A 49804-nucleotide genomic window follows, 5' to 3' on the forward strand; every position below is an offset into this window, starting at 1 on the left:
ACTTGGAGACCAACGGGCTCAGCGTCGCCGAAGAGCTCTACGCCTTCGTCCGCGACGAAGCGCTGCCTGGGACCGGGATTGAGATGGAGGCATTCTGGGCTGGCGCCGCCGGGCTCATCGCGGAGTTCTCGCCGCGGGTGCGGGAGCTGCTGGACACCCGTGACCGGATGCAGCAGCAGATCGACGAGTACCACCTTTCGCGTGGCGCGACGCCCGTGGATCCGGATGACTACGAGGACTTCCTCCGCTCGATCGGCTACCTGGTCGAGGAGCCCGGCGCCTTCACCATCACGACCGACCGGGTTGACCCCGAGATCGCGACGGTTTCCGGTCCCCAGTTGGTGGTCCCGCTGCTGAATGCACGGTTCGCGGCCAACGCGGCCAACGCCCGCTGGGGGTCGCTGTACGATGCGCTGTACGGCACCGACGTCATCGACGACGCGGAGGGGCGCGAGCACACAGGCGGTTACAACCCGGTCCGCGGTGCCGCCGTCGTCGCACGCGGGCGGCAGTTCCTGGATGAGCACACCCGCCTGACGGCCGGATCCCACGCCGATGTCACCGTCTACCGGATCGCAGACGGCGCCCTCGTCGCCGACACGCCCGACGGTCCTAGGGGGCTGGCAGAGCCGCGGCAGCTCGCGGGCTACCGGGGAGCTCCGGCCGAGCCCGAGGCCGTGCTGCTCGTGCACCACGGACTGCACGTGGAAATCCAGATCGACCGCAGCCACCCCATCGGGTCCGGCGACCCGGCCGGTGTAAAGGACATCGTGCTGGAGTCCGCGACCACGACCATCATGGACCTCGAGGACTCCGTGGCGGCGGTCGACGCCGAGGACAAGGTGGCAGGCTACCGCAACTGGCTGCAGCTGATGCAGGGTACCCTGACGGCCGAGGTCACCAAGGGTGGTCGTACCCAGACCCGGCGGCTCAACCCCGACCGCGTCTACACAGCACCCGACGGCTCCGAGCTGACCCTGCCGGGCCGCTCGCTGCTGCTCATCCGCCAGGTAGGCCACCTGATGACCAGCGACGCCGTGCTCGACGCTGCCGGCGCACCGGTGCCCGAGGAGATCCTCGACGCCCTGTTCACCGGCCTCGGCTCCGTGCACGACCTGCGCGGGCCGCACGCCGGGCACAACTCCCGGGCCGGGTCGATGTACATCGTGAAGCCGAAGATGCACGGACCGGCTGAGGTCGCCGTGGCCTGTGGCCTGCTGGCCGGCACCGAGGCGGTGCTGGGCCTCGAACCGCTCACCCTGAAGATCGGCATCATGGACGAAGAGCGCCGCACATCGGCCAACCTGAAGGCGTGCATCTGGGAGGTGCGGGACCGGGTGGCGTTCATCAATACCGGATTCCTGGACCGCACCGGCGACGAGATCCACACCTCAATGCTCGCCGGCCCCATGGTACGCAAAGCCGACATGCGTGACTCCAGCTGGATCGCGGCCTATGAGGACGCCAACGTCGATATCGGGCTGGAGTGCGGTTTCAGCGGTCGGGCCCAGATCGGCAAGGGCATGTGGGCGGCTCCGGACAACTTGGCAGACATGCTCGCCCAGAAGGTCGCGCACCCGCTCGCCGGCGCCGACTGCGCCTGGGTCCCCTCGCCGACCGCCGCGACCCTGCACGCCATCCACTACCACCAGGTCGACGTTGACGCCCGGCAGGCCGAACTCGCCGGGAAGCGCCGCTCGACCCTGCGGCAGCTGCTCACCATCCCCCTAGGTGACCCCGCCGAGTGGTCTGCCGATGCCCGGCGCAACGAGCTGGACAACAACATCCAGAGCACGCTGGGATACGTAGTCCGCTGGGTGAACGACGGCGTCGGATGCTCCAAGGTCCCCGACATCCACGGCACAGCACTGATGGAAGACCGCGCCACCTGCCGCATCAGCTCACAGCACGTCTCCAACTGGCTCCTGCACGGCATCGTCACCAGGGAAGAGGTGGAAGCGTCACTGCGGCGAATGGCCGCGGTCGTCGACGAACAGAACTCCTCGGACCCGGACTACACGCCCATGGCCCCGGCGTTCGATACCGAGGCATTCCTCGCGGCCCGCGAACTCGTTCTCGACGGCGCCGCCCAACCGTCGGGCTACACCGAGCCCGTCCTGCACCGGCGCCGTGCGGCGCACAAGCACAACGACGATCTGGCGAGGAACGCATCATGAGCATGACATTGGAGACAGCAAACTTCATCATCGCCGGCGCCCTCGCGGCTGGCCGGCAGCACGGCTTCAAACCGCTGACCGTCGTCGTGCTCGACGCGGGCGGCCACGTCATCGCCGCCGCGCGCCAGGACGGCGCCTCGAATAATCGCTTTGAGATCGCACAAGGCAAGGCGTATGGGGCGTTGGCTCTCGGGATGGGTTCGCGTGCCATCATGGAGCGCGCCGAGCAGCAGGCCTACTTCATCGCGGCAGCGGCCGCCGCCCTTGGTGGCCGACTTATCCCGGTGCCCGGTGGCGTATTGGTACGCGATAACGACGGCACGATCCAGGGTGCCGTCGGAATCAGCGGCGACAGCTCTGACAATGATGAGACTGCGGCCTCGACGGCGATCGAGGCCGCCGGCCTGACGGCACAGGTGGACTGACGAGGTAACAGGCGGGGCCCATGCCCTGACGGGGTGTGGGCCTCAGCTGCTGCGGGGATCAGTTCCGCATGCAGCGGCAAGGGCCAGGCCCGGGCCCTTCCGGGACAAATTTCCCTGCCGCAGCTGGTCTGGCCGGGACAACCGATCATTGCTAGCGTGGCGGCATGACCCCGTCCAAGACCCCGGCTGAGATCCTCAACATTGCCGGCACCGAGGTTCGCATCTCGAGTCCGGACAGGGTGGTGTTCCCCGAGCCCGGGCTGACGAAGCTCGACTTGGTTCGCTACTACCTCGCCGTCGCAGATGGCGCGCTGCGGGGCGCCGGCGGACGGCCCATGGTGCTCAAACGCTTCCCGAAGGGGATCGGCGCTGAGCCGTTCTTCCAGAAGCGCGTGCCGGAAAACCACCCCGACTTCATTGACACGGTGACGCTGCACTACGCGTCGGGGACCTCAGCCGAAGAGGCCGTCCTCCGGGATGCTGCGGGCCTGGCGTGGGTCGTGAATCTTGGATGCCTGGACCTTAACCCGCACCCCGTGCGCGCCGAGGACCTCGAGCACCCCGACGAGCTCCGGGTCGACCTCGACCCGATGCCGGGCGTCGGCTGGCCGCAGATCGTCGACGTCGCCTATGTCGCGCGGGAGGTGCTCGACGACGTCGGACTGGTGGGGTGGCCGAAGACGAGCGGTTCGCGGGGACTCCACATCCTGGTCCGCATTGCGCCCCGGTGGTCGTACCGCGACGTGCGGCTCGCCGCCGAGACCCTCGCCCGCGAGGTCGAGAACCGCGCCCCGGGCCTCGCCACCGCCCGGTGGTGGAAGGAGGAGCGCGGCGAGAGTGTGTTCGTCGACTTCAACCAGAACGCCAAGGACCGCACCGTCGCATCGGCCTACTCGATCCGGCCCCTGACCGACGCCCGTGTCTCGACTCCGCTCACCTGGGACGAGGTTGCCTCCACCCGGCCGGAACAATTCACGGTGCCCACGGTGCTGGAGCGCTTCGCAGCGGTGGGCGACCCCCACGCCGGCATCGACGACGCGGTCGGGACACTTGACGGACTCCTCGCCCTGGCCGCCGAGCTCGGCCCCGCCGAAAAGCCGCCGCGTGGCAGCGATGGCTCGGGCCGCCGGCAGTCGGCGATGCCACTGATCGAGGTGGCCCGGACCAAGACCAAGCCCGAGGCGCTCGCGGCGCTCGAGGAATGGAAGACCCGGCATGCGGACCTCGTCCCGGCACTGCATCCCGCGGACATTCTCGTCGATGGAATGCGCGTATCGAGTTCACTCTGGTACCGGGTCCGGGTGAACCTGCAGCACGTCCCCGACAATAAGCGTCCGCCGCAGGACGAGCTCATCGCCGACTACGATCCGTGGGCCGGCAAACAATGGCCGGGGCGCCCTGGGTCCTGACAGCTGATCAGTACTGGCCCTTGATCACGAAATAGGAGCCGCGGATAACCCCTGCAAGCTTCGACTTCTGGCGGGCGAACTTGAAGCGTGATGCCAGTTCCTCCGGAATCTCCATGCCTTCAGCCAGTTTGAATCCCACGGCCCGCTTCCCGCCATCCTCGATGCTGTACATGATGTTGATCGACAGCCCCGACTCATAGAACACGTAATCCATCCGCAAACCGTCCACTTCGAAGGCGGTCGCTTCGAGCGGTCGGGAGCCGATGACGATGTCGCGCTCTTCTTTGAGGATGTGGCTCACCCGGTCGACTACCTCCGGAACCTCGTTTGCAGGGCTCACGGTGAAAACGTGGTCGTACTTGTTGCGGTAGTAGCGCCCCTCATTGGCGCGCAACCCGGCGAGCGACTCGGCGACCGGAGACGATTCCAGACCGGCCATAGAAACGTTCTCGAAGTCAACAACGTATTGCATGGCGCCTCCTGATTAGATGTGTTGGACCAACGATAACGTGGCCCCCGCGACCGGAAGAATGCATCCCTTGCACCGCCCAGCCGAGTTTGTAGACTGAAAACGCATTCACCTATGCAGTTGGCAGAGGATGGGAATGAAAATGGCGACCTTTCGGGAACTCCACCACGCTGCGTCGCCACTCCTGCTGCCCAACGCCTGGGACATCGGATCCGCCTTGGCATTTGCCACAGCAGGATTCCCGGCCGTCGGCACCACCAGCTTTGGCATTGCGGCAAGTGCCGGCCTGCCCGACGGGGGCCGGTCCACCAAGGCCGCGACCGCCGCACTGGTGGCGCAGATGTGCCGCCTGCCTGTCCACGTCACGGCGGACATCGAAGACGGCTACTCCGAGGACCCCGCCGAGGTTGCGGAACTTGTGGCCCAACTGGCTGACCTAGGCGTGGACGGGGTCAACCTGGAGGACAGCACGGCCGGGCACCTGGTCGATCCTGCAGCCTTTGCCGACAAGGTTGCCGCCGTCAAGCGACGCAGCCCGGAAATGTTCATCAACGCCCGGGTGGACAACATATGGTTCGGTGAACAGGCCACTGTGGATGCCGTCCTGCTCCGCGCCTCGGCCTACGCCGATGCCGGGGCGGACGGCATCTTTATCCCCGGACTTGTGGTCCCGGAGGACATCCGGATCATCACCGCTGGCATCGGGCTGCCGGTCAACGTGCTGGCACATCCCTCGCTGACGGTTGCCGAGCTGGGTGAGCTTGGGGTCCGGCGTGTGAGTTCCGGTTCCCTGCCGTACCGCGCAGCAGTCGACGCGGCGGTGAACGTCGTCAACGCCTTACGTGACGGCAAGCCGTTGCCGGCCGCCACTTCATACTGGGAAATGCAAACGCGTCTCGTGTCATTCCGTCAGCGCCTGACAGAGGGCATCGGAGACTGAAGCTGAAGCGAGACGCGCCAGCTAACCCTGCAAAACACGGGGCGCAGAGAAGATTCTGGGCCGGCGGCCCCCGGGAGGCGACTTACTTCGGGGTGGTGTTGCTGTCACGCACCGATCAATACGATGTTGACATGGAGCGACGGATCCACGACGTTTTGATTCATTACGTCGACCGCGGTTGGGGCGTGCCCCTTCTTGCGCTTCATGGCGCCGGTGGTGATCACCGCGAGATTGAGGCGGCGATCGAGGCCGTCGTCCCGGGCTCGGGATACCGGCGGATCTATCCGGATCTGCCAGGGATGGGTCGCTCAACGACCGGCGATCTGGGTTGCAACGACGATGTGGCCGCGCTAATCATTGAGTTCATTGATCGGCTGGAGGCCGGACCGATGACGCTGCTTGGGCATTCCTACGGCGCATATCGTGCGCGGGCTGGCCTTGCTGTGCCCCGTCGCCGAGCGCTCACAAAATGTGCCCGCCCATAAGGTGGTTTGTCAGGACGCTGGGGCGTACGGCGAACTCGAACCTGAGCAACGGCACGGTTTCGATGAATACTTCGTGGTGCGCACACCGGCCACCGCACGCCGCTGCCGCAGCCATGTCGTTCCGGGCACGACGCTCGTCGACGCGGCTGGGCTGGGCCGGATCTTCGCCGGATGGGTGGTCGACGTCGGATCGGGCACCTTCCCGGCGCAGACTTTGATCGCAGCCGGACGGCAGGATTCGATCGTTGGGTACACCGATGCAATGGACTTACTCCAGCACTATCCGCACGCCACCCTGGCGGTAGCCGACGGCGGCGGCCACGCCCTCATGCACGAGCGGCCGGAGCTCCTCGCCGCGTTGCTCGGTGATTGGCTTGACCGGGCTCGCCCGGACAACAAATGACCACCTACGCCCCGGGACTCGGGCCGATCACAAAACCCGGGGTTAGTTGGTTCGCTTCCTCTGTTACTAATGATTGCCCTCTGCCCGGCTCCGGATCCCCTGGAGCATCCGCCGGTACATGATAAAACTGGCGACCTCCACCGCCTCGACCAGGCACCGGGCCCACCACTGCCGGTAGGCATAGCGCTCCCGCACCAGAAGCCGCGTCGTGCCCACGGACTGTGCCTGCAGAACAAATGCCCAGGAAAAACCGAACGGCCCGGGCGGGGAACCGGGAGGAACGCGCAGCACGAGGGCGTTTCCCCGGTCCACCAGGCCGACTTCGAGGTCAGCGGAAGCAGCCGGGGCCAGGTGAAAACGGTCCCCTGCCTGGATGTCCTGCCACTCCGGGTGGATACGGTCAGCACTGTGGATGTCCAGTCCGGCAAGGTTTTCCAGGAAGTCGTAGCTGTAGAGTCCGCCGCGTCCCTGACCCATCTGCGCCACCCAGGGCCAGACTGCATCCGCCGGAGCCTCGATAGTGATCGCCCGCGTTGACTGCAGATCGGCAAAGGACAGGAGGTCGTCGCCCGGAAGCACGCCGTCGGCTTCGGCGGCGGTGGCACCCCAGCGCAACTGAATGCGCCGGAACAGGAAGCCCAATGCCACCAGCCCGGCGAAAACGACGGCGGGCGTGGAAGGCTGTCTCATGTTTTGTGACTTCGTCATCGGGCAATCCTCCCGACCGCCGAGTCCGCTGTCACGGGCCATAAGCCCCAGGGCCGGCCCACACCGGGATACACTTCCGCGGCCACCGCATGCGCGTCAAAGCACCGAGAAGCCCGTCGGAAGACCCGGCCGGCCGGTGGCGGCGAGCAGGAGCGGCCCGGCCATACCTCCGGCTACAGCGAGGTCGGCGACTATTTCGAGAGCCTGCACGGCAGCTGTGTCTGGGACGTCAGCCGGCAATCCGAGCGCTTTGGCGAGGTCCGCGGTGTGGACGGCCAACTCAAACGTGCGGGTGGGCAGGTAGTCCCGAAGCCGCATGCCGCCCGCGACCGTCGTCACCAACTCGGTACCGTCGTGGGCATCGACGAGCGGAATCACGCGTGCGGCGATCTCCGCTATGACGCCTGCGGGTTCGGTGCCTAAAGCTGTTCCGGCGTCGCGTCCGCGCGCCGCGACAGCCGGGCTGGCGGCGGTGGCTCTTGTCGCGCGGAAGTATTCCGCGGCGGAGGCGACCTCGACGGCCGCGGCAGGACGGGCGAGGTACGCCTCGACTGTCAGAAGGGAGCGGCTGGTGTGGCCGACGAGGGCGCGAACGTCCCACTCGCCCAGGCCTGGCCTGTCCCACCGTTCACCGACGAGGGCGGAGGTGTGCACAAACCATTCCGCGGCGTCGGTGAACGCCCGTCGCGAATCGTCCCATGGAAAGGCCATGCTCCCAAGTCTAGTTCTGCGCAGGATTTTTGAGGCGTTTCCGCTTGAACCTGCCGCCACACTTGCGGACCGAGACCCCCGGCGTTCACGGTGGTATCCCAGCAGAAGATGGCAACATGGTGACATGACTCCTGCTCAAGACTATTCCGGCTTCTTCCAACGTCCCCAGCCCATCAAACCCGAGGCCGGTCAAGAGTCGGTATGGGACTACCCGCGGCCGCCAAGGGTCGAGCCGCGATCCGAACGGGTTATCGTGCGGCTTGGCGGGCAGGTGATTGCCGACACCACCGATGCGGTGCGCGTCCTGGAGACGAGTCATCCGCCTGTCTACTACTTGCCCTTCGACTCATTCCCTGCCGGGGTACTCGTCCCGGTCGAGGGCACCAGCTTCTGCGAGTTCAAGGGAGAAGCGCACTACTTCGACGTCGTTGCCGGCGGAGTCGCTGTTCCCCGTGCCGGGTGGACCTACCCGGAACCCACCCGGGGGTTCGAAGCGCTCAGTTCCCGGGTGGCCCTCTACCCGGCTCACATGGACTCCTGCGAAGTCAACGGCGAGCGGGTGACCTCCCAGGACGGTGACTTCTACGGCGGGTGGATCACAACGCAGATCGTTGGTCCGTTCAAGGGGGGCCCGGGCACGGCCGGGTGGTGAGCACTTCGCTATTGCGCCGGACGTTCGGCGGCTATTCTCCGGTCCGTAGCTCGTCGCCGTGGGCGATGATCGCGTAGATGATCAGCACGTCGATGGCGATGACGATCAAGGACCACCATGGCTGCGCCGGGATGAGCATCAGTTGAACGACCGCGCTGAGGCCCGCAACGACGACAGCAACGACTCGAGCCCACGTTGCACCGGAGAAGAGCGCGACAGCGGTGAGGATCAGAAGGACCCCGAGAGCCAAATTCCACCAGCCCCACCCCTTCGCATCGAAGATGAAAAGCGCGCCCGGGGTCGACAGGTAGTAGGTATCGGGCCCGGTGAGTGCGACGAGGCCTTGAAGGCCGCTGAACACGCCGTTGATGATCAGAATCACTCCGGCGAACCTGACCCAACCGGTCCAGCCAGTTGAAGCGACAGGATGATGGGCAGTACTCATTTTGTCGACCTCTTTCCGTTGAATGCTCTGCCGTCGGCCTCATGGTCGGCGCAGCTCCATCCTGCGCCTCCAGTGAAGTGCGGCACCTCATCCGCGCCGGGTGACCTCACGCACCCGGCCAGGGCTTGCGGTCCTGTTCCGGCAGTTCGGCGGCGCCGGCGTGGAGGAACACGGATCTCTAACTGTTTGCACAGCGGTTCCACAGGCGATCCCTATGGAGGACACAGTTGGCGAGCCCACTATGGTTCGACATGGTGTAACCGCGGACGCGACGGCGGCAGCAACTTACCGAAGCGTCGGTGGCTCGCGGCGAGGCCTTCCGCCGTGAAACGAACGGCACTACGCAAAGCACCTACTTCGTCAGAGCCTCGGAGACATGCCGCTGTTGACGCAGGCCAGCACCCCCGAACCGGCGGCCACCCGGCCCAGCGGCGAAACCAATAAATCCGCCGGCCCAGGCCCCGACAGTGAGGTGCCACCGATGTCACCAAAACGCGAGCCCCGCTTCTGGACCCGAGAAAATGCACCCTTGATCATTCTTGGCATAGGCCTGATCCTGGCACTGATCGCCGCCGGAATAGTCTTATGGATCATCAACGTTGCCCCGGTCATCTCGCGCCTCCCCGGATCGTAGGGGGACGGGGTCCCCACGGGATCCCCCGGACGGGGCAGCGCCCTTTATGCCGCCAACCCGTGCCGGTGAGGAATGGTGACGCGAACCGGATCGTCGCCCGGGGGAATGCGCACCTGCAGCCTAAGCGAACTAGGCAGCCACGGTCGGGCCTCCCTCAGATGGCTTGCCCGCCGGCGCCGTGGCGGGCCGCGAAAAAGTGCGTGACGCCCGCGAGCCCGCGATGGTGCTTGCCCCGGTGCTGATGAGTGCCCCGAGGATAATGGCCGCGGCTTCTCCCGGTTCCAGCAAATGCAACTGGGAGCCGATAGTGGCGGCGGCAACCGGCACTCCCAATTGGGACGCTGCAAGCACCGCAAGCGGCAGAGGCTGGCCGACTAGCCGCAGGCTTCCATGGACCAGCAGGGTTCCCAGGCCAAGGCAAATCCCGAGGAGAATCATTCTGGGGCTTCCGGCAAGAATGCGCAGATTGAGCGAAGCACCCAGCCAGACAAAGAAGACCGGACCAAGAAAGCCATCACTGACGGCGAAGAGCTGATGAGCCAGCCGCCGGGGTTCGCCCACCGCTGCGACCACGAGGCCGAAGGAAAACCCGGCCAGCATGATGGACACGTGGCCCGCGACGGCAAGTCCGGAGAGCGCGAAGAGCAGAGCAAGTTGGATCCTCAACTCCAGGGCGAACTTCCGGCCCTCGGAAACGTCATGCAACCGTCCGCGCGTGCCGCTGCGCTCCAGCCAGCGAAGCACAAAGAACAAAACCGCAGCGCACACCGCGACGAGCACCGCCCCGAGGGCTGCCCTCGGGGCGTTGGATGGGTCAACAGCAAGAGGAAGCGCCACGATGCAGGCGATGTCCGCTACCGCAACCTGTGCCGTCGTCATCAGGACCTTTGGTCCCGTCAGCCGCAGTGAATCGACGATCGGCAGGACCAAGGCTGCCGAAGAGGACGCGAGCAGAACGATGTAAAGGGGAGCATGGCCGGTGCCAAAGGCAAAGGCAATGACGATTCCGACGGCGCCCGCGAGCACCGCGGCGATGCCGGCACGCAGGGCGCCACCACCCAGTGCGGGCCGGATGGCTGCGTCCCGCACTGGGACATGCGTCCCGGCGACGAACATGATGAGGGCGAATCCGACGTCGGCCACAAAGGTGAACGTAGGATCTGAGGAGTCCACCAGGTCCAGACCCGTGTGCCCGATGGCGATTCCAGCCAGCAACTCCCCCACCACCACGGGAAGATGCCATTTTTCGGGGAGCGCCAGCAGCGGCCCGAGGAGAGCTACCGCGGCGATCAGCGAAAGCTGAAAGAATGACACGTTCCTCCTTCTACCGGCATTGCGGTTGCTTGCGGAGGTTACCGGGGCGCGTCAGCGAGTTTGAGTGGAATGTCGGTGTTTTCGTCCGTGTAGTAGCTTGCGCACACCCGGTGGTAGCCGTCGGCCACCTGCGCGGGAATGCCCCGGGCCAGGTCGCCCGTGACCATCAGGACAGGAGAGAGCTTCCTGCCTTCCTTGATCTTCTTCAGGTCCGAGGCCACGTGGGCGTTGTCCTCGGGCAGCAGCGCCAGCCTCGCGGCCCGGAGAATGTCCTTCGCCTTGCGATGCTGGATTGGGGCGACCATGAGCGAGGCGACAACGGAGGCGACGACATCGTCGGATTCAAGTAAGGAAAGATAGGCCGCCGCGCACGGATAATCTTGCTCCTCAGGCTGCGGCAACCAGCGGACCTCGCGCTTGTTTTCGTCAGGCATGCTTCTTGGAATCCCAGCCCATTGCTCCCTCCACGGCGCGGATGGATAGTGGACTCACAGTACTCACGGCGTTGCATGCGGTCAACGGCGGCCCTGCTGCAGCGTGTGGACGTCCTGAAACAGCCATCGATGAAGAGCACTGAGGCGACTCCCTCCGAAGCACACGGAATCCGGCCCAGCCCGGCACCGGTACGGCTCAGCGAAAGCGAGTATGACGCCGTCGCCAATCACCACCTCACCGCCTCCGCCAGGCCGCAGTCTCCGATCCGGAGGCCACCCGCTCAGCCTGCGGGCAACCCCGGCCCGTCTCAAGAGATGACGCCAACCCCACTCAAAGTCGATGGCGATGCCCGCTGGGCCATTGCATGGATGTTCTCACCGACAACAGGCAACGTCGTTTCGCTGACCTGGAGGAAAGTGTCAGACGCCGTGCGGTGCTCTTTCCGGTCTCCTTTCCGGCCGCGTTCGTGACGCCGGCCCGTGCCGTCACACGGCTGTGTAGCCACCGTCGATCAGGTAGTAGGCACCAGTTACGAACGAGGCCTCTTCAGAGAGGAGGAAGCAGACCACGTGGGACACCTCCTCTGACGTGCCAAGTCGACCGAGGGGGTGCTTGTCTGCGAGGGCACCCATAACGTCAGGGCTTAGGTTGTTCTCCAGGAGCGGCGTCCTGATGTATCCGGGGCCAACGGAATTGATCCGCAGGCCCAGGGGGCCGTACTCAGCAGCGGCATTCTTAGTGATACCCACTACGCCATGCTTGGCGGCGGTGTACGCTCCGTTGCCCAGGGCAGCTACGGTGCCGTGGATGGAGGCCATGTTCACAATGGCGCAGTTCTGGGCACCGGCTTGGAGCATCTGCGGGATCTGGTAGCGCATGCCGTAGAGCACGCCGCTGAGGTTAATTCCGATGACCTTGTCCCACTCGTCCAAGTCTGTCTCGCCAGCCGGGGCAGCTTTGCCCCCCACACCGGCATTGTTGACCGCCAGGTGCAAGCCGCCATAGGTATCAACGGCGTGCCTCACCACCATCTCCGAATCCTCCTTTTCAGCAGTATCCTGCCGGACTGCTGAAGCAGTCCCGCCGGTGCCCACGATTTCCTTAACGACGCGCTGCGCGGCATCGAAATTGATATCTGTGACGACCACGCTCGCTCCTTTGGCGGCGAGCTCCTTGCTGATTGCTTCGCCAAGGCCGGAGCCTCCTCCGGTAATGAGCGCCACTTTGTCCGTGAACTGCGCCATGTTGTTCCCTCTCCGGTCCACACCGCAGAGAGTCCGCGGTGACCACGGATCACGCTACCGTTCCGCCCTTGCAGGGGGAAGACTGGGTCCGAAGCCGTCAGGAAGGTAGCGGCGGCAGTAAAGGCAGACGTTGGGTCCGCCCAAAGATCCCGGAGGGAGCGTGCAAAGAGCGGTGCAGGTCTTCAAGCCGGCCTTCGACCCGGTCGCACCCGAACGTGCAGGCTGGAGTGGTGTGTGGCCAGGAACGAATTCGGTGAAGCTGTTCGCGACGGCAATGATGGGCTGGCCGAAATCCACACGGGCCACGCCGGCGGCGAGCAGCAGTGCGCGGGCGCCGGCCACTTTTCGGCCATGGGTGACAGTGCGGGAACGTAGCGAAGCGTTATCGGCTAGCCCGCTGACACATCGATCAATACCTTGCCGACGATGCTCTCTTCCACCGCCGTGTGGGCCGCAGCCGTGTCAGCCAGGTCAAAGCGATGCAGCGGCAGGCCTGCGGCCTCTCCCACCGGAAGGGCGGCGTCGGCGATGGCCGCATTGATGTCCTCCGCGGCGGCGTGCACCGCCGCCATGCCAACGGTGTAGAGCAGCACGAACTGGTAGCGGACGTTGAGGCTGAAATGCCTGCGCACGTCCAGGCTCACCTGATCGCCACCGTTGTTGGCGTAGACCGCGACGGAGCCGCGGTTGCGGATCACCGCCAGGTCGAGTTCCGCGTTCTGCGCGGGTGCCACCTCCACGATCTGGTCGACGCCGTTGGGAGCGATCCGGCGGATCTCTTCGGCCGCGTGGGTTTCCCGGTAATTGATAACGTGATCGGCGCCGGCGGCCACGACCAGCGCAGCCTTCGCCGGTCCGCTCACGGTCGTGATCACAACGGCACCGGCCCACTTGGCGAGCTGGATCGCCGCATGGCCCACGGCGCCGGCCCCTCCAGCGACGAGGACTACCTTGCCGTCCAAGGCTCCCGGGTGCAGACGCCGCGGGCCGTCCTCGGCGATGGTCAGGGCCCGGTGGGCGGTGATCGCGGGAACGCCCAGGCTTGCGCCGAGGTCGAACCCGGCGTTTTCCGGTAGCGGAAAGACCCGCTCGGCCGGCAGGACAGCGAACTCCTGCGCTGTCCCGCCGCCGGCGCGCTGGTAGGCGGCCAAAGCCAGCCAGACTCTGTCGCCGACGTGGAGGTGCTCGACGCCGGGTCCGACCGCGTCCACCACTCCGGAGCCGTCCTGGTTCGGCACGACCTCCGCGAAGGGCAAGGGCTCGCCCGGTTTGGCGCCGCGGCGCGACTTCCAGTCGGTGGGGTTCACCGCGGAGACCATGATCCGTACCCGCGCCTCCCCCCGCCCCGGGTCGCGGATCTCGCGGTCGACTAGCTCGAGAACAGACGGATCACCGGTGGCACGGTACACGATTTCTTTCATACTCAGACCTAACGCCGGCTCCGACCGAAAATTCCCGCCAGCGCCGGACCAGGTTCCGGCACCGGTCCTTCCAAGCCCTGAAACCCAGCGTGCCCGGCGCCTATTACAGAGGATTTGAGATGCTGATCCGGGCATCCACGCCCGCGTGTCTCTAAGGCGTGACCCGGTCTCCGATGCCACCTCAGTGAGCAGACAGCGGGGCTTGGCGGTGTCCGGTTCCAGCTTGCGCCGCAGCTGGGCCAGGTAGACGCGCTCCACCACGACTCCTAGGGCCACAGCTACCCCGGGCCGACGGCATTTGCGACGCCTGAGCCAGTAGCCGTGTCGGCTGAGCTGGCCTCCAGTACCGAAGCGTTCAACCCGGCACCGCTGATCTTCCTCATCGGCGGTCCCGCAGGCCGTCGCCCTGGTGTGGTTCGTCCGCCCGGTCCGGGCAGCAATGGCGCCGGTCGTTGCCCGCAGGGGCCCGTGAGTGAAGAGTCTGCCCTCCCTCACCGCTTCCTGACCATCGAGCAGACTGCGGCCTGGATCGCCGCCGGTAACCTCGCCATGGCCGGCTGGGCTTTGTCGCCTTGCAGCGCCGGCTGACGACATCGAAAAGCTCGGCTGCCTTCCCTTGTCCGGGAATCCCCGGCGTCGTTCGCGGCATTATTCTGTTGGCGGCCGCGGGCCTGGACATCCGCGGCGTTCCCATCTCTGGCAGGCGGGAGCGGGAGCAGACGGCCGGAATCCTTGCCCCCCGTACCTGTCGTGGGCATCATAAGAAATGCACTCATGCCGCGAACTTACACAGGGAGAAGGCCCTGAAAGCTGTTCAGTTTGCCGGGTATGGCGGCCCGGAAGTCCTCAAAGTCGTCGACATCGAGGAGCCCCACGCCCGCGCCGGCCAGATCCGCATCGCCGTTCGTGCGGCAGGCGTGAATGCCTTCGACTGGAAGATTCGCAGCGGAGCACTGGCAGCCGTGATGCCGATCGATTTTCCCGCCGGCGTAGGGATGGACGCCTCGGGAGTCGTGGACGAGGTCGGTGATGGTGTGGAAGGGGTCGCCGTCGGCGACGCGGTCTTCGGCACCGCCGCCACGGGTGCCACGGCCCAGTACGCGGTGCTGGCCGAGTGGGCGAAGAAGCCGGAGAGTCTCTCCTTCGAAGAGGCGGCCGGATACCCGATGTCGACCGAAACGGCGTGCCGGGCGTTGAATCTACCGCCTTTGGAGCCCGGCCAGACTCTCCTTGTCAACGGAGCCGCAGGGGGCGTCGGACTGGCCGCCGTCCAGTTTGCCCTCGCTGGCGGAGCGACCGTGATCGGCACGGCCAGCGAAGGCAATCACGAGTATCTGCGCTCCCTGGGTGCCATCCCGACGACGTATGGCCCCGGTCTGGTCGGCCGGGTGCGGGAGCTTGCCCCGCACGGCGTCGATGTCGCCTTCGACGCGGTGGGCTCCGGCATCCTGCCGGAGCTTATTGAGCTCACGGGCAGTGCCGGGAAGGTCATCACCATCGCCGACAGCAGGGCCGCCGAGTACGGCGTGCGGTTCACCGGCGGCCAGGGCCCCGGCCATGCGCCGGAAGCACGCGCCGAAGCTGCAGCATTGTTCGAACAGGGAAAGTTTCGGCTGCCGGTCGCGGAGACTTTTTCACTGGAGAATGTCGCGGCCGCGCAAGCGAAAAGTGAACAGGGCCACGTGCTCGGCAAATACATCGTGACCGTTAACTGACCGGAACCCCGGGGGCCCATCCACACAGTGGCCGCCCCATGAATGGGCCATCTCGCAAAAGGACCACTACTTGTCCTTGGAAGGATTCGGGTCGTTGCCATAAGAGCTCTCTCGCCAATGGTCCCGTCGAGCTTCTTGATCGTGTGCTCTGCCTGCCGGTCCGGCGGCTTGATCGTGTCAACCTGATCGGAGCCAATGCGGACGGCCCGAACGGTACCCACGTGAGACGCCAATCACGCATCTGTGGTGCCCGCAGCACAGGCGCTGGTGACGCTTTTCGCCCACCGTGCGCGGGCCGCTGTTGCCCTCGCCATGGCAGGGCAGTTCTGGACCTGTCTAGGTGGCGGGTCCCTGCGCGGGAGAGGGTTTGAGCAGGGGAATGAATGCGATCAGTGCGACAAACTGCGTTGTGACCGTGAAGATAAAGAGACCGGTGAGGGAGGCCGAGTAGAGGGCTCCAATGATGGTGGACCCGGCGAGCCAGGCCACGCCGTAGATCGCCGTGAAGATGCCGTATCCGGTCCCGCGCGTGGCGGCGGGGACGAGGTCTGCGACGGCGGCGCGGAGCGTGGATTCGTGGATGCCCAAGGCAGCTCCCCAGGCGACGGCACCGGCCCAGACTAGAACAGGGGTTGTGCTGAAAGATAGGAACGGGACGGCGGCGGTCAGTGGCAGGGCGATGAGCAGGCCGCGTAGCCCGATCCGGTCGTAGAGCGCCCCGGAGCCAAGGGCTGCCAGGGCTGCTGCGCCCATGGATACGGCGTAAGTGACCGGGATCAGCGCAGACGGCATAACCTTCTGGACTTCAAGGTGGTAGGAGATGACCCCGAAGGTGGAGAACCCGAACATCGACACGGCGGTGAACGCGCCGTACCACCAGAACCGGGCCGGCAAGGGGACACGGACACGGACCTGCCCGGGTGCACGGGCAGGTTCGCTGGCCAACTTTGTGTCGTAGCGTGCAGGATCGGGGGCCGCCCGGCGGAGCAGTATCACGGCGACGAGGGCTGCTGCGCCCGGGATGGCAAGGACGCCGAATCCGAGCTGGAAACCGGAGATGGCGACCATGAGTCCGACGAGCAGCGGGCCCAGGAGTGCGCCGGACTGGTCGAGGGCCTCGTGGATGGCGAAGGCCTTCCCGCGTCCCATCTCCGCCCCCGCGTGGGAAAGCATCGTGTCCCGGGCCGGGGTGCGGACGGCTTTGCCAAACCGCTCCATGATGACCAGCGCCGACGCCTGCCATAACGAGCTGGCCAGGGCCATGAACGGCACGGCGATCACGGTCAGGGCGTACCCGGCGATGGTCAGCGGCCAGTATTTGCGGGTCCTGTCCGCCAGGGGTCCGGTGCCCAGTCGCAGGACCAGGGCCACGGCCTCCCCGAACCCGGTGATGAAACCGACCATGACCGCGGACGCGCCAAGGGTGGCCAGGAACGGTCCCGTGATGGACCGGGCACCTTCGTAGACGACGTCGGCGAGCATGCTGACCACGCCGAAGGTCAGCACGAATCCCATGGGTCCGAGCCTGTTCCGTTGGGTTTTCTCTGTCCCGTCCGTCGTGACGTGCTCCCGATTCATTTCCGACCCTGCCGCTCCCTGGTCTGGTTCGTGGGTGTGGTTCGCTGGCTGGCCGGTCTCATCGAAGGCTTGCCAGGGCGAGGCCTGCGGCCGTGGCGCCCACTGCGGCGGCGGCGGTGCCGATCCCGTTCAGGAGGGCCAGGCCGGTGCGGCGGGACTGGATGAGCCGGACGGTTTCGAAGCTGGCGGTGCTGAAGGTCGTGTATCCGCCCAGGAACCCGGTCCCGGCGATGGCTTGGAGTTCGACGGGTGCGGCGTGGGCGATCACGGCCCCGGCGCCCAGGCCAAGCAGGAAGGATCCGGTGATGTTGATGGCGATGGTTCCGATGGGCAGGGCGGTGCGGATTTTGGAGCGGACCAGCCCGTCGACGACGAAGCGGGTTCCGGCGCCGAGGCCGCCGGCGAGGCCGAGCAAAAGTATGGTCAGGATGGTCATTGTCTGCTCTCCTGCCGGTCGGGGCGGAGGGTCGATTCCCGGCGTCGGGTGGTCATTCTGCTGTGGTGTCCGGCGGCGACCCGGATCCCGGCCACTGTTGCCACGGCGCCGCCGAGCAGTGTGGCGCCGAGATAGACCAGGGCGTCGGCAGGGCGTCCGGCCCCGAGCAGGGTGTTCGTTTCCAGGGCCAGGGTGCTGTAGGTGGTGAAGGCGCCCATGAAGCCGGTGCCGGCGAGCAGGCGGATCACCCTGAGCCGTCCGGCGTCCGCACCGCGCCGGACCAGTGCCTCCAGCAGGACGCCGAGCAGCAACGCCCCGGTCAGGTTGATGATCAGGGTCGGCAGCGGCCAGCCTCCCGGGGACGGCAGGACGGTGCTGAGACCGAAGCGGGCCAGCGCGCCGAACACACCTCCGGTGATGACGACCAGCACGAAGCCGGGGTGCAGGTGCACGGGGCGGTGGGCGCGGGCCGCACCCAGGGTGCCCGCGTCCGCCGCGTCGCTGTCGATGGGCAGGTCCGCGGGCCCGGCAGTGCCGGTGGGGGCCGGTCCGGCGTCGGTGGGCAGCCTCCCCGGGGCCGGCTTGGCGTTCTTGTCGGCGGCCCGGACGGATGCGGCTGTGGTCTCGGGGGTGGGCGGTTCCATCAGTGGCCCTCCTGCCGGTGATGCCGGAGGTGCGGGGCGAGCGGGACGACCAGCACCGGCCGGTGCTGGCGGTGGGTCAGGTGGACCGCCACGGTGCCGACGAGCAGCTCCTCCAACCGGGCTCCCAGGCCGCGTTCGCGGGTCCCAACGACGATGACGGACGCGTCCGCGGACTCGGCCAGCCGGCCCAGGGCCCGGGCGGGCTCCCCGGCGAGGGTCACGAAGGACCAGCGGACCCCGCTTCCGTCCAAGGCTTCCTGCAGGCGGTCTTTGATGCCTGCGCTGATCCCTTCGATGTCGTCGTCGATCCCGTCCGGATCAATTGGCAGGGCCTCGACCCGGCCGTCCGGCTCTTCAGTCAGGTAGGTGGTGACGTCCACGTACGCGCAGACCAGATCGACGTTCAGGCTGAAGGCCAGCTCCGCGGCCCGGTGCGCGACCGCCAGGGGCTGGCCGGGCACGACCCCCATCAGTACGGGCCCGGTGATCTTTCGCGGGACGTACGGGATGGGCCCCGTGTTGGGCCGGGTTTCCTTCGAGGGATAATTCATGGGCGCTCCTGCAAGTCGGTGTCTACTGATCGTTGAGGTGGGTTCCGGTGGGCCCGTAGGGCAGCTCCGGATACTCGTCGGTGATCTCCAGGAGCCGGTTGTATTTGGCGACGCGTTCCCCCCGGGCGGGCGCCCCGGATTTCAGCTGCCCGCAACCGGATCCCACCACAAGATCCGCGACGAAAGTATCGTCGGTCTCTCCGGAACGGTGCGAGACCATCGCCCCGAAGCCGCCCTTACTGGCTGCGGTGAGGGTGTCGAAGGTTTCGCTCACGGTTCCGGCCTGGTTCGGTTTGATCAGCACCGCGGTCGCCGACGCGGTCCGGATGCCCTCCCGGACCCGGTCCGCGGAGGTGACGAACAAATCGTCCCCGACCACCTGCACCCGGTTCCCGAGGGCCGCGGTCAGCGCGGGCCACCCCTCGGTGTCCTCTTCGGCCAAAGGGTCCTCCAGGCTCCAGATCGGGTAGTCGGTGATGAGCCGGTCGTAGTAGGAGATCATCTGCTCCGGGGTGTACGCCTTGCCCGCGACCGTGTAGGTGCCGTCCGCGTAGAAGGAGTTCGCGGCCGGGTCCAGGGCGATCGCCACCCCGTGCCGGCCGGGGGTGTAGCAGGCGTCCCCGATGGCGGCCACGATGAGGTCCAGGGCTTCCTCGGGGCGGGCGATGGCCGGGGCGTACCCGCCTTCATCACCCAGGCCGGTGGCGAGGCCTTGTTTATGCAGCCGCCGGGCCAGCGCGTGGTAGACATCCGATCCCCAGCGGACCCCGTCGGCAAACGTCGGAGCGCCGGCCGGGGCGATCATGAACTCCTGGAACTCCAGCGGGTTCGCCGCATGCTGGCCGCCGTTCAGGACGTTGAAGTGTGGCACCGGCAGCCGTCCGGCCTTCCCCAGCGTCTGCCCGATCCAGACATGCAGCGGCGTCCCGGCCGCGGCCGCGAAGGCCCGGGCAGCGGCCATGGACACCGCGACGATCGCGTTCGCGCCCAGCCGTGAGCGGCCCGGCGTGCCGTCCAGGGCAACGAGTGCCCCGTCCAGATCCGCCAGGCTCCGCCAGCTCCGGGAGGTCAGCAACTCAGTGATTTCGGTCCGGACGTTGGCCACGGCCTTCTGCACGCCCCGGCCGGAGTACTCCTGGCCGCCGTCGCGCAGTTCAACGGCCTCATGCACTCCGGTGGACGCCCCCGACGGCGCCGACGCCACCGACACCGCGCCATCCCCGGTGGTGAGCCAGACCTTCACCGTGGGATAGCCCCGGGAGTCCAGGATCTGCAGGGCACGCACCCCGGTGATCTGAAGTTCATTCATGATGACATTCTCCGATTTTTTCGTCCTCATCTCAGGTCCCGCCGGCGGCAGCGACCAGGGCGGCGGCGGTCCGCGCCGCCAACGGATTCAGATACTCCCCGCCCCGCACCATGGGTGCCAGGTCCGGGGTGAAGCGGTAAACGAGCGGCTGACCCGTGGGGAGGTTCAGTTCCTCGACCTCGGCATGGGAGAGCCTGTCCAGGACAAAGCACAGCGCCCGCAGGGAGTTCCCGTGTCCGATCACGAGCACGTCCTCCCCTTCCCGGAGCCGGCGCCGGAGGTGCTGGTGCCAGAAGTTGCGGACCCTCTTGACCACCCCGCAGAGCGATTCGGTGGCCAGGACAGCTTCCGGGGGCAGCCCGGCGAAGGCCCTGCTATGCCGGATCGCGGCAAGCTGGCCCGAGGGCATCGGCGGGGGCGCCCCATAGAAGGAGCGCCGCCAGAAGCGGAACACCTCCGGCCCGAGCTCGCTCAGCAGTTCCTCCCTTAATTTGCCGGTGAGGGAGCCGTAACTTCGCTCGTTCAGTTCCCACGCCGGAACCACCGGCAGCGCAGGGCAGCCGGGCAGATCCAGGACGTCCAGCACAATGCGGGCCGTCTGATGTGTTCGGGACAGGGTGGAGGTGTAAACGGCGTCGGGGAAAAAAGTGGCTGCCGCCAACAGCGCCCCTGCGGCAGCGGCTTCGCCTTCTCCGGCGGCGCTCAGCGGCGGGTCCAGCAACCCTGTAAACCGGTTCTGGGCATTCAGGACGCTCTGTCCGTGGCGGAGCAGTACGAGCGCGCCGGGTGCGGGCATGAGTCACCTACCTTCGATCAGCAAAGGTAGGAACCATTAGCCAGGAGGCGGTTCGAACAACGGCACCCTACGGGCGGGCTGTTCCGGCGGGATCCATCACCGTGAACAGAGACTACAGGCACAGAGTCGACAGCCGCCACCATATGACGCGCTCATTCTGCTGGCTCAGCACCCCGGATGTCCTGGTGGAACCCCGGTTCGCTGGCATCAGCGGCCAGATACAGCGGCAGACCCCAGCCGGCGAAGAAGCCGACAGCCTCGATCCAGGACGCATTCTCCGCACCTCCCACCGGGGCTCCGGAGTCCGTCATGGATTCGGTCAGGTGCCGCATCCGCCCCCGGATTTCCCGCAAGCGGAGCGCCACCGCGTGCCGCAGCTCCTCCGGGAGTGGACGGCTCCGGGCCAGGTGGAAACGGCAGAACAGCACCGGGTCGCCGTCGCCCTCCGGCGCGTCAGGGTCACAGCCGGTACAGACCCGGTCACGCCAGAGCGGCAGGGTCTCCCGGCACCACACGGCAGTATGGGCCAGCCCGTTAGCTTCGACAGTAAGGGCCTCGGTGTTGGAGTTCGCGTAACCCATCCGCAGGCCGGGCAGGTCCGGGGAGGCCATTTCCTCACAAATCCGGCACGGCCCCACAGGCAGAAGTACGTCGTCCGGATGCCTGTGCAGCAGGGTGCTCTTCTGGTTCAGCCCGGCCGCGACGTGTTCAAGGAGATCTTCATAGAGGACCGTGACGTCGAAGGGCTGGTGCCCGCCGCGGACTCCGGCGCCGGCCTGCCACAGCTCGATCTCCACGACCGCGTAGGCCCAGGTGTGCCGGGGACACAACCCGAGCGACGCACGCAGCAACCGACGCATGCTCCCGTCCATGATGTCCCCGTGGATGAACGACCACAGCTGGCGCACTTCCTCCGGGGACAGTTCCAGCGGGCCTATCGGGACCAGCGCGCCGGTGAGCTTGACCCGGTCGCGCGTTTCCGGGGTTCCGGGCCGAATTCGATTTCCAGTCATGGCGAGTGTCCTGCCCTTCGCATTCGGGGCAGGACCCATCAGCCACCTCGGCGGTCCGAACCGGTGAATCGGCCGGTTCCGGCGGGATCCATCACCGTTAGAACTAGGCTAAACCCACTGGCTCCGTCCGGCCATGACGTCTGGGCGACATTCCGGGAACTTGCCGCGTTCCAAAGCCTGGTTCGGGAGAGGCTTTGGGCGAGGGGGTCGTTCTCCTGCCGCTGCCTGCCCTGCCCGAATACCACCGCGTGACCCCGCTGGTGAGATTGTCATACCTACAGGATGACGATTAGTGCGTCGACGCCTCGCCTCAATAAAACATTGTAAATTTCTCGCCTGCCGGCGTATGGAAACCGTTAGGGTCCGTTCCGGTGCGGCTTCGCCCGTGGTGTCATGAATCAAGAGGACACAGCAGCCGCCGTGGCTGCAATCCGATTCCAGGCAGGAGCCAGCCAGAATGAACACCACGTCCCGGATGCAGGACACGTCGGGCCTGCCCGCCGAGGCCGGTGCCGGCCGGGATTTCGTCGCGGTCGACGACAGCGGAGAGTTTTCGTATCACCGGTCCGAACGGGATCTAATCGCGGCGTTTGAATACGTCGGGGAAGCTGCCTGCATCATTGACCGCAGCGGCAGCGCCTTCCGTCTGGCTTTGGATCCGCAACGTCACCTGATGCTTGGGCCTTCGCTGGGCCCGGCGGAATTCCATTGGCTCCGCCAGGCGTGGCTGGACGTGCAAAACGCGCACCCCGAAAGTCACCGGCTTCGCCGTTTCTTCCCGATCACTAAAGAAGAGGTGGTCTCGGATGTGTTCGAAATACTCACCTTGGAACACGGGCCAGAGTGGGCCGGGGGTTCCTGGGCTCTGGTCATCAACGGCATTGAATCTTATCCCGCCAATTTGGAGGACATTGACCACCGGCTCAGGCACCAGGACCGGCTGGAGCATGTCCGTGTGAGGGACCCTTTCGGGCACATCTACCGGCCGTTGCGGCACCGCAGGCACTGGTACCTGCCGGCAAGTGCCGGATTCAATCTTTACATTGAAATCCCGGCCCCGTCCCGCTGACATCCGTGCCCGCGCCGCCGCGGGAGGCGGCTAGTGCGGTTCCGGACTCCGCAGTCTCCGGGCCCAGGAGTATCCCCTGCACCAACACCCGTCATATAGGCCGCAAAGGGGGCAGCGTTAGGGATCCATCAAGATTGACTCCGGGCCGGGAAGCGGCGGCAGGGCCGGTGTTATCGTCGGCGGTGAACACGATGGTGGGCATCGCGCGGAGAGGTATGGATGACCACAATGAGCAGGCCGCCGGCGGATCCCTCAGCGGTGCCGCCGGGAGCCAGGGAAAATTTCAGGAGCTGGCTGCTGTTCGGCCTTCAGGACGCCAAGGGCACTCATCAGGGGCCAGGCGCAGTGGGTGACCCCCATGTGAAGAAGCATCCGTGGTGGCAGGTGATGTGTCTGACCGGTGTCGACTACTTCTCCACCCTGGGGTACCAGCCGGCCATCGCTGCCTTGGCCGCCGGCGTGATCTCCCCGCTGGCGACCATGGTGCTGGTGGCTGTCACCTTGTTGGGCGCCCTTCCGGTGTACCGCCGGGTTGCCGGCGAGAGCCACCGCGGCGAGGGTTCCATCGCCATGCTGGAGCGGCTAATGCCGCGCTGGGGCGGGAAGCTCTTCGTGCTGGTCCTGCTGGGGTTTGCCGCGACGGACTTCATGATCACCATGACCTTGTCGGCCGCCGATGCCACCGCACACGCTATCCAAAACCCCTTTGTGCCGGGCTGGATGCAGGGACAGAACGTTCCGATCACGTTGTTTCTACTGGCCCTGCTGGGCGCGGTGTTCCTGCGCGGGTTCAAGGAGGCCATCGGTGTTGCGGTCGTCCTGGTCGGCATCTACCTGAGCCTTAATGTCGTGGTAGTCATCACAACCATCCTTGAAGTGCTTACGCACCCCGTTGCCGTGGGCGACTGGTGGCTTGCCCTGACGACCTCGCACGGGAATCCGTTCATGGTGGTCGGGATCGCACTGCTGGTATTCCCCAAGCTGGCCCTGGGCCTGTCCGGCTTCGAAACCGGGGTGGCCGTGATGCCGCAGATCCAGGGACGCCCCGGTGACACCGAGGAGAAGCCGCTCGGTCGGATCGAGGGCGCCCGCCGGCTGTTGACTACTGCCGCCGTCATCATGAGCGCTTTCCTCATCACGACCAGCTTCACCACCGTGATCCTCATCCCGGAGCAGGAGTTCCAGCCGGGAGGGCAGGCCAATGGCCGCGCCCTGGCGTTCCTGGCCCACGAATACCTCGGGGCCGGCTTCGGCACCGTATACGACATCAGCACCATCGCCATCCTCTGGTTCGCCGGTGCTTCCGCCATGGCGGGCCTGCTCAACCTTGTCCCCCGGTACCTGCCCCGCTACGGTATGGCTCCCAGCTGGGCACGGGCCGTTCGCCCTCTGGTTCTCGTGTTCACTGGCATCGGGTTTCTGGTCACCCGGCTGTTCGATGCCGACGTCGATGCCCAGGGCGGCGCGTACGCCACCGGTGTGCTGGTGCTGATGACCTCCGCCGCGGTGGCCGTGACACTGTCCGCCCGGCGCGGAAAGCAGCGCAAACGCACCATCGGGTTCGGTGTCATCGCCGTGGTGTTCATCTACACCACGGTGGCGAACATTTTTGAACGGCCCGAAGGAATCCGGATCGCAGCGTTCTTTATTGTGGGCATCATCGTGATTTCGCTGCTCTCGCGCATCCGGCGTTCCTTTGAACTCCACGCCACCCACGTCCACTTGGACCGCCAGGCGCTGGAGTTTGTGTCCTCGAATCTGGACGGGCCGATATCGATCATCGCCCACGAACCTTTGCGTCTCAGCCCCGAGGCCTACCGGGACAAACTGGGCTCCGCCATCGAAGTCAGCCACCTTCCGGTGGACTCCCAGGCGTTGTTCCTGGAAGTGATCGTGGATGATTCTTCAGACTTTGAAACGGCGCTGGAGGTCCGTGGGGTGACCCGGCACGGGTACCGGATCCTGGAGGTCCACGGCCCCGTGGTGCCAAACACGATCGCCTCGGTGCTGCTGCACATCCGGGACGTGACCGGCCTGATGCCGCACATCTACTTCCGCTGGACCGAAGGGAACCCGGTCGCTAACCTGCTGCGCTTCCTCGCGTTCGGCGAAGGCGAAATCGCCCCAGTCACCCGCGAAGTGCTACGCGAAGCAGAACCCGATGTCACCAAACGGCCCTGGGTCCACGTCGGCTGAATCCGCCGGCCGGACACAACCCCGGATGAGCGCAGCGACCCTTTGTCCTGACCCGACTGCCGGCGCGGGTCCGGAATTTCCCGCCCACGTTAAGACCGCGTCAAGATCGGCGCTCCGTGCGTTAAGGAACCGTCAGGAACCGGTTCTTTGCCTCCGGAGAGGAGTTGACTTTCAGTAGCCCCGCGAACGGGGTGCGGATGAAAGGAACCTGAAATGGCCGATGTGGCTGTTATTGGAATTCTCATGGTGTCCATGGGTTTCGTGATGTGGATCGGCCACGTTCTGGCCGGGATGGTCGGCGCTGCCGATGACCGGCAGGAGGGCGGACAATGAGCGCCGACGCGGTCATGTGGCTCGTCCTGCTGATTGCGGGACTGTGCCTGTTCGGCTACCTGCTGGCGGTCCTGATCCATCCGGAAAAGTGGTGAGCGGATCATGACCTTCAACTCTGCATCCTTTGTTGTCCAGGTGGCGGCACTCCTCATTGTCCTGGCAGCCCTGCACAAGCCCTTAGGCATTTACCTGGCCCGCGTATTCGAGGGCACGGCGTCCAGCCGGCCCGAGCGTCTGTTCTACCGGCTCGCCGGGATCGACGCCGGCACCGAACAGGCCTGGTCCGTGTATCTGCGCAGCGTCCTGGCGTTTTCGGCTGTCTCGATCCTGGCCGTGTTCGTCCTCCAGCGGCTGCAGGGCCTCCTGCCCGGCAGCGGATCACTTCCCGGAGTGGATCCGTGGATTGCCATGAACACCGCCATTTCCTTTGTGACCAACACGAACTGGCAGACCTACGTCCCGGAGACCACGGTGGGCATCTTCGTGCAGATGACCCTGCTTGCGGTGCAGAACTTCCTCTCTGCCGCCGTCGGCATCGTCATCGTGGTCGCCCTCATCCGCGGCATCGCCCGCACCCGGACACAGCGGCTGGGCAACTTTTGGGTGGACCTGGCCCGGACGTCGTTCCGGATCCTGCTTCCGATCGCGTTCGTCGCGGCAGTGGTGATGATTCTCGGCGGCGTGGTGCAGAACTTCTGGGCCACCGACGTCAACAACCACGCGGCCGGTATCAGCCAAACCATCCCCGGCGGGCCGGTCGCCTCCCAGGAAGCCATCAAGATCCTCGGGACCAATGGCGGGGGCTACTTCAACGCCAACTCCGCCCACCCGTTCGAGAACCCCAACGCCCTCATCAGCCTCTTCGAGGTGTTCCTGCTCCTGCTCATCCCCTCGGCGTTGCCCTACGCTTTCGGCAGGATGGTCGGGGACCAAAGGCAGGGCTACACGGTCGCCGCCGTCATGGGCACCCTGTGGCTGGCTTCCATCTCCCTGATGGGATGGGCCGTGGCTTCCGGCCAGGGGACCGCGACGGCGGCGGCCGGAGGGCTGGGCGAGGGTTTTGAACAGCGCTTCGGCCCGGTGCCGAGCGCGATCTTCGCAACCTCGACCACGCTTACCTCCACCGGCGCCGTCAACGCCGCCCATGATTCCCTGCCGCCGCTGGCCGGCGGAGTGGCCATGGTGAACATGATGCTCGGCGAAGTGGCCCCCGGCGGAACCGGTTCCGGGCTCTATGGGCTGCTGATCCTGTCCATCATTTCCGTCTTCATCGCCGGTCTCATGGTCGGACGGACCCCGGAGTACCTGGGCAAGAAGATCGGCCCGACGGAAATGAAGCTCGCCGCCATGTACATCCTCGTCACCCCGGCCCTGGTCCTGGCACTGGCCGGCATCACCGTCCTGCTGCCGGACGCCATGGCCAACGCCCCGGCCACCGGCCCGCACCAGTTCAGCGAGGTGCTGTACGCCTTCACCTCCGCGTCCAACAACAACGGCTCCGCCTTCGGCGGCATCACCACCTCGGGCCCCTACTTCTCGGTCATGATGGGCCTTGCCATGCTACTGGGCCGCTTCCTTCCGATTGTCCTGGTCCTCGCCCTGGCCGGTTCCCTCGCCCGTCAGGGCAAGGTTCCCGCCTCCGCCGGCACAGTCCCCACCCACGGCCCGCTGTTCGGGGGTCTGCTGCTGGGCGTGACAGTGATCCTGACCGCCCTGAGCTACTTCCCGGCCCTCACCCTGGGCCCCCTCGCAGAAGGACTCCTCAAATGACCCCGTCCCAGACGGACCTCGCCGCCCAGACCTACGCCGACGGCAACCCGCTCGGCACCCCCGGCGAACACAAGCACCACACCAAGGCCCCGGCGAAGCTGACGCTCACGTCAGTCGCCGCCGCACTGCCGCTCGCCGTCAGGAAACTCTCCCCGCGGCAGATGATCCATTCCCCGGTCATGTTCACCGTGCTGGTGGGGGCCGCCCTGTGCACGGCAATTTCCGTGTACCGGCCCTCGGTGTTCGGCATCGCCGTCACCGCCTGGCTATGGCTCACCGTCCTGTTCGGCACCCTGTCCGAATCCATCGCCGAGGGCCGGGGCAAGGCCCAGGCCGACAGCCTCCGTGCCAGCCGCAAAGGCGTCCTGGCCCGGCTCAGGCAGCCCGACGGCACCACCAAAGAGGTCCCCGGCACGGAGCTGCGGCGGGGCGACGTCGTCATCTGCGAAGCCGGGGACGTCATCCCCTCTGACGGTGAAATCATCGAAGGCCTCGCCAGCGTCGACGAGTCGACTATCACGGGTGAATCCGCCCCGGTGATCCGCGAGTCCGGCGGCGACCGTTCCTCCGTCACCGGCGGCACGAAGGTCCTCTCGGACCGGATCGTCATCCGCATCATCGCCGAGCCGGGACAGACGTTCATCGACAGGATGATCAAGCTGGTCGAGGGTGCCGTGCGGCAGAAGACCCCCAACGAGATCGCACTTCACGTGCTGCTGGTTTCCCTGACTATTGTGTTCCTGGCCGTCACGATGTCCCTTGCCCCGTTTGCCGCCCTCGCCGGCGCCACGCCTTCCCCGATCGTGCTGGTCGCCCTGCTGGTCTGCTTGATCCCCACCACCATCGGGGCGCTGGTCCCGGCGATCGGCATCGCCGGCATGGACCGCCTGGTCCAGCACAACGTGCTCGCCACCTCTGGACGAGCCGTCGAGACGGCCGGGGACATCACCACACTCCTCCTGGACAAGACCGGCACCATCACCTACGGCAACCGCCGGGCCGTCAACTTCTTCCCCGCCACCCATGTGGACCGGACCCGGATGATCGAAGCGGCCCGGGTCTGCAGCCTGGCCGACGAAACCCCCGAGGGCCGGTCCATCGTGGACCTTGCCGCGGACAAGGGCGTGACCGGGGCTGATCTGGCCACGCTCGAACACTCCTCCGGCGATTTTGCGGTGGTCGCGTTCAGCGCCAGCACGCGCATGAGCGGGCTGGACCTTGACGGGGTGCAGATCCGCAAAGGCGCCGCCTCCGCGGTTTCGGCCTTCGTCGCCGACTACGGCGGACACTCCCCAGCGGAGGTGGACCACCGGGTGACGGAAATTTCCGCCCAGGGCGGCACACCCCTGCTCGTCGCCCAGGTAGGCAGGGACGGCCGCGCCGAGATCCTGGGGACTATCCATCTGGCCGACGTCGTCAAGCCCGGCATGCACGCCCGCTTCGCCGAACTGCGGCAAATGGGCATCCGGACCGTGATGATCACCGGAGACAACCCCATTACCGCCAAGGCCATCGCCGCCGAGGCCGGGGTCGACGATTTCCTGGCCGAAGCCACCCCGGAAGACAAACTCGCCGTCATCAAGAAGGAACAGGCCGCAGGCCGGCTCGTGGCCATGACCGGGGACGGCACCAACGACGCCCCCGCCCTGGCCGCAGCCGACGTCGGCGTCGCCATGAACTCCGGAACCCCGGCCGCCAAGGATGCCGCCAATATGGTGGACCTCGACTCCGACCCCACCAAACTCATCAACATCGTCGGCATCGGCAAGCAGCTGCTGATCACCCGCGGCGCACTGACCACCTTCTCGGTCGCCAACGACGTCGCCAAGTACTTCGCGATCGTCCCGGCCCTGTTCACCGCCGCGTTCCCCGGGCTCGGACTGCTGAACATCATGGGCCTGGCCACACCGTCCTCGGCCATCCTCTCCGCAGTGATCTTCAACGCCCTGATCATCATCGCCCTGGTACCGCTCGCGCTCCGCGGCGTGAAATACCGTGCCGTCTCCGCGAACCAGGCACTGTCCCGGAACCTGCTCATCTACGGGCTCGGCGGGCTCATCGCCCCCTTCATCGGCATCAAAATCATCGACCTGATGATCTCCCTCATCCCCGGAATCGGCTAGGAACATCCCCATGAACACACTCACCGGCTACCTCCGGCAGGCAGGCACCGCTGTCCGGTTCCTGCTCTTCGCCACGCTGGTCCTTGGCGTGGCCTACCACTTGGCCGTCTTCGGCGCCGGGCAGCTCATCGCCCCCTACCAGGCCAACGGCTCCATCATCAAAGACAGCGCCGGCGCCCCGGCGGCCTCGGCCCTGATCGCTCAAACCTCCGCCAACGACGCCGGCGCCCAGGACCCGCGATGGTTCCACGCCCGCCCCTCGGCCGTGAAATGGGACCCCGCATCATCCTCCGCGAGCAACCTGGGCCCGAACGATCCGAAGCTGCTCGACGCCGTCACCACCAACCGCTCCGCTGTCGCCGCCGCCGAAGGCATCAGCGCGCTGGATGTGCCCGCCGAGGCGGTGACATCCAGTGGCTCGGGACTTGACCCGGACATCTCCCCGGCGTACGCGCGGCTGCAGATTCCCCGCGTCGCCGCGGCCCAGCACCTGAGTGCCGGCACCGTGATATCCCTGGTCAACAAGCACACCACGGGAGGCCTGGCGGCCTTCCTCGGTCAGCCGTCCGTCAACGTGACCGCCCTTAACGTTGACCTGGCTGCCGCGGCCCCGTCCAAATGAGAGTCCAAGGGAAGGGATAGCCCCCATGGCACGCGGAACACTCCGAATCTTCCTGGGAGCCGCTCCCGGGGTCGGCAAGACCTACGAGATGCTCGAAGAGGCGCACCGGCTGGCCGGACGCGGCGAGGACGTCGTTGTCGCCTGGGCCCTGGACCACGGGCGCGACGACACCCGCACGCTTATGGAGGGGCTCGAAACCATCCCGCCCCAGCGCCTGCCCTACCGCGGGACGGAGTTCGAGGAGATGGACCTCGATGCCGTCCTCGCCCGCGCCCCCGGGACGGCGATCGTGGACGAATACGCCCACTCCAACATTCCCGGCAGCCGCCACACCAAGCGCTGGGAAGACGTCGATGAACTTCTCAACGCCGGCATCAACGTCCTGTCCACCGTCAACATCCAGCACCTCGCGTCGCTGGGGGACGTCGTCAGCGCCATCACCGATGTCCGCCAGGCGGAGACCGTCCCGGACGACATCGTCCGGCGGGCTGACCAGATCGACCTGGTCGATATCTCCCCCGAACTGCTCCGCCAACGCCTGGGTGACGGAAAGATCTACGCGGCCGACAAGATCGATGCCGCCCTCACGAACTACTTCCGCCTCGGCAACCTCAGCGCCTTAAGGGAGCTGGCGCTGTTGTGGCTGGCGGACCGGGTGGACGAAGGACTTGCCAGGTACCGGGCCGAACAGGGCATCGAAGCGAGCTGGCCCGCCCGCGAACGCATCGTTGTCGGGCTGACCGGCAGCCCCGAAGGCGAGCTCCTCATCCGCCGCGGCGCCAGGATCCTCACCCGTGTAAATGGCGGGGACCTCCTCGCGGTGCACGTCCGGGCCGCCGACGGCGTGGCCAGCGAATCCCCGCAGGCGCTGGAGGTCCAACGCCGGCTGACGCTGGACCTTGGCGGCAGCTACCACGTCGTGACCGGCGAGGACCCGGCTGCCGCGCTCCTGGACTTCGCCCGCAGCGTGAACGCAACCCAGATCGTCGTCGGAATCTCCCGCCACAAGAGACTTGAAGGCCTGTTCGGCGCATTCCTGGGCGGAGGCACCGGCAACAGGGTAGTCCGCGACTCCGGGGACATCGACGTCCACATGGTCTCCCACCCCCTCGGCGGCCGCGGCACCGGCCCGCGCCGGCAACGGGACCTTGGACGCGTCCGTGTCAGCGCCGGCTTCATCCTGGCCGTAGTACTCCCGGTGCTGCTGCAGCTGCTGCTCTCCCTGAACCCGGACCAGAACGTCGCCACCGCAGCACTCGTCCAGCTGGCCGGGTCCGTCGCGGTCGCCCTCGTCGGCGGGCTGTGGCCCGCAATCCTGGCAGCCCTGTGGAGCAGCCTCCTGGTCAACTACTTCTCCACACCCCCGGTCGGCACCCTGACTATCAGTGACCCGCAGAACATCCTCGCCCTCCTGGTCTTCGTGGGCGTCTCGGCGGCTGTCGCCGTCGTCGTCGACCTCTCCGCCCGCCGCTCCAAAGAGGCCGCCCGCGCCCAAGCGGAAGCCGCCACCCTGGGAGACCTCACCCGCGGTGCAGCCCGTGCCGAGGACCCCCTGAATGGTCTCCTTGAACAAGCCCTGGACGTGTTCCAGGTCAGCGGCGCGGCGCTCTACACCTCCACCGGAGACACCGGAACAGCTCCGGCGGCGAATACCGGCTGGCGGCTGGTTGCAGCGGCCGGAACGGACCCACCCGTAGGGGCGGAGGGTGCAGAAAACGTTGAACAGATCGATCCGACAACCCGGCTCGTTCTCTCCGGCCGGACCCTTCCGGCCCGGGACCGACGGCTGCTGGGCGCGTTCGGTGTGCACCTGGCCGCGCAGCTGGAACGCCGGCAACTGGCGGCCAGCCGCCGCGAAGTCGTGCGGCTTGCCGAAAGCAACACCATGCGCACCTCCATTCTCCGAGCCGTTTCCCACGACCTGCGTACACCGCTGGCCGGCATCAAACTCGCGGTCGGAGGCCTCAGACAAAACGACATCCACTACACCGACGAGGAGGAACAGGAGCTGCTCGCCACCATCGACGAATGCTCCGACCGGCTGGACGCGCTCGTCGGCAACCTTCTGGACATGTCCCGGATCACCTCCGATTCCGTCAACCCACTCATCAAACCGGTGCGCTGGTACGAAGTGATCCCGGCCTCCCTCCACGGAATCCCCGCCGGCAGGGCTCGGGTGGACCTACCGGGAAATATGCCCGAAGTCGACGCCGACGCCGGAATGCTCGAACGCGTCATTGCCAACATCGTGGAGAACGCCATCAAATACGCGTCCGACTCCGACGTCATTCTCGTTGGAGCGGCAGGCGGTCTCAGCCGGGCAACACTGGGCGGGCGTCCCGCGGGGGAACTGCGCATCATCGATCACGGCCAGGGCGTCCCGGCAGAAAGCGTCGTCCGGATGTTCCAGCCATTCCAGCGCCTCGATGACGTCCTGCAGGCCACCGGCGTCGGGCTCGGGCTGGCCGTGGCCAAAGGCTTCACCGAGGCCATGGGAGGAACGCTGACCGCGGAAGAGACACCGGGGGGCGGACTGACCATGGTGATCCGACTGCCGCTCTCCGAGGGCACGGCGTTTAGCCGGCATGCCGCCCAGGCCCCACTGGAGGCGCAATCAGCCCTCCTGCGGAGGCGCCACACGCAACCCGCCATCACGACTGAGGGTGCGCCGTGAACGACGTGCTTGTCGTCGACGACGACCCCCATATCCTTAAAGCCCTCAAAATCACCCTCCACGCCCACGGATACAACGTCATGACGGCCCCCGACGGCGGATCTGCCCTTCGATCAGCGGCCCAATACCCCCCAGACGCCATCGTCCTGGACCTGGGCCTGCCCGACCTGGACGGCACGACGGTCATTAAACGCGTCCGCCAATGGAGCCGCGTCCCGATCCTGGTCCTCTCCGCCCGCCACGGCTCCGACGACAAGGTCAAGGCCCTCGACGCCGGAGCCGACGACTACGTCACCAAACCCTTCGGACTGGACGAACTCCTGGCCCGGCTACGGGCCGTCCAGCGCTGGAGCTTCCAAGCCGACGAAGCGCCAGTCGTGACCACCGCTTCCTTCACCGTCAACCTGGCCATGAGACAGGTAACCCGCGGCGGACAGGACATCCGGCTGACCCCCACGGAATGGGGCATCCTGGAAATCCTGGCCAGGAACCCCGAAAAACTCGTCACCCAGCAGCAACTCCTCACGGAAATCTGGGGTCCCGCATACGCCAAGGAAGCCAGCTACCTGCGCGTCTACATGGCCCAGCTCCGCCGCAAACTCGAACCAGAACCCGGAAACCCCCGCCACTTCCTCACCGAGGCCGGCATCGGATACAGATTCCAGCCCTGACCCCGGCCTCCTCCGCCACCACGAGGCTGATGCCCGAACACGGACATGCACATCGAGTTCTCTGGACCGAACGACCCGACGAGTTCGCCGCGGTGCCTGAGCACTTCCTCTGGGTGTCGGCGGACCGGCAGGTGGCGGGCATCTCATCCGAACGGGCAGTCGTTGCTCCGGGAGTCTGCCCCGAGCATGATGACTTGATGGAGGGAAAGACGTGAACAAGAATCGACTCGAGGCATTCAGCGATGGTGTGCTGGCCATCATCATCACGATCATGGTCCTGGAACTGAGGGCGCCGCACGACCCGACCTGGTCTGGTTTGGCCGCCGATGGATGACTCTGGCTTCGCCCAGGTACCGGTGCTGGTCTACGGGATCAACTTGTTCTGCGCAGCCATCGCGTACTTCATCTTGCAACAGGCGCTGATCCGCCAACAAGGCAGGGAGGGCGCCCTCGCCCGCGCCGTCGGCCGGGACTGGAAAGGCAAGGCGTCGCCGCTGATTTACCTGACCGGTATTGCTTTGGGGGTAGTACAACCACTCCTGGGGCTCGCCGTCTACACCGCAGTGGCCCTGATCTGGTTGGTTCCGGACCGCAGGGTTGAAAACTTCGTCATTCAAGCGGGTCGGGGCGAGCCTGCGGCGCGTGCAGACCCCGATGGTTCAACTTAGAGCACCACCAGTCCTGCGCAGATGGTCGCCCACAGGGCGAGAACGGCGGGCGTCAGAGCGGCCTAGGTCAGGGTCCATGAGCGTTTTGACAGACCGAACCAGAACCCGTCGATCGCGGTTTTGGCGTGCAGTTCGCCGGACCCGTACGCTGCCCCGAGAGCGACATACAGCGGGGCCCAATGTTCGCTGCGAGGGTGCGCCTCGCGGGCTGCCGGGGCCTTGTGCAGAAAGTCCAGGATGGAGTCGACGTCGCCGCGCGCCATTGCTTCCTCTGCCCAGTGATCGAACTCACGGGAGACCGAGGGCGGGGCACTGTCGGGTCCGCCGGCGGGGTTAAACCAGCGCAGGTTGTGCGTGGTGAACCCCGAACCGACGATCAGCGTACCGCGGTCGCGCAACGGCGCCAGCGACTTGCCCAGATCGAACAGGCCCTGCGGATCAAGGGTGGGCATGGACATTTGCACGACCGGTACATCCGCGTCCGGGAACATCTCCTTGAGCGGGACATAGGCGCCGTGGTCCAAGCCGCGGCTCTCGTCGCGCTCGACATGGTGGCCATGACCGGCCACGAGCTTCTCCACCTCTGTGGCCAGACCCGGAGCCTGCGGGGCGTCGTAGGTGACGTCGTAGTACTTCTGGGGGAAACCGCCGAAGTCATAGACCAGTCCCGGGTTGCGTCCGGTGGCGCTGAGCGTGACCGGGGCGTTTTCCCAGTGAGCGGACACCATAAGGATGTCGTTGGGCTTGTCGAAGGTGCCGGACCAGTCGTTGAGTTCGCGGGTCCAAGTGGCGTCGTCAGCCAACGGCGGAGCACCATGGCTGAGGAAGAGAACCGGAGGGCGGTCGAGGGTCGATGTCATGGAATCAGCCTACCCGGTTTTACTTGAAGGTTCAAGCTTATCTGTCTACCCAAGGACCACCACGTCCGCCGCCGAACAAAACTGTGCCAGCAAAGAGGCCTCCACCCCAAAGGGTCGACGGCTCTCACCCTCACGTGAAGATGTCCGCCACGTACCTGCCGTGGGTGCGTTCCACCTCATCCATCCACGCCCCGGCGTCCGCCGCCGAGGCGCCGGTCGCCTCCCGGTAGATCTGTACGCACGTGTCGCGGACCTGCGGCGCCATGTACTCGCCGTCGCCGCAGACGTAGACCGTGGCGCCCTGTTTGACGAGTTCCACGACGTCGGCGCGGTCCGACCACAGCCGGTCCTGGACGAACCTCCGGCCGTGCACGGGTGCGGTGGAAAAGACCGGCCGGAGGTCGAGGTTGGCGTCCTCCGCCCAGGAGGCAAGCTCGGGGTGGTAAAGGAAATCGGTGTCCGTGGCTCGGCAGCCGAAGAACAGCAGGGCCCGTGCCGGCGTTACGCCCTCGGCCTGCGCCCGCAGTGCGCGGTCCTGGACGAATCCGCGAAAGGGCGCCAGCCCGGTCCCGGCACAGACCATGATGAGCGGAACCGCTAAAGACGCTGGCGGGTGGAAGGCGGCATTCGAAGGACGAACAGTCACCGCGATTCTTGACCCGGGCCTGGCCTGGGCCAGATACGTGGAGGAGGCCCCTTCGAAGGTGCCGCGGCCGGACCACGCCGGGGCCTGGATAACGGCGAAGGTCAAGGTGGCATGGTCCGGGCTCCAGAGCGGGGACGAGGAAATGGAGTACCGCCGGGGAGTCAGTTGCGTCAGCAGTTGCAGGAACGAAGTGAACGAAAGCTGGCATGACGGGTACGTTTCCAGCAGATCCAGGAGGGAGACACGCTTGTCCAGGATCTCGGCCGCGTACCGCCCGCGGTCCTGCGCCAGGGCCTCAAGGCCGCTCCGCTGTTCAGCGTCGGCGGCGACGTCGGCCAGGTCCTCGAGCTGCGCACGGGTGGCGGGGACCGCAAGTTCGACGTAGCTACTCAGCAGCTCGCCCACGGCTACGGGCGAACCGGTGGGCAGGAAACTGTCTCCCCGCTCCATGCTCAGCAGGACGTTGGCGTCATAGTCGAGGTTGAAGCGCGCCAGCGCCCGCTGCACAAGCCCGCTGGGGTTCAGCGGCAGCACGGCCAGGTAATCGCCGGTCCGGTAGCTCATCCCTTCGGGGAGGGCTATCTCGACATGCCGTTTGGACCGGGCGCCGGGTGTGGCGAGGTCCACCAGTTCCCGGTTCGCGACGACGGTACCCAGTGCCAGCCCGTTCTGCCGCAGCAGCGGGTCCCGGACATTCCCCACGAACTGCAGTTCAAGCTGGGGCTGCGCGGCCGGCGAACTGGTCCGCTGCCCGAGGGCGGCGTCCACCGCGGGCCAGAACCCCGCATACCACTCGTTGAAATCGCCGAAGAAATCGCCGCGGGCGTTGGCCTCACCCCGGGCATAGATCCGCACGGCGCCGGCGGCCCCGAGACGGGCGTCGACGGCTTTGGGCACCTCCTGATACGTGCGCGCCCAGTCCTTGTTGCCGTTGCCGAAGACCACATACCTCACTCCGGCGAGGCTGCCCGGCTTCAGGCCCTGGGTCCAGGCGAGAAATTTTCGGGCGTTGTCCGGTGGCTGCCCCTCATAAGAGGAGGATACGACCATGACCAGACCTTCCGTCGGCAGTCCGCCGGCGGCCTCGTCGAGCGGACCGATCGTGGGGCTGTAGCCGCGCCGTCCGGCGTCGTTGGCTATGCGCTGGGCGAAATCCTTGGACGTGCCTGCATTGGAACCGTAGAGCACCCGGATCGGGACACCGTTGGGGGCGGCGGCCGGCACCTCCGACTGCCGGGCAGGCGCGACGGCGGCATGGTTCGGCGCTGCGATCTTGACGTCCCGCCGGCGCACATTGATATACAGCCCTTCCGGCTTCATCGTCAGGGTGTGCTTGATCTGGAGTTCGTAGCCTGGGTCCGCCGAGGTCACCTCGAAGCGCTGCAGCAGCTTGGCCAGGAAAAGCATGGCCTCCTGCAAGGCGAAGCCCCGGCCGATGCAGGAGCGCTGGCCGTTGCCGAAGGGCTTCCAGGCATTGGCCGGGATAGTGGCGGCCCGCTCCGGGCTGAACCGCTCCGGGTCGAACACGCCCGCGTCCTCTCCCCACGCAGCCTGGTCCCGATGCAGCTGCGGGAGCAGGACCAGGATGGGCTGTCCCGCAATGACTTCGTAGCGTCCGCCGAGCGTCGTGTCCTCGAACGGGGCTACGTTGAACGCCGGGGCGGTGGGCCAAAGCCGCAGTGTTTCCTTGAGGACCTGATCCAGATACCCCAGCCGGGGCAGGTGCTCGAACGTGGCGCTGTCAGAGCCAAGGACCTCGTCCACGACGGCGTGCGCCTTGGCCAGCACGCCCGGGTGGCGCAGCAGCTCGTAGAGCGTAAAGGAGAGCAGGCCACTGGTGGTCTCGTGTCCGGCGATCAGAAAAGTGACCATCTGGTAGCGGATGTTTTCATCAGAGAGCCGCTCGCCGGTCACCGGATCCGCGGCGCTGAGCATGGTGTCGAGGATGTCCTCCCGCCCCGCGGGGCTGGGATTGCGCCGCCGGTCGCTGATGATTTGCTCGGCGACCTCAAACATCAGGGCGTTGTCGTCCTCGAGCTGGTGCCGTCGGCGCAGCATGATCTTGTTCTGCACGGGCAGCCTGCGCGCCCGGTCTCTGGATTCAACCAGGGCGCGGACCATGGCCCCGACGAATGGATGCATCTCCTCCCGATAAAGACTGTTGAACCGGTAGTCGAACGAGCACAGGGCGATCGTATCCAGCGTCAGGCGGGTGGTGTTGTCCGGCACATCGATCCGGGCCGCGGGCCCGAGCCGCTCCCACTTGAGCAGCAGCTGCTCGACGATGTCGTCCATGCCGGTGAACATCCGGCGCAGCGCTGCGGGTCCGAACGCCGGCATCAGGATCCGGTGCGCCTTTTGCCAGTTGGGTTCCTGTGTTTCCGCGGTGAACAGGCCGTCCCCGGCGAACTGCCGCACCTGCCGAAGGGCAATGCCGAGCACCTTGCCAAAGCGCGATTCATCGCAGAGCTCGTTGACCAGTTCCTGGGAGGAGACGACGACGACACTGCGGTTGAAGAACTGGATGCGGACGATGGGGCCGTACTGCTCGGCTACCTCGGCTAGCCCCAGGACTCCCTTGCTGGAGTCGATATCAGGCAGATTGCCGACGACGGGCCGTGGCGGAGGCTGGGGTATGGGGACGCGGGACGACGGCATGGGCCCTCCTTAGCGGTTCGTGACCACTGATGACTGCCCGGGCAGGACGGGACTGCCCTCCCGGATCCACGATACTCTGAACCGATTCCGGGGAGTAGGTCATGTGGCCCGTCCACGACGCCCGCACGGCGCACTGAGTCTCCAGGCTCTGGACAACGATTCCGGCTCCCTTCATCCCCCATGGTCCGAACATCCGACAGCCGCATGGCCGGTTCCCTAGTTTTGCCGAATCAGCCAGGTGCAATTCCGACGCTGGAGACGCGCTGCCGATGCTCTGCAGATATGGACGATCATTTCCTAGGCCGAGTTGGAGGGGACGCTGCACTCCCGGTCAGGCTGAACATAGCTGACACGTAGTTCACAAAAGTTGCCCTCGTATCAGTGAATGGGCAGCCCGGTCAGGTTTGGCGTACCACTTTATGCTCCCGGTCCGGCGGGGTCTCAATGCGCTGCGCTGTCGAACTTCTTCTGCCACTGGGCATGCTCGCGGCCTGTGGCCAGCCGGCGGTTCGCAGTCCACCTGGGCAGATAGTCGGGGGCGGGCATCACGCGGGCAGGCGTGGGCTTGAACTTGAGCTCAGGCCGGGTTCGGACAGGCTGGGCCACAGGCCGGGTTTGGACGGGCTTCCGGGGGTAGCTAGGCCTCGCGTCGGCCGCAACGTGCCTCCTCCAGGCGGCAAGCGCCCAATGCCGAGCCCGGTCGCAGTGAGTGGCCAGTAATAGACCAGTACCCAGATGACGAGCATGATCAGGAACAGTGCGGGGATCCACATGGCGATCTTATGCCTCTGCGACACGCACGGAGGTAGAGGCCTTACTCCTTAATCCCCCGCACGGGAGGGCACGGGCTAAGATCAACCAGCGCTGCGAGGGGAAGCCGCCGCGCGCCTAGACGTCAATCGAATCCATGTGCGGGTACCGCGCTCCGGCTGCCGCCCCGGCGGGAGCGAGTTCGTCCAGACGATTCAGGTCACCTGCGGAGAGTTCGACGTCGGCAGCGCCCAGGTTCTCCCGCAGACGGCCGCGGTTCTTGGTACCCGGGATTGGAACGATGTGGTCGCCTTGGGCGAGCAGCCAGGCCAGTGCCAGTTGCGCCGGGGTGCAGGCTTTCGCATCCGCCAACTCCTTGACCCGATCCACGAGTTGCAAGTTTCGGGCAAAGTTCTCGCCTTGAAAACGCGGGGAGTGTCGGCGGAAATCGTCCGCCGCAAAGTCATCCGGGCTGCGGAACTGGCCGGTCAGAAAGCCGCGGCCCAGCGGGCTGTAGGGGACAAAGCCGATGCCCAACTCTTCGAGAACCGGGAAGACCTTGCTCTCCGGCTCGCGTTCCCACAGCGAGTATTCGGTCTGCAAGGCAGTGATGGGGTGCACCTCGTGGGCCCGGCGCACGGTGTCGGCGCTGGCCTCGGACAGGCCAAGGTGGCGAACTTTGCCGGCCTGTACCAGTTCAGCCATGGCTCCGACGGTTTCCTCGATCGGGACGGTCTTGTCCACCCGGTGCTGGTAGTACAGGTCAATGTGGTCCACGCCCAACCGCTGCAGGCTTGCATCGCAGGCGGCGCGCACGTAGTCGGGCGAGCCGTTGATGCCAACCCAGGAGCCGTCGGGCCGCCGTTCGTTGCCGAATTTGGTGGCCAGGACGACGTCGTCGCGCCGGCCCGCGATGGCACGGCCGACAAGCACCTCGTTCGTGAACGGGCCATACATGTCCGCGGTGTCGAGCAGGCTTCCGCCGGCGTCGAGAAAGGCCTGGATGGTGGCAATCGACTCGTTTTCCTCGCCGGGGCCATAAAACTCGCTCATGCCCATGCAGCCCAAACCCAAGGCCGAGACGGTGAGCGAACCGAGCGTACGGGATTCCATAAATATCTCCTTGACGAGCACGGTGGGGGCGGCCTCCGGTGAATGTTCGCCTCCCGGGATGGCGCGCACTTGGCAGACCGCCACTCTAGGCCCATCGCGGCCGGGACACAACGGAGGCCCGGGCCCGGGCGCTCGCCGCAACGAAGCCAATAGCCCAGCGGGGATGCCTCAGAAACACTGACCTTACAGCCGCGGCCAGGGATGCCAGCGCTCCTGCGAAGATGTACAGGCTGCCCACCCGCAGGTCCTCAACAAGCGCAGGGTCTGGCATGTAGCCGAAGAACATGGCCCGCCACAGGCCAATGCTCATGAGCACCATGGAGGCGGCAATGAGAACCGCCCAGAGAATCATCGCCGGCCAGTCAACCTCGAACGACGTGGGCGACCCGGAAGCGAGACCCCGTAGTCGCCGCCCACCCTGAACTTCATGGGTACAGCCGGCCAGCTTGGACTCTCTTGTTGTCCCGGACAGCGGGGAGCTTGACGCGCAGCCGCCAGGGAGGCCGTCGGCCCGCCTCAGGAAGAATGTGTGAGCGGGGCGAGCCTTTCTGTGACGGACCGGAGTCCGGCTAGGACGCTTTTCACGCTTGCTCGTTCGAGGGTTTCCGGGCGGGCAAGGCAGTCGATGTGCCGGCCGGGTCCAAAGCGGGAAAATGGGCGGAGCACCAAGTCAGGGTGGCGGTCCATTTCGGTCGTGTAGCGGGGCATCAACCCGACGCAGTCGCTCGCGGCGACGACGGCAGCTGCCACGAAGAATTCGTTGATCCGGTGGCCGATGCTTGCTTCGGTACCTCCGATGCCGGCGATTTGTTCGATGGCGTGGGCGCCGCGGTCATGCGCGCTGCGCACGTTGTCTCCATGCACAAACTCACCGGTGGCAAAGCCATGGATTCGCTGCACCTGACCACGGCGCAGCTGGGAACCTGCGCGTTTCTCTTTACGACAGGCTCGTTCATTTACGGGGATTCCATCCCGCACTACCTCGCCCGGCTGGACCCCCGGCAGGGAGTGACGTTCCTCTATTTGGTGCTCATCTGCACCGTTTTCGCCTTCTTCGTTCAGATCTGGGCGGTCAGGCGAACTTCGGCATCACGGGTTAGTCTCCTCCTCGGAACGGAACCGGTCTGGGCAGCCGTCATCGGAATAGCCATCGCGCACGACAGCATAGGGACCGCCGGGTATGTCGGCATCGCCCTCATTCTTACCGGAACCGCCTGGGGCCGATCAGCGGAACAGCGGCACCGCCAGAAAGAGCGGGAGATGCTCCCTCTCCGCTCAGAGCCCAAGGCGGCAACCCCGGAGGACAAAAACGCAAAGACCGGACCGAACGTCCACAGGTGTGAATGGCTGGACTACTGCAGCGTCAGCGTGGGGCCGCGCGTCGCGGTCGAGGTGCACCAGCCCGCGTCGGGGCTTTCGTCGAGGTGATCGATGCTGCCCGATCTTCCGGGAATGCACTGCCAGGAAGCCGGAGCATCACTTCAGCGGCGCCGCTCAGCGAGGTTCAGGCACTTCGCCGTTCCCGACCGCCTCAATCCAGTCCACGCCTTCGTCCGAGAAATAGAAGCCGGAGGGCCGGCTCTCACCGACCCACCACGCATCGGAAGACACTGACCCACCAGCCTGCGTGATCTCGACGATCATCTCCGGCGGAACCGCGTCTCCGTTGTTCTCGACCAGCCATTCCCGCGTTGAGGGCTTAAGCCTCGGCCACCACTGCTCGATTCTCATGACCGAAGTCTGCCACTTCGGCCACCAGAACTTCGACCCCGCCCCTCGGAATAGAACGCCGAGCGAAAGGTTACGTGGGATGCCGATGGCCATGCTTCCAGTCTTGATACATATCGTTGGTTTCCAGAGGACGGTGAGAGACCCGAAAGCGCATCGTGTGCGGAAGGGTGGGCGCATCAGGGCCCTATATCTTCGGAACGGCGATTATGGATGCGCTCTGGTCGGTTCGTCTGAAAACCCATCGCACGCCGCCTCGCGCGAGCATGAGAACGATGATCAGAGCAGTCACTTGAAAGAAGCCGCCGAGACGGACGGCGTCGCCGAATGCCAGGCCAACCAGTCCGAGCACCATAAATTTGCTCCCCGGCAGCACCAGCAACAGGGTGGTCACGCTGACGATTCGAACCCACCGAGCCCGCTCAGGGTTCCTTTCGCTTCGCTCATTGTGCAGACCGCTTCATGTCTTACAGCAGCAACGCCAAAAACGGGGCATCGCTCGGCTCTTCTAGTACCCGGCCAGGTGGCGCTGAAACCAGCCTGGATTGTCACCGGAAACGGGCAGTCCAGGCGAACGCCATAGGGACAGGGCTGGGGGCGACCTTAATCCTGTGTAGATACCGAACTGGGCTCGGCGGCCGCCCCAGGGTCTATGGTCGAGTGGGCGGTGGTCTTCTTGTCTGTGGCGGGCATCGCGATAACGGCGACGACTGTGAGTACGGCAGCGGCCAGTACGGCCAGGAAAACAGCCCCGGAGGCCGAGACGACTGTGTGCGGATCCGTATTGCCGCCCGGAGTGCCTGAGTAAATCGCATTAGCAACCGCCCCGAAAACCGCGACACCGATGGAACTGCCGATCGACCGCGCGAAAAGATTAGTACCGGTGACAACTCCGCGCTCATTCCAGTCGACGCTGGACTGTGCGGCGATGAGGCTCGGGGTCGCCACCAGACCGAGTCCGAGACCTACGATAAAGCAACTCGCCGCCACCAGGAGAACGTTGGGTGTGGAGGCGGTGAGGGCAAGTGCTGCTGTACCGATGACCGTGATGCTAATGCCGATCATCGCGGTCTTCCGGAACCCCATCCGAAGATAGAACCGGCCCGATTGGGACGCACTGATCGGCCAGCCGATGGTCAATGCTGCCAGCGCGAGGCCGGCCAGGATCGGGGAGGTCGAGAGGGCTCCTTCGAGAAACGTGGGAACGTAGGAGGTGAGGCCAAGCATGACCGCTCCAACGCCAAAGGAGATCAGTGCCGTCGTCGCCAGCAGCCGCCGGGAGACGACCCACGGCGGCAGGACCGGCTCGGCGGCCCTCCGCTCGACGAGGATGAACGCGGCGAACAAGAGTGCCCCGCCGGCGAACACCGCAACGCTGACGGCGGAGGTCCAGCCCCACGCCTGGCCGCCTTCAAGGGCCCCGAGAATGATCAGGGTCAGCGAGACAGTCAGCAGGCCCGCCCCCAGATAGTCGACCCGGTGCTTAGCGCGCTCGACATTTTCGTGGAACGTTCGGAGCAGCATCCACCCTGCCAGGAGGCAAAGTGGGATGTTCACGAGGAAGATCCCACGCCAAATGCCCAGTGCGGAAAACACGCCCCCGAGCGTCGGGCCAACGACGGAGGACACCGCCCACACGCTCGCAAGGTAGCCTTGCACCTTCGCCCGCTCAGTCAACGTATAGATATCGCCGGCGATCGTGATCGCCATCGGCTGGACTGCTCCCGCGCCCAAGCCCTGCAGCACACGGAACGCGATGAGGGCCGGCATGCTCCATGCCAATCCGCAGAGGATCGAACCGAGCAGGAACAGCCCGATACCGATCAGGATGATTGGTTTGCGGCCGACGACGTCGGAGAGCTTAGCGTAGACGGGCACGGACACGGCCTGCGCCAACAGGTAGGCAGAAAAGAGCCACGGAAAAGACGCGAACCCACCAATGTCATGCACGATCGACGGCACCGCCGTGGCGACGATCGTCGAATCGATCGCCACCAGACCCGTCGAGAGCATCAATGAAATCAGTATGGGTCCGCGCTTCGAGCGGAAGCCGACTCCCTCTGCAGGCGTTGTCGTCACGTAATCTCATTCCCGTCGTCATGCTAGAGCGCTGCGCGCAGACCCAGTCCGGCTCCAGCTGCATAACTGCTTAATTCAACGAAATAGTCCCGGGCCCCGCCAAGAATTCCACAATGATGGCGGCCGCCCTTACCGACTGTGACGGGAAAGAGGCCGAGGAAGACCCAGCGGCTCCGACTTCATGTTTGACGAGATCCCGGCTTCTGGGCGAGGACCAGAGGAAGGGGGGTGCACATTGTGGACGACTATTCGAGAGGTGTTCCCTGAAGGGGCACCCGGCAGGCAATGCTGACGGAACGACGCCAGATAGCGCTGAGATTCACACCCGCCGTTCGAGGCACTCCGCAAAATTGAGTGTTCGATGGACGGTCGTCCACGGGCGGTCGCTCCCAAGTGGGCCTACCGGGCCGTGCGACGAGTGAAGACCAGATGGAGAACTCCGGATGGAGAAGGGGTCGCTTCGATGTCAAAGCATCGTTCGAGTCCTTCTAGTCCATCCCAGAGCCGTTCGCCCCGGCCCAGGACGATCGGCACGAGGACGATGTGCATGTGGTCGATCAGATCGGCGTCGAGGAACTGTCGAACCGTGCTGACGCCCCCACCGATCCGGACGTCGAGGTCTCCGGCCAGGGCGCGGGCCTGCTGGAGCGCGGAGACGGGGTCTGCGTCAACGAAATGGAAGGTTGTTCCGCCTTCCATCTTCAGTACCGGCCGGGGATGGTGTGTCAGAACAACGACAGGGGTGTGGAAGACAGGGTTATCGCCCCACCATCCCTTCCATTCCTCGTCCTCCCAGGGACCGCGGTGAGGGCCGAACTTGTTGCGCCCCATGATCTCCACGCCGATCCCGGGCCTCCACGTGCTGGCGAACGCCTCGTCGACGCCGAAGGATCCCTCCGACTCCCCGTGGATGCCCATCTCGCGGAAGGTGCGCGTCTCGAATGCCCACTCCATTAGCCGTGAGCCTGCGTGACCGAACGGAGCGTCGAGTTGCTGGCCCTCGCCGGTGCCGAAGCCGTCGAGGGAGACCGAGAAGTTATGCACGCGGACGAGGGACATGTCATCTCCTGAAGTGCTTGTGGTTCCCCATCACTTTAGGGTGATCGAACCCAACGACTCAAGACCGACGATGGGAGAATCAAGCCGCCATGCACCCGGAACCGCGTGGCGGATGCCCCATCGCTGCGGCGCTCGAGCTCCTCGGCGCCGCCGGCCCCGTTACATTTATTGGGTCCCCGATCGCCGGGGGCATGGTCGCTGGACCCGGTATGACTTTCCTGCCCTGTTACTGATGATCCGAATCTTCTATATCTGTCAAGCTGCCTTTGGGATCGTGCTGTCGTTGGCGTGGAGCGCGTTGAGGGTGCGGTAGAGGTGGCGGGCGAGGTATCGCTTGAGGCAACGGCGGATCTCGCGCGGGCTCTTGCCTTCTGCCTTCCGGCGCTCGGCATAGGCACGGGTTGCGGGGTCGTGGACCATTCTGACGATGGTGGCCATGTGCAGGGCGCTGTTGAGGCGCCTGTCGCCGCCCCGGTTGAGCCGATGCCGGACGGTGTTCCCAGACGATGCGGGGATGGGGTTCACGCCAGCGAGGGCGGCGAACGCGGCCTCGGAACGAACCCGGCCCAGATGCGACCACGCCGTGTAGACCGCGGCGGCGGTGACGGGACCGATCCCGGTTTCCTCCAACAGGGCCGCGGCGGGACTGGCCTCGAGGAGCTCCGTGGTGCGGCGCTGGTTGTCTTTGAGCTCGGCATCAAGGACGGTGATGCGCTTGGCGAGCCGGACCGCCTCTGCCCGGGCTGTCGCGGCGGCGAGGGCCTCCTCCCGGGCGCGCCAGCGGGAGGTATCGGTGATCTGGGCGTCTGTGAGAGGCTTGCGGGCGTCGACGCCGAGGTCGACGCTGCGGAGCAGGGCGGTGAGTGCGTTGACCTTCGCCGTGCGCTCGACCGTCATCTGCTCCCTCGCGGCCACAAGGACGCGCAGGGCGGCCCGCACGCCCTCGTCCTGACGCGGGATACGGAGTTCGGACTCCTCGAGCGGGAGGGCCGCCGCAGCAATCGCGCCCGCGTCCAGCGGGTCGGACTTCCCAGCCCCGCGCCGCGCAGGCGCGTAGGTCCTGACCCTAGGCGCTTCGACGACGCGATACCCGGCCCGTGCGACGGTGCCGGCGAGCAGCGCCCCGTAGCTGCCGGCACCTTCGATGACCCAGACGGTTCCGAGGTCGCCGCCGCTGCGGCGGGCTGCCCAGGTTATCGCGCGGGTCCTGCCCGTGTGGGTGTTGGGGAAGGCTTCGGTTCCCAGGTGCTCGCCATTGGCGGCGAGCACGGCGTAGGTGTGGGTGCGGGCGTGGGTGTCGACACCGATGACGAACGGGTAGGAGTGTGCAACAGTGGTCATCGCTGGGGGTTCCTTCCTTACGAATGGGCAGATACTTCTAGCCGCGGCGCGGCCTGCGTCGGCCCGGGTGAAGGTCACTCCGAGGCATTCCTGTGATGGGCCACAGCCCCAAGGGGGCTGGGCAGTCTTCTAATCAAGCCATCGGCGTGGGCCGGGCAGGCACCGGCCGCCATCCCCTGACTGGACAATTCGGATCCAAGGCCCACGAAGGGGCCGAGGGGGTGTTGAGTCACAGCCAAGGAGGGGCGGCCAGTACCAACCCTGCCAGCCGGTCCCGGACCAGCCACATCAAGACTCACAGGGGGGGTGTTGTCGCCGGGTTCGGAGGCACTTGTTGACCGCTGATAGGGACAAGGCCGGACCAGCGGGTCCAGGTCTCTTCGTAACGTGGGTGCCGGCAGCGGGTGTCGTGACTGCGGCCATTTAGTGGTGCAAAGGAGCGCCAGCATGGATCAGGGATTCGACGTTTACTGCGGACTCGATGTCGGCAAAAGCGAACACCACGCCACCGCGCTCAGCCGCGCCGGCGAACGCCTTTTTGATAAGCCTTTACCGCAGGACGAAGCCCGGCTGCGGGAGCTTTTCACGACGCTGCAGCAGCACGGGAACGTGCTGATGGTCGTGGACCAGCCCAACACCATCGGCGCGCTGCCCGTGGCAGTGGCCCGGGATTGCGGCTGCGAAGTCGCCTACCTGCCCGGGCTGGCCATGCGCAAAGCAGCAAACCTGTATCCCGGTAATTCGAAAACGGGCGCCCGGGACGCGTTCATCATCGCAGAGACAGCCCGGGCGATGCCGCACACGCTGCGGGCCGTGGACCGGGACAGCGAGGTCCTCTCCGCACTGAAGGTTCTCTCCGGGTTCGACGCCGACCTGACCCACGAATGCACCCGTGCGATCAACCGGCTGCGGTCCCTGCTGCTGCAGATCTTCCCGGCCCTGGAGCGCGCCTTTCCCGGCACGGTCCTGACCCGTCCACTGGTCCTGGAGCTGCTGATCAAATACGCCGGCCCCACGGGCCTGCGCGCTGCAGGCCGGTCCAACGTGCTGCGCTGGGCCCGCAACCACAACCGGAAGGACCCGGCCAATATCGTGGATGCAATCTTCACCGCCTTCGGAGAGCAGACCGTCACCGTCGCCGGAACGGACGCTGTCGAACTCGTCATCCCGCGCGTCGCTGCCCAGATCAAGGAACTCAAACACCAGCGCACGATCGTCGCCGACGAAGTCGAAAAACTCCTCGATGACTTCCCTCTTTCCACGGTCTTGATGTCCATGCCGGGAGTAGGCATCAAGACCGCAGCGACGATACTCCTGACCATCGGCGACGCGAGCAGCTTCAAAACCTCCGGCCATCTCGCCGCCTACGCCGGCATCGCACCCGTCACCCGCCGCTCCGGGACCTCCATCCGCGGCGAATTCCCCGCCCGCTCCGGCAACAAACAACTCAAGAACGCGCTCTTCAGGTCCGCCTGGATCGCCTCGTGCCATGACCCGCTCTCCAAGGCCTACTACGAGCGGAAACGCGAACAAGGCAAGAAACACAACGCCGCCGTCATCTGCCTCGCCCGACGCCGATGCGACGTCATCTTCGCCATGCTCAAAAACGGAACCCTCTACCAGGAAAAAACTCCCCAAGCCGCTTGACCAAAAGCATAGGGACACCCCCCTGACACTCACCGCCATGGGCGGCCTTCAGCCCGTGGACTCATTCGGCGGTGCCCGTCTTCGCGGCGTATGCGGTGGCTTGGGCCCGCACCTGGCGAATGTAGGGATCGGACTGGTTGTAGGAGTAGATGGCGTCGGTCCATCCTTGGGCGGTTGTGAGGTCACGGCCGCGGGCGCACAGATAGGTCGCCGCGCTGAGGGCGGCGTCGTCGATATTGAACGGGTCCGCCGTTCCGTCGCCGTTCCCGTCCTGGCCTACAAGCTGCCAGGTGGAGGGGATGAACTGCATGGGTCCGACGGCGTGGTCCCAGCGGGCGTCGCCGTCCAGGGCACCTGCGTCCGTGTCGGCGATGGCGGCGAATCCGGCGCCGTTGAGGCTCGGGCCCAGAATGGGGCCGCTCGCCTGCCCTGCGGTGTCGAGGCTGCCGCCGCCGTAAGTTCCGTGCGCGGATTCGACGGAGCCGACGGCTGCCACGGTGTTCCAGCCGATCCCGCACGTCGGAGCGGAAACGTTGGCAGTGGCTGCAGCTGCAACGTAGGCCCGGAGCGCGCGGGCAGGGATCCCGGTCTGCGCGGCAGCCCGGATGAGCCACTGGGCATCCGGACTCGGGGTCACGTCAACGGCGGTGCTGATGCCGGTGGAGAACATGTCAAGTTTCACCCCCGCTCGCAGGGGTGCGGAGAGGGCCCCGCGGACGTCTGCGCCGGACTGCCGGGTTGCCCAGAACGAGAACGCGGTGATGAGACAAACCGCGAACAGGCTGACAGCCATACGGCGTTTTAGACGGAGCACGGACTAATCAAACCATCCAAGCTCCGTGACCGGTTGACGAAACGCCTCTCAGCGGACCAAGAAGGCCGTCGGGTCGGTCGCGGGTGCCTTGGCCGGTCACTGGGACCTGACACCGAACGCTCCATAAGCACCACGGCATCCCACCGTTCCGTCATGTCATCCTCGACCACGAAGGCAATGCGCGGATGCGGAGGCATCCCCGCATCAACCTTCTGGATGATCCTGAGAAATCGCTGCACCCGTAGTCTCGAGACATGCTCTTGCCTGCGATCATCCTCATCACCTCAGCTCTGGTCTTTTACTCGATCGGCGTATGGTCGGAGCATCTCCAACGCGTTCTGAAGTGGTGGCATGCGGGATTCTTTGCACTCGGCCTGATCTGCGACGCCAGCGGAACGTACCTGATGACTCAACTCGCGGCATCAGGCGAAGTTCGGCCCGGTGGAATCGGTGCGGGCCTCAACGCCGTGATGGCCGTCACCGGGGCGGCAGCATTGCTGCTCATGGTGATCCACCTAGGCTGGGCCGTCATCGTGTTGCTGCGAAATCGCGATGTCGAGAAGAAACGCTTCCACAAGTTTTCACTTCTCGTCTGGGCCATCTGGCTCGTCCCCTATTTCACCGGAGCCATAGGCACCAACCTGGCCTGAGTGTGGTCGCCGTTGTCACGCCATCGCATCGTACGAAGCTCAGCCGCACCATGGGGCAAGCAACCTGCGAGCCCGGAATTTTTCAAGCTGAACGGTATCAAGGGGAGTTACGCGGCTGACTGTTCGGTGATTTCCTTGGGTGGATTGATTCACGCGGGTCCGGGGAGTGCGAGGATTTTGGGGTCGGTGATAGTGGTGAAGCGTTCGGGGTGTTTCGCCTGGGTAGTCCACCTGCCAGCGCCCGGCCATGCAGTTAGCGACCTTCCCCGCCATGAACAGATAACCAGCGACAACGCTACCCAAACACAAAAGGAGGCACGACCCACCAACAAGAATGGGCTGAGCTGCTGCGGAGATTTCGGACAGCGGATTGAATGGATTCTTCTACGCTGCCAAGGCTGGCTGTTGATAACCATAGT

At 65.8% G+C, this 49804-nt stretch carries 47 protein-coding genes, 1 pseudogene and 2 riboswitches; of the genes and pseudogenes, 21 read left to right on the top strand and 27 right to left on the bottom strand.

Annotated elements, in window-relative coordinates:
• Positions 1-2: 2 nt before the first annotated feature.
• The 3 genes from BJQ90_RS09240 (at position 3) to ligD (ending at position 4011) form a co-directional block, all read left to right on the top strand.
• Entirely contained in the window at positions 3-2177 is a 2175-nt protein-coding gene (locus tag BJQ90_RS09240; RefSeq protein ID WP_226759993.1) for a malate synthase G, read from the top strand.
• Positions 2174-2602, top strand: coding sequence for a GlcG/HbpS family heme-binding protein (locus BJQ90_RS09245; protein WP_226759994.1), 429 nt, complete (start codon positions 2174-2176; stop codon positions 2600-2602). Before BJQ90_RS09240 ends, BJQ90_RS09245 begins: the two co-directional genes overlap by 4 nt.
• A 164-nt stretch (positions 2603-2766) precedes the next feature.
• Positions 2767-4011, top strand: a complete 1245-nt coding sequence (gene ligD / locus BJQ90_RS09250; RefSeq protein ID WP_226759995.1) for a non-homologous end-joining DNA ligase — start codon at positions 2767-2769, stop codon at positions 4009-4011.
• A gap of 7 nt (positions 4012-4018) precedes the next feature.
• Here ligD and BJQ90_RS09255 read toward each other — a convergent pair whose 3' ends face one another.
• Complete coding sequence (locus tag BJQ90_RS09255) at positions 4019-4483, bottom strand: phage tail protein (protein WP_226759996.1); 465 nt, start codon at positions 4481-4483, stop codon at positions 4019-4021.
• A gap of 139 nt (positions 4484-4622) precedes the next feature.
• Here BJQ90_RS09255 and BJQ90_RS09260 point away from each other — a divergent pair, with 139 nt between their 5' ends.
• The 3 genes from BJQ90_RS09260 (at position 4623) to BJQ90_RS09270 (ending at position 6308) form a co-directional block, all read left to right on the top strand.
• Positions 4623-5420 (top strand): isocitrate lyase/PEP mutase family protein, encoded by a 798-nt coding sequence (locus BJQ90_RS09260; RefSeq protein WP_226759997.1) that lies wholly within the window; start codon positions 4623-4625, stop codon positions 5418-5420.
• Between the two features lie 185 nt (positions 5421-5605).
• On the top strand, positions 5606-5905 hold the full coding sequence (locus BJQ90_RS22880) for an alpha/beta fold hydrolase (protein WP_226760039.1): 300 nt from the start codon (positions 5606-5608) through the stop codon (positions 5903-5905).
• Positions 5820-6308 (top strand): alpha/beta fold hydrolase, encoded by a 489-nt coding sequence (locus BJQ90_RS09270; RefSeq protein ID WP_226760040.1) that lies wholly within the window; start codon positions 5820-5822, stop codon positions 6306-6308. The genes BJQ90_RS22880 and BJQ90_RS09270 overlap by 86 nt, the downstream gene beginning before the upstream one ends.
• 66 nt (positions 6309-6374) lie before the next feature.
• Here the strand turns inward: BJQ90_RS09270 and BJQ90_RS09275 are convergent, their stop codons facing one another.
• Both BJQ90_RS09275 and BJQ90_RS09280 read right to left on the bottom strand, forming a co-directional pair.
• The gene (locus BJQ90_RS09275) at positions 6375-6998 is read right to left on the bottom strand and encodes an SRPBCC family protein (protein ID WP_226759998.1); all 624 of its coding nucleotides are present in this window, start codon (positions 6996-6998) and stop codon (positions 6375-6377) included.
• 114 nt (positions 6999-7112) lie between these two features.
• Positions 7113-7727, bottom strand: a complete 615-nt coding sequence (locus BJQ90_RS09280) for a maleylpyruvate isomerase N-terminal domain-containing protein (protein WP_226759999.1) — start codon at positions 7725-7727, stop codon at positions 7113-7115.
• Positions 7728-7851: 124 nt separating this feature from the next.
• On the opposite strand from BJQ90_RS09280, the gene BJQ90_RS09285 reads away from it, so the two are divergent.
• Positions 7852-8379, top strand: a complete 528-nt coding sequence (locus tag BJQ90_RS09285; protein WP_226760000.1) for a DUF427 domain-containing protein — start codon at positions 7852-7854, stop codon at positions 8377-8379.
• A 31-nt stretch (positions 8380-8410) separates the two neighbouring features.
• Here the strand turns inward: BJQ90_RS09285 and BJQ90_RS09290 are convergent, their stop codons facing one another.
• The 6 genes and pseudogenes from BJQ90_RS09290 to BJQ90_RS09315 all read right to left on the bottom strand — a co-directional run bounded on the left by BJQ90_RS09290 (position 8411) and on the right by BJQ90_RS09315 (position 13872).
• Positions 8411-8824: a hypothetical protein gene (locus tag BJQ90_RS09290; protein WP_226760001.1), complete on the bottom strand. Its 414-nt coding sequence runs from the start codon at positions 8822-8824 to the stop codon at positions 8411-8413.
• A gap of 763 nt (positions 8825-9587) precedes the next feature.
• Positions 9588-10772 (bottom strand): cation:proton antiporter, encoded by a 1185-nt coding sequence (locus BJQ90_RS09295; RefSeq protein WP_226760002.1) that lies wholly within the window; start codon positions 10770-10772, stop codon positions 9588-9590.
• Between the two features lie 38 nt (positions 10773-10810).
• Complete coding sequence (locus BJQ90_RS09300) at positions 10811-11206, bottom strand: hypothetical protein (RefSeq protein WP_226760003.1); 396 nt, start codon at positions 11204-11206, stop codon at positions 10811-10813.
• A gap of 486 nt (positions 11207-11692) precedes the next feature.
• Positions 11693-12451 carry an SDR family NAD(P)-dependent oxidoreductase gene (locus BJQ90_RS09305; RefSeq protein ID WP_226760004.1) on the bottom strand — a complete coding sequence of 253 codons (759 nt, stop codon included), beginning with the start codon at positions 12449-12451 and terminating at the stop codon, positions 11693-11695.
• 219 nt (positions 12452-12670) lie between these two features.
• Positions 12671-12865: pseudogene (locus BJQ90_RS22725) on the bottom strand (hypothetical protein); the annotation flags it as partial.
• Entirely contained in the window at positions 12841-13872 is a 1032-nt protein-coding gene (locus BJQ90_RS09315) for an NADPH:quinone reductase (protein ID WP_226760005.1), read from the bottom strand. The gene BJQ90_RS09315 and the pseudogene BJQ90_RS22725, both read right to left, overlap by 25 nt.
• Positions 13873-14675: 803 nt before the next feature.
• Here BJQ90_RS09315 and BJQ90_RS09320 point away from each other — a divergent pair.
• Positions 14676-15587 carry an NADP-dependent oxidoreductase gene (locus BJQ90_RS09320; protein ID WP_413463665.1) on the top strand — a complete coding sequence of 304 codons (912 nt, stop codon included), beginning with the start codon at positions 14676-14678 and terminating at the stop codon, positions 15585-15587.
• Between the two features lie 336 nt (positions 15588-15923).
• Here the strand turns inward: BJQ90_RS09320 and BJQ90_RS09325 are convergent, their stop codons facing one another.
• The 7 genes from BJQ90_RS09325 to BJQ90_RS09355 all read right to left on the bottom strand — a co-directional run bounded on the left by BJQ90_RS09325 (position 15924) and on the right by BJQ90_RS09355 (position 21914).
• Positions 15924-17102 (bottom strand): MFS transporter, encoded by a 1179-nt coding sequence (locus BJQ90_RS09325; RefSeq protein WP_226760007.1) that lies wholly within the window; start codon positions 17100-17102, stop codon positions 15924-15926.
• 121 nt (positions 17103-17223) lie between these two features.
• On the bottom strand, positions 17224-17601 hold the full coding sequence (locus tag BJQ90_RS09330; protein ID WP_226760008.1) for a fluoride efflux transporter FluC: 378 nt from the start codon (positions 17599-17601) through the stop codon (positions 17224-17226).
• Positions 17598-18245, bottom strand: coding sequence for a fluoride efflux transporter FluC (locus BJQ90_RS09335; protein ID WP_226760009.1), 648 nt, complete (start codon positions 18243-18245; stop codon positions 17598-17600). The genes BJQ90_RS09330 and BJQ90_RS09335 overlap by 4 nt, the downstream gene beginning before the upstream one ends.
• Positions 18245-18796, bottom strand: coding sequence for a universal stress protein (locus BJQ90_RS09340; protein WP_226760010.1), 552 nt, complete (start codon positions 18794-18796; stop codon positions 18245-18247). Before BJQ90_RS09340 ends, BJQ90_RS09335 begins: the two co-directional genes overlap by 1 nt.
• A gap of 22 nt (positions 18797-18818) precedes the next feature.
• Positions 18819-20105, bottom strand: coding sequence for a phosphopyruvate hydratase (eno, locus tag BJQ90_RS09345; protein ID WP_226760011.1), 1287 nt, complete (start codon positions 20103-20105; stop codon positions 18819-18821).
• Positions 20106-20136: 31 nt separating this feature from the next.
• Positions 20137-20901 (bottom strand): 2,3-bisphosphoglycerate-dependent phosphoglycerate mutase, encoded by a 765-nt coding sequence (locus BJQ90_RS09350; RefSeq protein WP_226760012.1) that lies wholly within the window; start codon positions 20899-20901, stop codon positions 20137-20139.
• 20 nt (positions 20902-20921) lie between these two features.
• Positions 20922-21011: riboswitch (Fluoride riboswitch) on the bottom strand.
• 42 nt (positions 21012-21053) lie between these two features.
• Positions 21054-21914: a hypothetical protein gene (locus BJQ90_RS09355; RefSeq protein WP_226760013.1), complete on the bottom strand. Its 861-nt coding sequence runs from the start codon at positions 21912-21914 to the stop codon at positions 21054-21056.
• A 22-nt stretch (positions 21915-21936) separates the two neighbouring features.
• Positions 21937-22019, bottom strand: a riboswitch (Fluoride riboswitch).
• 352 nt (positions 22020-22371) lie between these two features.
• On the opposite strand from BJQ90_RS09355, the gene BJQ90_RS09360 reads away from it, so the two are divergent.
• From BJQ90_RS09360 to BJQ90_RS09405, 10 genes are all read left to right on the top strand, one after another.
• The gene (locus BJQ90_RS09360) at positions 22372-22983 is read left to right on the top strand and encodes a hypothetical protein (RefSeq protein WP_226760014.1); all 612 of its coding nucleotides are present in this window, start codon (positions 22372-22374) and stop codon (positions 22981-22983) included.
• Positions 22984-23202: 219 nt separating this feature from the next.
• Positions 23203-25179 (top strand): amino acid transporter, encoded by a 1977-nt coding sequence (locus tag BJQ90_RS09365; protein WP_226760015.1) that lies wholly within the window; start codon positions 23203-23205, stop codon positions 25177-25179.
• A 329-nt stretch (positions 25180-25508) separates the two neighbouring features.
• Positions 25509-25607, top strand: coding sequence for a potassium-transporting ATPase subunit F (locus BJQ90_RS09370; RefSeq protein ID WP_226760016.1), 99 nt, complete (start codon positions 25509-25511; stop codon positions 25605-25607).
• A 7-nt stretch (positions 25608-25614) separates the two neighbouring features.
• A complete protein-coding gene (kdpA, locus tag BJQ90_RS09375) occupies positions 25615-27282 on the top strand; it encodes a potassium-transporting ATPase subunit KdpA (protein WP_226760017.1) in 1668 nt (555 codons plus the stop codon).
• Positions 27279-29405 carry a potassium-transporting ATPase subunit KdpB gene (kdpB, locus tag BJQ90_RS09380; RefSeq protein WP_226760018.1) on the top strand — a complete coding sequence of 709 codons (2127 nt, stop codon included), beginning with the start codon at positions 27279-27281 and terminating at the stop codon, positions 29403-29405. Before kdpA ends, kdpB begins: the two co-directional genes overlap by 4 nt.
• Before the next feature lie 10 nt (positions 29406-29415).
• Positions 29416-30027: a K(+)-transporting ATPase subunit C gene (gene kdpC, locus BJQ90_RS09385; RefSeq protein ID WP_226760019.1), complete on the top strand. Its 612-nt coding sequence runs from the start codon at positions 29416-29418 to the stop codon at positions 30025-30027.
• Between the two features lie 25 nt (positions 30028-30052).
• On the top strand, positions 30053-32701 hold the full coding sequence (locus BJQ90_RS09390; protein WP_226760020.1) for a DUF4118 domain-containing protein: 2649 nt from the start codon (positions 30053-30055) through the stop codon (positions 32699-32701).
• On the top strand, positions 32698-33372 hold the full coding sequence (locus BJQ90_RS09395) for a response regulator (protein WP_226760021.1): 675 nt from the start codon (positions 32698-32700) through the stop codon (positions 33370-33372). Before BJQ90_RS09390 ends, BJQ90_RS09395 begins: the two co-directional genes overlap by 4 nt.
• Before the next feature lie 211 nt (positions 33373-33583).
• Positions 33584-33706: a TMEM175 family protein gene (locus tag BJQ90_RS09400; RefSeq protein ID WP_226760022.1), complete on the top strand. Its 123-nt coding sequence runs from the start codon at positions 33584-33586 to the stop codon at positions 33704-33706.
• The gene (locus tag BJQ90_RS09405; protein WP_226760023.1) at positions 33699-34040 is read left to right on the top strand and encodes a hypothetical protein; all 342 of its coding nucleotides are present in this window, start codon (positions 33699-33701) and stop codon (positions 34038-34040) included. Before BJQ90_RS09400 ends, BJQ90_RS09405 begins: the two co-directional genes overlap by 8 nt.
• A 62-nt stretch (positions 34041-34102) precedes the next feature.
• Here BJQ90_RS09405 and BJQ90_RS09410 read toward each other — a convergent pair whose 3' ends face one another.
• The 5 genes from BJQ90_RS09410 to BJQ90_RS09430 form a co-directional block, all read right to left on the bottom strand.
• Positions 34103-34900 carry a dioxygenase gene (locus BJQ90_RS09410; RefSeq protein ID WP_226760024.1) on the bottom strand — a complete coding sequence of 266 codons (798 nt, stop codon included), beginning with the start codon at positions 34898-34900 and terminating at the stop codon, positions 34103-34105.
• Between the two features lie 130 nt (positions 34901-35030).
• Positions 35031-38204 (bottom strand): bifunctional cytochrome P450/NADPH--P450 reductase, encoded by a 3174-nt coding sequence (locus BJQ90_RS09415; RefSeq protein ID WP_226760025.1) that lies wholly within the window; start codon positions 38202-38204, stop codon positions 35031-35033.
• An 888-nt stretch (positions 38205-39092) separates the two neighbouring features.
• Positions 39093-40067 carry an aldo/keto reductase gene (locus BJQ90_RS09420; protein ID WP_226760026.1) on the bottom strand — a complete coding sequence of 325 codons (975 nt, stop codon included), beginning with the start codon at positions 40065-40067 and terminating at the stop codon, positions 39093-39095.
• 85 nt (positions 40068-40152) lie between these two features.
• On the bottom strand, positions 40153-40419 hold the full coding sequence (locus tag BJQ90_RS09425; protein ID WP_226760027.1) for a hypothetical protein: 267 nt from the start codon (positions 40417-40419) through the stop codon (positions 40153-40155).
• 164 nt (positions 40420-40583) lie between these two features.
• A complete protein-coding gene (locus tag BJQ90_RS09430) occupies positions 40584-40916 on the bottom strand; it encodes a hypothetical protein (RefSeq protein WP_226760028.1) in 333 nt (110 codons plus the stop codon).
• A 9-nt stretch (positions 40917-40925) separates the two neighbouring features.
• Here BJQ90_RS09430 and BJQ90_RS09435 point away from each other — a divergent pair, with 9 nt between their 5' ends.
• On the top strand, positions 40926-41495 hold the full coding sequence (locus tag BJQ90_RS09435) for a DMT family transporter (protein WP_264197143.1): 570 nt from the start codon (positions 40926-40928) through the stop codon (positions 41493-41495).
• Positions 41496-41561: 66 nt separating this feature from the next.
• Here the strand turns inward: BJQ90_RS09435 and BJQ90_RS09440 are convergent, their stop codons facing one another.
• The 5 genes from BJQ90_RS09440 to BJQ90_RS09460 all read right to left on the bottom strand — a co-directional run bounded on the left by BJQ90_RS09440 (position 41562) and on the right by BJQ90_RS09460 (position 46274).
• Positions 41562-41891, bottom strand: coding sequence for a hypothetical protein (locus BJQ90_RS09440; RefSeq protein ID WP_226760030.1), 330 nt, complete (start codon positions 41889-41891; stop codon positions 41562-41564).
• A gap of 91 nt (positions 41892-41982) precedes the next feature.
• Complete coding sequence (locus tag BJQ90_RS09445; RefSeq protein WP_226760031.1) at positions 41983-42189, bottom strand: hypothetical protein; 207 nt, start codon at positions 42187-42189, stop codon at positions 41983-41985.
• A gap of 209 nt (positions 42190-42398) precedes the next feature.
• Entirely contained in the window at positions 42399-43808 is a 1410-nt protein-coding gene (locus tag BJQ90_RS09450; protein WP_264197145.1) for an MFS transporter, read from the bottom strand.
• A 465-nt stretch (positions 43809-44273) separates the two neighbouring features.
• Positions 44274-44933 carry a dihydrofolate reductase family protein gene (locus tag BJQ90_RS09455; RefSeq protein WP_226760033.1) on the bottom strand — a complete coding sequence of 220 codons (660 nt, stop codon included), beginning with the start codon at positions 44931-44933 and terminating at the stop codon, positions 44274-44276.
• 255 nt (positions 44934-45188) lie between these two features.
• Positions 45189-46274, bottom strand: coding sequence for an IS110 family transposase (locus tag BJQ90_RS09460; protein WP_226760034.1), 1086 nt, complete (start codon positions 46272-46274; stop codon positions 45189-45191).
• Between the two features lie 447 nt (positions 46275-46721).
• Here BJQ90_RS09460 and BJQ90_RS09465 point away from each other — a divergent pair, with 447 nt between their 5' ends.
• Positions 46722-47921 carry an IS110 family transposase gene (locus tag BJQ90_RS09465; RefSeq protein ID WP_226760035.1) on the top strand — a complete coding sequence of 400 codons (1200 nt, stop codon included), beginning with the start codon at positions 46722-46724 and terminating at the stop codon, positions 47919-47921.
• Positions 47922-47982: 61 nt separating this feature from the next.
• On the opposite strand, the gene BJQ90_RS09470 is transcribed toward BJQ90_RS09465, so the two are convergent.
• Complete coding sequence (locus tag BJQ90_RS09470) at positions 47983-48714, bottom strand: lytic transglycosylase domain-containing protein (protein WP_226760036.1); 732 nt, start codon at positions 48712-48714, stop codon at positions 47983-47985.
• Positions 48715-48989: 275 nt separating this feature from the next.
• Here BJQ90_RS09470 and BJQ90_RS09475 point away from each other — a divergent pair, with 275 nt between their 5' ends.
• Positions 48990-49385, top strand: a complete 396-nt coding sequence (locus tag BJQ90_RS09475; RefSeq protein WP_226760037.1) for an HsmA family protein — start codon at positions 48990-48992, stop codon at positions 49383-49385.
• Positions 49386-49804: the final 419 nt, after the last annotated feature.

Source organism: Arthrobacter sp. SO3 (assembly GCF_020532825.1).
GTDB lineage: Bacteria > Actinomycetota > Actinomycetes > Actinomycetales > Micrococcaceae > Arthrobacter.

Coding starts and splice junctions, on each gene's coding strand:
- BJQ90_RS09260 (WP_226759997.1), top strand. CDS start 4,623: ATGGCGACCTTTCGGGAACTCCACCACGCTGCGTCGCCACTCCTGCTG.
- BJQ90_RS09340 (WP_226760010.1), bottom strand. CDS start 18,796: ATGAATTATCCCTCGAAGGAAACCCGGCCCAACACGGGGCCCATCCCG.
- BJQ90_RS09435 (WP_264197143.1), top strand. CDS start 40,926: ATGCACAAACTCACCGGTGGCAAAGCCATGGATTCGCTGCACCTGACC.
- BJQ90_RS09470 (WP_226760036.1), bottom strand. CDS start 48,714: ATGGCTGTCAGCCTGTTCGCGGTTTGTCTCATCACCGCGTTCTCGTTC.
- ligD (WP_226759995.1), top strand. CDS start 2,767: ATGACCCCGTCCAAGACCCCGGCTGAGATCCTCAACATTGCCGGCACC.
- BJQ90_RS09255 (WP_226759996.1), bottom strand. CDS start 4,483: ATGCAATACGTTGTTGACTTCGAGAACGTTTCTATGGCCGGTCTGGAA.
- kdpC (WP_226760019.1), top strand. CDS start 29,416: ATGAACACACTCACCGGCTACCTCCGGCAGGCAGGCACCGCTGTCCGG.
- BJQ90_RS09285 (WP_226760000.1), top strand. CDS start 7,852: ATGACTCCTGCTCAAGACTATTCCGGCTTCTTCCAACGTCCCCAGCCC.
- BJQ90_RS09365 (WP_226760015.1), top strand. CDS start 23,203: ATGACCACAATGAGCAGGCCGCCGGCGGATCCCTCAGCGGTGCCGCCG.
- BJQ90_RS09425 (WP_226760027.1), bottom strand. CDS start 40,419: ATGATTCTCTGGGCGGTTCTCATTGCCGCCTCCATGGTGCTCATGAGC.
- kdpA (WP_226760017.1), top strand. CDS start 25,615: ATGACCTTCAACTCTGCATCCTTTGTTGTCCAGGTGGCGGCACTCCTC.
- BJQ90_RS09275 (WP_226759998.1), bottom strand. CDS start 6,998: ATGAGACAGCCTTCCACGCCCGCCGTCGTTTTCGCCGGGCTGGTGGCA.
- BJQ90_RS09280 (WP_226759999.1), bottom strand. CDS start 7,727: ATGGCCTTTCCATGGGACGATTCGCGACGGGCGTTCACCGACGCCGCG.
- BJQ90_RS09410 (WP_226760024.1), bottom strand. CDS start 34,900: ATGACATCGACCCTCGACCGCCCTCCGGTTCTCTTCCTCAGCCATGGT.
- kdpB (WP_226760018.1), top strand. CDS start 27,279: ATGACCCCGTCCCAGACGGACCTCGCCGCCCAGACCTACGCCGACGGC.
- BJQ90_RS09305 (WP_226760004.1), bottom strand. CDS start 12,451: ATGGCGCAGTTCACGGACAAAGTGGCGCTCATTACCGGAGGAGGCTCC.
- BJQ90_RS09330 (WP_226760008.1), bottom strand. CDS start 17,601: ATGACCATCCTGACCATACTTTTGCTCGGCCTCGCCGGCGGCCTCGGC.
- BJQ90_RS09420 (WP_226760026.1), bottom strand. CDS start 40,067: ATGGAATCCCGTACGCTCGGTTCGCTCACCGTCTCGGCCTTGGGTTTG.
- BJQ90_RS09390 (WP_226760020.1), top strand. CDS start 30,053: ATGGCACGCGGAACACTCCGAATCTTCCTGGGAGCCGCTCCCGGGGTC.
- BJQ90_RS09315 (WP_226760005.1), bottom strand. CDS start 13,872: ATGAAAGAAATCGTGTACCGTGCCACCGGTGATCCGTCTGTTCTCGAG.
- eno (WP_226760011.1), bottom strand. CDS start 20,105: ATGAATGAACTTCAGATCACCGGGGTGCGTGCCCTGCAGATCCTGGAC.
- BJQ90_RS09415 (WP_226760025.1), bottom strand. CDS start 38,204: ATGCCGTCGTCCCGCGTCCCCATACCCCAGCCTCCGCCACGGCCCGTC.
- BJQ90_RS09465 (WP_226760035.1), top strand. CDS start 46,722: ATGGATCAGGGATTCGACGTTTACTGCGGACTCGATGTCGGCAAAAGC.
- BJQ90_RS09350 (WP_226760012.1), bottom strand. CDS start 20,901: ATGCCCGCACCCGGCGCGCTCGTACTGCTCCGCCACGGACAGAGCGTC.
- BJQ90_RS09460 (WP_226760034.1), bottom strand. CDS start 46,274: ATGACCACTGTTGCACACTCCTACCCGTTCGTCATCGGTGTCGACACC.
- BJQ90_RS09360 (WP_226760014.1), top strand. CDS start 22,372: ATGAACACCACGTCCCGGATGCAGGACACGTCGGGCCTGCCCGCCGAG.
- BJQ90_RS09370 (WP_226760016.1), top strand. CDS start 25,509: ATGAGCGCCGACGCGGTCATGTGGCTCGTCCTGCTGATTGCGGGACTG.
- BJQ90_RS09335 (WP_226760009.1), bottom strand. CDS start 18,245: ATGGAACCGCCCACCCCCGAGACCACAGCCGCATCCGTCCGGGCCGCC.
- BJQ90_RS09455 (WP_226760033.1), bottom strand. CDS start 44,933: ATGTCCCTCGTCCGCGTGCATAACTTCTCGGTCTCCCTCGACGGCTTC.
- BJQ90_RS09450 (WP_264197145.1), bottom strand. CDS start 43,808: ATGCTCTCGACGGGTCTGGTGGCGATCGATTCGACGATCGTCGCCACG.
- BJQ90_RS09290 (WP_226760001.1), bottom strand. CDS start 8,824: ATGAGTACTGCCCATCATCCTGTCGCTTCAACTGGCTGGACCGGTTGG.
- BJQ90_RS09300 (WP_226760003.1), bottom strand. CDS start 11,206: ATGCCTGACGAAAACAAGCGCGAGGTCCGCTGGTTGCCGCAGCCTGAG.
- BJQ90_RS09475 (WP_226760037.1), top strand. CDS start 48,990: ATGCTCTTGCCTGCGATCATCCTCATCACCTCAGCTCTGGTCTTTTAC.
- BJQ90_RS09405 (WP_226760023.1), top strand. CDS start 33,699: ATGGATGACTCTGGCTTCGCCCAGGTACCGGTGCTGGTCTACGGGATC.
- BJQ90_RS09325 (WP_226760007.1), bottom strand. CDS start 17,102: ATGGGATTCGTGCTGACCTTCGGCGTGGTCAGCATGCTCGCCGACGTC.
- BJQ90_RS09440 (WP_226760030.1), bottom strand. CDS start 41,891: ATGGCCATCGGCATCCCACGTAACCTTTCGCTCGGCGTTCTATTCCGA.
- BJQ90_RS09355 (WP_226760013.1), bottom strand. CDS start 21,914: ATGACTGGAAATCGAATTCGGCCCGGAACCCCGGAAACGCGCGACCGG.
- BJQ90_RS09245 (WP_226759994.1), top strand. CDS start 2,174: ATGAGCATGACATTGGAGACAGCAAACTTCATCATCGCCGGCGCCCTC.